The 57,671-nt window shown below is 70.8% G+C and carries 43 protein-coding genes, 1 tRNA gene and 4 pseudogenes; 21 read left to right on the forward strand and 27 right to left on the reverse strand.

What is annotated here, in order from left to right; translation table 11 throughout:
* Positions 1-35: 35 nt before the first annotated feature.
* On the reverse strand, positions 36-1,517 hold the full coding sequence (locus ACFU5K_RS09940) for a S28 family serine protease (protein ID WP_384058708.1): 1,482 nt from the start codon (positions 1,515-1,517) through the stop codon (positions 36-38).
* Positions 1,518-1,783: 266 nt separating this feature from the next.
* Positions 1,784-5,518, reverse strand: a complete 3,735-nt coding sequence (locus ACFU5K_RS09945) for an ABC transporter ATP-binding protein (RefSeq protein WP_384058711.1) — start codon at positions 5,516-5,518, stop codon at positions 1,784-1,786.
* Positions 5,519-5,703: 185 nt separating this feature from the next.
* On the opposite strand from ACFU5K_RS09945, the gene ACFU5K_RS09950 reads away from it, so the two are divergent.
* Complete coding sequence (locus ACFU5K_RS09950; protein ID WP_384058712.1) at positions 5,704-6,060, forward strand: hypothetical protein; 357 nt, start codon at positions 5,704-5,706, stop codon at positions 6,058-6,060.
* A gap of 54 nt (positions 6,061-6,114) precedes the next feature.
* On the opposite strand, the gene ACFU5K_RS09955 is transcribed toward ACFU5K_RS09950, so the two are convergent.
* The 4 genes from ACFU5K_RS09955 to ACFU5K_RS09970 all read right to left on the reverse strand — a co-directional run bounded on the left by ACFU5K_RS09955 (position 6,115) and on the right by ACFU5K_RS09970 (position 10,167).
* Positions 6,115-7,797, reverse strand: a complete 1,683-nt coding sequence (locus tag ACFU5K_RS09955; protein ID WP_384058714.1) for a thiamine pyrophosphate-binding protein — start codon at positions 7,795-7,797, stop codon at positions 6,115-6,117.
* Positions 7,794-8,762: an agmatinase gene (speB, locus tag ACFU5K_RS09960; protein WP_327118414.1), complete on the reverse strand. Its 969-nt coding sequence runs from the start codon at positions 8,760-8,762 to the stop codon at positions 7,794-7,796. Before speB ends, ACFU5K_RS09955 begins: the two co-directional genes overlap by 4 nt.
* A gap of 214 nt (positions 8,763-8,976) precedes the next feature.
* Positions 8,977-9,870: a phytoene/squalene synthase family protein gene (locus tag ACFU5K_RS09965; protein ID WP_384058716.1), complete on the reverse strand. Its 894-nt coding sequence runs from the start codon at positions 9,868-9,870 to the stop codon at positions 8,977-8,979.
* An 87-nt stretch (positions 9,871-9,957) separates the two neighbouring features.
* The gene (locus ACFU5K_RS09970; RefSeq protein WP_384058718.1) at positions 9,958-10,167 is read right to left on the reverse strand and encodes a hypothetical protein; all 210 of its coding nucleotides are present in this window, start codon (positions 10,165-10,167) and stop codon (positions 9,958-9,960) included.
* Positions 10,168-10,173: 6 nt separating this feature from the next.
* Here ACFU5K_RS09970 and ACFU5K_RS09975 point away from each other — a divergent pair, with 6 nt between their 5' ends.
* Positions 10,174-12,345, forward strand: a complete 2,172-nt coding sequence (locus ACFU5K_RS09975) for a TerD family protein (RefSeq protein WP_384058720.1) — start codon at positions 10,174-10,176, stop codon at positions 12,343-12,345.
* A gap of 326 nt (positions 12,346-12,671) precedes the next feature.
* Here the strand turns inward: ACFU5K_RS09975 and ACFU5K_RS09980 are convergent, their stop codons facing one another.
* The 3 genes from ACFU5K_RS09980 to ACFU5K_RS09990 all read right to left on the reverse strand — a co-directional run bounded on the left by ACFU5K_RS09980 (position 12,672) and on the right by ACFU5K_RS09990 (position 16,033).
* Entirely contained in the window at positions 12,672-13,637 is a 966-nt protein-coding gene (locus ACFU5K_RS09980) for an alpha/beta hydrolase (protein WP_384058826.1), read from the reverse strand.
* Positions 13,638-13,773: 136 nt separating this feature from the next.
* Positions 13,774-14,991, reverse strand: coding sequence for a cytochrome P450 (locus ACFU5K_RS09985; RefSeq protein WP_384058722.1), 1,218 nt, complete (start codon positions 14,989-14,991; stop codon positions 13,774-13,776).
* 604 nt (positions 14,992-15,595) lie between these two features.
* Entirely contained in the window at positions 15,596-16,033 is a 438-nt protein-coding gene (locus tag ACFU5K_RS09990; protein ID WP_384058724.1) for an Asp23/Gls24 family envelope stress response protein, read from the reverse strand.
* A 511-nt stretch (positions 16,034-16,544) separates the two neighbouring features.
* Between ACFU5K_RS09990 and ACFU5K_RS09995 the strand changes: the two genes are divergently transcribed.
* Positions 16,545-17,702, forward strand: coding sequence for an acyl-CoA dehydrogenase family protein (locus tag ACFU5K_RS09995; protein ID WP_384058726.1), 1,158 nt, complete (start codon positions 16,545-16,547; stop codon positions 17,700-17,702).
* Positions 17,703-17,722: 20 nt separating this feature from the next.
* Entirely contained in the window at positions 17,723-18,598 is an 876-nt protein-coding gene (locus ACFU5K_RS10000) for an acyl-CoA thioesterase (RefSeq protein ID WP_384058728.1), read from the forward strand.
* Positions 18,599-18,650: 52 nt separating this feature from the next.
* Here the strand turns inward: ACFU5K_RS10000 and ACFU5K_RS10005 are convergent, their stop codons facing one another.
* Positions 18,651-19,799, reverse strand: coding sequence for an epoxide hydrolase family protein (locus ACFU5K_RS10005; RefSeq protein ID WP_384058730.1), 1,149 nt, complete (start codon positions 19,797-19,799; stop codon positions 18,651-18,653).
* A 64-nt stretch (positions 19,800-19,863) separates the two neighbouring features.
* On the opposite strand from ACFU5K_RS10005, the gene ACFU5K_RS10010 reads away from it, so the two are divergent.
* A complete protein-coding gene (locus ACFU5K_RS10010) occupies positions 19,864-20,826 on the forward strand; it encodes a helix-turn-helix transcriptional regulator (RefSeq protein WP_384058732.1) in 963 nt (320 codons plus the stop codon).
* 28 nt (positions 20,827-20,854) lie between these two features.
* Here ACFU5K_RS10010 and ACFU5K_RS10015 read toward each other — a convergent pair whose 3' ends face one another.
* Together ACFU5K_RS10015 and ACFU5K_RS10020 are read right to left on the reverse strand one after the other, a co-directional pair.
* The gene (locus ACFU5K_RS10015) at positions 20,855-21,646 is read right to left on the reverse strand and encodes a phosphatase (protein WP_384058734.1); all 792 of its coding nucleotides are present in this window, start codon (positions 21,644-21,646) and stop codon (positions 20,855-20,857) included.
* 144 nt (positions 21,647-21,790) lie between these two features.
* On the reverse strand, positions 21,791-22,411 hold the full coding sequence (locus tag ACFU5K_RS10020; protein WP_384058736.1) for a TetR/AcrR family transcriptional regulator: 621 nt from the start codon (positions 22,409-22,411) through the stop codon (positions 21,791-21,793).
* 110 nt (positions 22,412-22,521) lie between these two features.
* On the opposite strand from ACFU5K_RS10020, the gene ACFU5K_RS10025 reads away from it, so the two are divergent.
* The 11 genes and pseudogenes from ACFU5K_RS10025 (at position 22,522) to glmS (ending at position 37,156) form a co-directional block, all read left to right on the forward strand.
* A complete protein-coding gene (locus ACFU5K_RS10025) occupies positions 22,522-24,138 on the forward strand; it encodes a carboxyl transferase domain-containing protein (protein ID WP_384058737.1) in 1,617 nt (538 codons plus the stop codon).
* A 13-nt stretch (positions 24,139-24,151) separates the two neighbouring features.
* Positions 24,152-26,200, forward strand: a complete 2,049-nt coding sequence (locus tag ACFU5K_RS10030; RefSeq protein ID WP_384058739.1) for an acetyl-CoA carboxylase biotin carboxylase subunit — start codon at positions 24,152-24,154, stop codon at positions 26,198-26,200.
* Between the two features lie 17 nt (positions 26,201-26,217).
* The gene (locus ACFU5K_RS10035; protein ID WP_384058827.1) at positions 26,218-27,135 is read left to right on the forward strand and encodes a hydroxymethylglutaryl-CoA lyase; all 918 of its coding nucleotides are present in this window, start codon (positions 26,218-26,220) and stop codon (positions 27,133-27,135) included.
* 8 nt (positions 27,136-27,143) lie between these two features.
* A complete protein-coding gene (locus ACFU5K_RS10040; RefSeq protein WP_384058740.1) occupies positions 27,144-28,310 on the forward strand; it encodes an acyl-CoA dehydrogenase family protein in 1,167 nt (388 codons plus the stop codon).
* Positions 28,311-28,471: 161 nt separating this feature from the next.
* Positions 28,472-29,500, forward strand: a complete 1,029-nt coding sequence (locus tag ACFU5K_RS10045) for an ABC transporter substrate-binding protein (RefSeq protein ID WP_384058742.1) — start codon at positions 28,472-28,474, stop codon at positions 29,498-29,500.
* A 270-nt stretch (positions 29,501-29,770) separates the two neighbouring features.
* Positions 29,771-31,218: pseudogene (locus ACFU5K_RS10050) on the forward strand (pyridoxal phosphate-dependent decarboxylase family protein).
* A pseudogene (locus tag ACFU5K_RS10055) lies at positions 31,202-32,487 on the forward strand (lysine N(6)-hydroxylase/L-ornithine N(5)-oxygenase family protein). The pseudogenes ACFU5K_RS10050 and ACFU5K_RS10055 overlap by 17 nt, the downstream one beginning before the upstream one ends.
* Entirely contained in the window at positions 32,484-33,059 is a 576-nt protein-coding gene (locus ACFU5K_RS10060) for a GNAT family N-acetyltransferase (RefSeq protein WP_384058744.1), read from the forward strand. The pseudogene ACFU5K_RS10055 and the gene ACFU5K_RS10060 overlap by 4 nt, the downstream one beginning before the upstream one ends.
* A complete protein-coding gene (locus ACFU5K_RS10065; protein ID WP_384058746.1) occupies positions 33,056-34,837 on the forward strand; it encodes an IucA/IucC family protein in 1,782 nt (593 codons plus the stop codon). Before ACFU5K_RS10060 ends, ACFU5K_RS10065 begins: the two co-directional genes overlap by 4 nt.
* A gap of 158 nt (positions 34,838-34,995) precedes the next feature.
* Entirely contained in the window at positions 34,996-35,271 is a 276-nt protein-coding gene (locus tag ACFU5K_RS10070; protein WP_384058748.1) for a hypothetical protein, read from the forward strand.
* A 55-nt stretch (positions 35,272-35,326) separates the two neighbouring features.
* Positions 35,327-37,156 (forward strand): glutamine--fructose-6-phosphate transaminase (isomerizing), encoded by a 1,830-nt coding sequence (gene glmS / locus ACFU5K_RS10075; protein WP_384058750.1) that lies wholly within the window; start codon positions 35,327-35,329, stop codon positions 37,154-37,156.
* Positions 37,157-37,228: 72 nt separating this feature from the next.
* Here the strand turns inward: glmS and ACFU5K_RS10080 are convergent, their stop codons facing one another.
* A complete protein-coding gene (locus tag ACFU5K_RS10080; protein WP_384058751.1) occupies positions 37,229-37,750 on the reverse strand; it encodes a universal stress protein in 522 nt (173 codons plus the stop codon).
* An 823-nt stretch (positions 37,751-38,573) separates the two neighbouring features.
* Between ACFU5K_RS10080 and ACFU5K_RS10085 the strand changes: the two genes are divergently transcribed.
* The 3 genes from ACFU5K_RS10085 to ACFU5K_RS10095 all read left to right on the forward strand — a co-directional run bounded on the left by ACFU5K_RS10085 (position 38,574) and on the right by ACFU5K_RS10095 (position 40,620).
* Complete coding sequence (locus tag ACFU5K_RS10085; protein WP_384058753.1) at positions 38,574-39,806, forward strand: helix-turn-helix domain-containing protein; 1,233 nt, start codon at positions 38,574-38,576, stop codon at positions 39,804-39,806.
* A gap of 9 nt (positions 39,807-39,815) precedes the next feature.
* A complete protein-coding gene (gene orn, locus ACFU5K_RS10090; protein WP_384058754.1) occupies positions 39,816-40,424 on the forward strand; it encodes an oligoribonuclease in 609 nt (202 codons plus the stop codon).
* 123 nt (positions 40,425-40,547) lie between these two features.
* Positions 40,548-40,620: transfer RNA gene (locus ACFU5K_RS10095), tRNA-His, on the forward strand.
* Between the two features lie 408 nt (positions 40,621-41,028).
* Here ACFU5K_RS10095 and ACFU5K_RS10100 read toward each other — a convergent pair.
* The 11 genes and pseudogenes from ACFU5K_RS10100 to ACFU5K_RS10150 all read right to left on the reverse strand — a co-directional run bounded on the left by ACFU5K_RS10100 (position 41,029) and on the right by ACFU5K_RS10150 (position 53,562).
* Positions 41,029-41,187, reverse strand: coding sequence for a hypothetical protein (locus ACFU5K_RS10100; RefSeq protein WP_384058755.1), 159 nt, complete (start codon positions 41,185-41,187; stop codon positions 41,029-41,031).
* Positions 41,188-41,245: 58 nt separating this feature from the next.
* On the reverse strand, positions 41,246-42,337 hold the full coding sequence (locus ACFU5K_RS10105; RefSeq protein ID WP_384058757.1) for a hypothetical protein: 1,092 nt from the start codon (positions 42,335-42,337) through the stop codon (positions 41,246-41,248).
* Positions 42,338-42,716: 379 nt separating this feature from the next.
* Positions 42,717-43,025 (reverse strand): annotated as a pseudogene (locus tag ACFU5K_RS10110) (YciI family protein); the annotation flags it as partial.
* A gap of 241 nt (positions 43,026-43,266) precedes the next feature.
* Positions 43,267-45,303, reverse strand: a complete 2,037-nt coding sequence (locus ACFU5K_RS10115; RefSeq protein WP_384058759.1) for a TerD family protein — start codon at positions 45,301-45,303, stop codon at positions 43,267-43,269.
* Between the two features lie 179 nt (positions 45,304-45,482).
* Positions 45,483-46,529, reverse strand: a complete 1,047-nt coding sequence (locus ACFU5K_RS10120; RefSeq protein WP_384058761.1) for a LacI family DNA-binding transcriptional regulator — start codon at positions 46,527-46,529, stop codon at positions 45,483-45,485.
* Positions 46,530-46,754: 225 nt separating this feature from the next.
* Positions 46,755-48,215: a GH1 family beta-glucosidase gene (locus ACFU5K_RS10125; RefSeq protein ID WP_384058762.1), complete on the reverse strand. Its 1,461-nt coding sequence runs from the start codon at positions 48,213-48,215 to the stop codon at positions 46,755-46,757.
* A gap of 182 nt (positions 48,216-48,397) precedes the next feature.
* A complete protein-coding gene (locus ACFU5K_RS10130) occupies positions 48,398-49,324 on the reverse strand; it encodes a carbohydrate ABC transporter permease (protein ID WP_384058764.1) in 927 nt (308 codons plus the stop codon).
* Between the two features lie 15 nt (positions 49,325-49,339).
* Positions 49,340-50,338 (reverse strand): carbohydrate ABC transporter permease, encoded by a 999-nt coding sequence (locus ACFU5K_RS10135; RefSeq protein WP_384058765.1) that lies wholly within the window; start codon positions 50,336-50,338, stop codon positions 49,340-49,342.
* A gap of 170 nt (positions 50,339-50,508) precedes the next feature.
* Positions 50,509-51,831: an ABC transporter substrate-binding protein gene (locus tag ACFU5K_RS10140; protein WP_384058767.1), complete on the reverse strand. Its 1,323-nt coding sequence runs from the start codon at positions 51,829-51,831 to the stop codon at positions 50,509-50,511.
* Between the two features lie 612 nt (positions 51,832-52,443).
* Positions 52,444-52,861 (reverse strand): annotated as a pseudogene (locus tag ACFU5K_RS10145) (two-component sensor histidine kinase); the annotation flags it as partial.
* On the reverse strand, positions 52,858-53,562 hold the full coding sequence (locus ACFU5K_RS10150; RefSeq protein WP_384058769.1) for a response regulator transcription factor: 705 nt from the start codon (positions 53,560-53,562) through the stop codon (positions 52,858-52,860). The gene ACFU5K_RS10150 and the pseudogene ACFU5K_RS10145, both read right to left, overlap by 4 nt.
* 135 nt (positions 53,563-53,697) lie before the next feature.
* Between ACFU5K_RS10150 and ACFU5K_RS10155 the strand changes: the two genes are divergently transcribed.
* Complete coding sequence (locus ACFU5K_RS10155) at positions 53,698-53,850, forward strand: hypothetical protein (RefSeq protein WP_384058771.1); 153 nt, start codon at positions 53,698-53,700, stop codon at positions 53,848-53,850.
* Positions 53,851-53,856: 6 nt separating this feature from the next.
* Here the strand turns inward: ACFU5K_RS10155 and ACFU5K_RS10160 are convergent, their stop codons facing one another.
* Positions 53,857-54,744: a spermidine synthase gene (locus ACFU5K_RS10160; protein WP_384058772.1), complete on the reverse strand. Its 888-nt coding sequence runs from the start codon at positions 54,742-54,744 to the stop codon at positions 53,857-53,859.
* An 89-nt stretch (positions 54,745-54,833) separates the two neighbouring features.
* Positions 54,834-55,205 carry a hypothetical protein gene (locus ACFU5K_RS10165; protein WP_384058774.1) on the reverse strand — a complete coding sequence of 124 codons (372 nt, stop codon included), beginning with the start codon at positions 55,203-55,205 and terminating at the stop codon, positions 54,834-54,836.
* Positions 55,206-55,447: 242 nt separating this feature from the next.
* On the opposite strand from ACFU5K_RS10165, the gene ACFU5K_RS10170 reads away from it, so the two are divergent.
* Positions 55,448-56,803: a tetratricopeptide repeat protein gene (locus ACFU5K_RS10170; protein WP_384058775.1), complete on the forward strand. Its 1,356-nt coding sequence runs from the start codon at positions 55,448-55,450 to the stop codon at positions 56,801-56,803.
* A gap of 90 nt (positions 56,804-56,893) precedes the next feature.
* On the opposite strand, the gene ACFU5K_RS10175 is transcribed toward ACFU5K_RS10170, so the two are convergent.
* The gene (locus ACFU5K_RS10175; protein ID WP_384058777.1) at positions 56,894-57,490 is read right to left on the reverse strand and encodes a histidine phosphatase family protein; all 597 of its coding nucleotides are present in this window, start codon (positions 57,488-57,490) and stop codon (positions 56,894-56,896) included.
* Positions 57,491-57,671 lie beyond the last annotated feature (181 nt).

Consider the following 57,671-nt stretch of genomic DNA (forward strand, 5'->3'; position numbering starts at 1 on the left):
GGTACGAACCGCACCCGGCGGGCCCCCTTCGTGCGTTACGGGCGCAGCGTGCCCTGGTCGCGCTGGAGTTCGGCGTCCCGCTTGTCCAGCCGGGAGTCGAACTTCGCGAGCGGCTTCGCCTTCGCCGGGTCGGCCTGGACGGCCGCCGACGCGACCCCCGCCCAGCGCAGGACGGCGGCGGTGGCCTTCGCCTTCTCGTCGGCGACGAGACCGGCGACCTTCGAGCCGTGGTTGCCGCCGGGCACCGTGTAGACGTAGCTGTCACGGGCGCCCCGGCCGAGCCGGAAGGGTTCTGCGCCCCACGGGTCGTTCTCGCCGTAGACGTAGAGCATGTGCCGGGCGTTGTTCCTGACCCAGCTGTCCACGTCCCGCATGGCGGCGGGCTTGAACTTCATGGGGATGGACCGCGGCACGAAGGAACGCGGCGGCTGGTAGCCGTAGCGGCTCAGGTTGCCGAGCCAGGGCTGCTCGATGTCAGGCGAGCCGAGCTGGGTGCCTGCCTGGTAGTAGTACGGCGTGTAGGTCTCCAGGCCCTGGTCGGCGTATGCGGCGAAGCCCGAGATGCCGTCGACGGAGTCCCAGATCTCCTGGTCGGTGGCGTTCTTCGCGTCGGCCGGGACGGTCTCGCAGTCGGCAAGCAGGCTGTACTGCCAGAACGCCCAGACGTAGTCCATGACGACGGCTTCGTACGCCTTGTCGAGCGTGCCGACAGTGTTGAATGTGAAGCCGCTGTCGGCTGCGTAGGCCGCGTACTTCTTCTCCAGCGGCTCACGCCGGACGAGGGCCTCGCGCTGGACACCGGCCAGCCGGTCGCGGCACTCCTTGGTCCCGACGCGGGCGAAGAACCGGTCGTACGCCGAGTCCTCGTCGTTGACCGCGTCGTTGGGGGCGACGTAGGCGACGACGCCGTCCATGTCCTTCGGGTAGAAGCGCTCGAAGTAGGTGGCGGTCATTCCGCCCTTGGAGCCGCCCGTGGTCAGCCAGTTCTTCGAGTAGATCTTCTTCAGCGCGCTGAAGACCCGGTGCTGGTCGCTGGCGGCCTGCCAGATGTCCAGCTTCGACCAGTCGGCGGGTGCCGGGCGGGACGGGGTGAAGAACCGGTACTCCAGGGACACCTGGTTGCCGTCGACGATCTGGGTCGGCTCGCTGCGGCTCGGGTTGGTCGAGACGTTGTAGCCGCTGGTGAAGAAGACCGTCGGCCGGTTCGTGTCCTTGTGCAGCAGGGTGATGCGCTGCTGGAAGGTGCCCTTGGACGGGTGCTTGTGGTCGACCGGCTGGGTGTAGTTCAGAACGAAGAAGCGGTATCCGGGATAGGGCTTCTCCTCGATCAGGCTCATCCCCGGGATGGCCAGGATGCGGTCCTTGATGTCCTCGTTGCTGCTCTCGCTGCTGGTAGAGCCGCTGCTCTGCTTCGCGGCCGGTTCCGCGGCGGTGGCCGCACCGGCCGAGGCACCGGTCGCACTCACTGTGCCTATGAGCACCGCGAGCGACAGAATGCCTCTGAGCGCCTTGCGCATGCACCCTCCCCTTGATTCACGACAGACGCCGTGAACCTAGCGGGGGAACACCGCTCACGCCAGCCCCGGTTGGCCGTCAGCAGAGGATCCACCAGGTTGAGCCGGAGGAGCCGGCGACGGAACCGGAGGCCCTGACGCAGCGGTTCAGCGCGTGCACCGTGACCGGGCCCGCCATCGTGGTGAACCGGCCGCTGTCGACTACGGCCCGGTGTACGACGCGCGGAGGGGGTCATCGGGTTCCGGACCTGCGGGGCGGGCCGGGGACCTCACACACCGGCCGGGGCGTCCTCCCCTATGCCCTCCCCTATGAAGGTGCGCCACAGCCGGGCGTACGTGCCGTCCATGGCCAGCAGTTCGTCGTGGGTGCCGTCCTCGGCGACCCGGCCCCGGTCCATCACCACGACCCGGTCCGCACGGGCGGCCGTGGTCAGCCGGTGGGCGACCACCAGCGTGGTGCGGCGGCCGGCCAGCCGGTCGGTGGCCAGGTTCACCTGGGCCTCACTGGCGAGGTCGAGGGAGGCGGTCGCCTCGTCGAGCAGCAGGATGTCGGGGTCCACCAGCTCGGCCCTGGCCAGCGCGATGAGCTGCCGCTGGCCCGCCGAGAGATTGCGACCACGCTCGGCGACCTCGTGCAGGTAGCCACCGTCCAGGGTGGCGATCATGTCGTGCGCGCCCACCGCCCTGGCCGCCGCCTCGACCCGCGCGTCGGTCGCCTCCGGGAGTCCGTAGGCGATGGCGTCACGCACCGTCCCCTCGAAGAGGTAGGCCTCCTGGGGCACCACCCCGAGCCGGTGCCGGTACGCCGTGCGGTCGAGCCGCCGCAGGTCCGTGCCGTCCGCCGTGACCCGCCCGCTGGTGGGGTCGTAGAACCGGGCGACGAGCTTGACCAGCGTGGACTTGCCGGCACCCGTCTCACCGACGAACGCGACCGTCTGGCCGGCCGGGATCCGCAGTGCGACACCGGTGAGGGCCTCCTCGTCTCCGGCGTAGGCGAACGACACGTCCTCGAACGCGATCTCGCCGCGCAGCGACGTCACGTCCAGGGCCTCCTCGTGGTCGGCCGTGGACGTCGGCTCCCGCAGGAGCTCCTGGATCCGGCCGAGGGAGACACTGGCCTGCTGGTAGCCGTCGAAGACCTGGGACAGCTGCTGCACGGGGGCGAAGAACAGGTCGATGTAGAGGAGGTAGGCGACCAGCGCACCGGCGGTCAGCGTGCCGTTGTCGACACGGTGCGCGCCGACCATCAGTACGGCGGCCGCCGCGACCGAGGCCAGCAGCTGCACGAACGGGAAGTAGACGGAGATCAGCCACTGCCCGCGCACTCGGGCCTCGCGGTAGTGCTCGCTGCGCCGCGCGAACCGCTCGGCGCCGTCGGCCTCGCGCCGGAAGGCCTGCACGATCCGCAGCCCGGCAACGGACTCCTGGAGATCGGCGTTGACGGTACTGATGCGCTCACGGGCGAGCTCGTAGGCCTTGACGCTCTTGCGGCGGAAGAAGAACGTGGCGACGATCAGCACCGGCAGCGTCGCGAAGACGACCAGCGCGAGCTGCACGTCCAGGACGAGCAGCACGACCGTGATGCCGAAGAAAGTGACGAGCGAGACGAAGGCGGTGACCAGGCCGGTCTGCAGGAACGTGGACAGGGCGTCCACGTCCGTCGTCATCCTGGTCATGATCCGGCCGGTCAGCTCGCGCTCGTAGTAGTCGAGGCCGAGCCGCTGGAGCTGCGCGAAGATCTTCAGGCGCAGGGAGTACAGCACGCGCTCGCCGGTCCGGCCCGTCATCCGGGTCTCACCGATCTGGGCCGCCCACTGCACGGTCACGGCGAGCAGGCCGAGCGCCGCAGCCGCCCAGACCGCGCCGAGCGCCATCTTCGTCACGCCGTCGTCGATGCCGTGCCGGATCAGCACCGGCAGGAGCAGACCCATGCCCGCGTCGACGGCGACCAGTCCCAGGCTCACGAGCAGCGGTAGCCCGAAGCCGTCCAGCAGCCTGCGCAGACCGTACGACTTCTCCGGGCGCACCGCGCTCGCCTCGTCGATGCCGGGGACGTCGGTGGCCGGTGGCAGTGCTTCGACCTGGGCGAGGAGCTCGGGCGAGGCGGGCATGCCCGCAGCGGCGGCCGCCGTCTCGCGCTGCTCCTCCTGCCGGATCCACAGGGCGGGGGTGATGCCCTGGTCGACGTCGAATTCGCTGTCGAACTCCGCCTGCAGGGCGCGGTCGTCCTCGGCCGGCGCGGCCACGGTGGGCCGGTGTCCCGGGGAGGTGCCGCCCAGCTCGTCCGGGTCGGTGAGCAGGCGCCGGTAGAGCGCGGAGCGGCGCTCCAGCTCCGCGTGCGTGCCGATGTCGGCGAGCCGCCCCCGGTCGAGCACGGCGATGCGGTCGGCGAGGCCGAGGGTGGAACGCCGGTGGGCTATCAGCAGGGTGGTACGGCCCCGCATGACCTCCGCCAGGGCCTCGTGGATCTCGTGCTCGACGCGGGCGTCGACCGCGGAGGTGGCGTCGTCCAGGAGCAGCAGGCGGGGGTCGGTGAGGATGGCACGGGCGAGCGCGACACGCTGGCGCTGGCCGCCCGACAGGGTGAGCCCGTGCTCGCCGACCTTGGTGTCGTAGCCCTGGGGCAGTTCGGTGATGAAGTCGTGTGCCTGCGCGGCACGCGCGGCCCGCTCGATCTCCTTCTGGGTGGCCTCCGGGCGCCCGAAAGCGATGTTGGCGCCGACCGAGTCCGAGAAGAGGAGGCTTTCCTCGGGGACGAGCCCGATGGCGGCGCGCAGTGACGTCTGGGTCAGCTCGCGGACGTCATGGCCGCCGACCAGGACGGCTCCGTGCGACACGTCGTAGAAGCGCGGCAGCAGGAGCGAGAGGGTGGACTTGCCGCTGCCGGACGCACCGACGACGGCGACGGTCTCACCGGGCTCGATCGTGAGCGAGAAGCCGTCGAGCACCGGACGGTCGTCCTGGTAGCCGAAGCGGACGTCGTCGAACTCGACGCCTGCGGGGGCGTCCGCCGGGAGTTCCTTGCTGCCGTCCCGCATGGAGGGTTCGGTGTCGATCAGTTCCAGGACGCGCTCCGCGCCGGCCCGGGCCTGCTGACCGACGGTGAGGACCACGGCGAGCAGCCGGACCGGGCCGACGAGCTGCGCGAGGTAGGTGGAGAAGGCGACGAACGTGCCCAGGGTGATCTCACCCCTGGTGGCCAGCCAGCCGCCGAGCGCCAGCATCGCGACCTGGCCGAGGGCGGGGACGGCCTGGAGCGCGGGGGTGTAGCGGGAGTTCAGCCGGATGGTGCGCAGACGGCCCGCGAAGAGCCTGCGGCTCACCTCGCGGAGCTTGCCGGTCTCCTGCTCCTCCTGGCCGAATCCCTTGACGACCCGGACCCCGGTGACGGCCCCGTCGACCACGCCCGCGACGGCGGCGGCCTGACTCTGCGCGTACCAGGTGGCGGGGAAGAGGCGGGCCTTGGAGCGACGGGCGATGAACCACAGGGCGGGGGCCACCGCGAGGGCGATGAGGGTCAGGGGAAGCGAGAGCCACGCCATGATCGCGAGGGAGAGGAGGAAGAGCAGGACGTTCCCGATGGTCATCGGGAGCATGAAGAGGAGGCCCTGGATCAGCTGCAGGTCACTGGTGGCACGCCCCACGATCTGCCCGGTGGAGATCTCGTCCTGCCGCTTCCCGTCGAGACGGGTGAGGGTCTCGTACATCTCGGTCCGCAGGTCGTGCTGGACGTCCAGGGCGAGCCGGCCGCCGTAGTACCGGCGGACGAAGGTGGTGATGTAGACGAGGACGGCCGCGCCGATGAGCAGGCCCGTCCAGACGCCGATCGAGCGCGTGCTGCCGGCGACCACGTCGTCGATGATCACCTTGGTGACCAGGGGGACGAGGGCGAGCACGCCCATGCCGGCGAGGGAGGAGCCGAGAGAGAGCACCACGTTGCGCCGGTAGCGCCAGGCGTACCCGGTCAGCCTCCGGCCCCACCCCTGTTCCTCCGCGCCTGCCACCCGTACCTCCTGTGTCGCCCCGCTGCCCTGCCTGATCTACCGAAACTCCCCAACGCCGCCGACCCCGGATTTCATCCTTCCGCAACAATTCCCGGCACTTGGCCGGAGATACGGCCCGGGTGGTCCTGGGACGACCGGGGTATGGATGGGTGGGCGGACGACGCGATCACGGAACGGGGAAGACGATGGCGAACGACCACAGGACCGATGCCTACCTCTGCGGCCGGCTTTACGCGGCACTGGCGGAGCTGGGGCGGCTCGCCGAGGGTGACAACCACTCGCTCAGCAGGTCCGAGGTCCAGCGGAAGCTGATCCTGGAGCCGTCGAAGCATCTGACCGTGCACCTTCATCTGGCCGGGAAGTACCTGCTGGCGGCCAGGAACCGGGGGAAGTCGGGCCCCGCGGCCGTCGTGTTCAGGTCCATCCCGGATCTGCTGCCTTCGGGGCGGGATCTGCCCGGCTCCCTGCGCGACGGCGCGCTCCAGGAGCGCTTCCACGAGGGCGTCGCCGTCCAGAAGGCGGAGATCGCCAAGGCCCTGTGAACAGGTGTGCGGCCGGGCGCGGTCTTCCGCCCGGACCCGGCCGCACGGGTTCAGCTACAGGTGCGTCGGCTCGAACATCCTCAGCAGGGCCGGGAGGACGACCACGGACGGGCCGGGGGCCGCGAAGGCCTTGCCGAGGTCGGCGGCCAGGGATTCCGGGGTCGTACGGACGGCGGGGACCCCGAAGGACTCGGCGAGGGCGACGAAGTCCGGGCGGGAGAGCTCGGTCGCCGTGGTCTCGCCGAAGGCGCCCGTCATGTACTCGCGCAGGATGCCGTAGCCCCCGTCGTCGACGATCAGCCAGGTGACGGGCAGGTCGTACTGCCGGGCGGTGGCGAGCTCGGCGATCGAGTACATCGCTCCGCCGTCGCCGGAGACCGCGAGCACCGGCCTGGTCCGGTCGGCAGCGGCTGCGCCGATCGCGGCCGGGAAGGCGTAGCCGAGGCCGCCCGCGCCCTGTGCCGAGTGCATGGTGTTCGGATGGCGGGCGTCAAAGGCGGACCAGGCCCAGTAGGCCAGGATCGTCATGTCCCAGAAGCTGGGCGAGGTGTCGGGCAGCGCCTCGCGCACGGAGTCGAGCACCTGCTGTTCCAGGGTGAGGTGCTGCGCCGCGATGCGGTCGTGGACCTTGCCGAGCAGCGTACGGACGCGCTCGGCCGCGCTCTCGTCCCGGCGGGGCTCCACCGTGTCCAGGAGATCGGCGAGTGCCTCCCGGGCGTCGGAGTGGATGCCGAGGGCGGGGTAGTTGGACTCCAGCTTCCCGGCGTCGGCCTCGATCTGGATCACCCGGCCCCGCGGGGCGAACGTGTGGTAGTTCGAGGAGAGCTCCCCGAGTCCGGAACCGACGACCAGCAGGACGTCCGCGGACTCCAGGAAGTCCGTGGTGTACCGGTCCTCGAGCCAGGACTGGAGCGAGAGCGGGTGCTTCCAGGGGAAGGCGCCCTTGCCGCCGTAGGTCGTGACGACGGGGGCGTCGATCTTCTCCGCGAGCGCGAGCAGCTTGCCCGCGGCGTCCGAGCGGACGACCCCGCCGCCGGCGATGATCGCCGGACGTTCGGCGTTCGACAGGAGGTGGGCGGCCGCCAGGGTCAGCTCGGGGCGCGGGTAGAGCTCGCGCGGGGTGGCGTCGATCGCGCTGACGACGGGCAGGACCGTCCCGGCGATCAGCACGTCCTGCGGGATCTCGACCCAGACCGGCCCGTGCGGGGCGGTCAGGGCGGACTCCCAGGCGGCTGCGATCGCGGAGGGGATCTGCGACGCCGTGCGCACGGTGTGCACGGACTTCACGACGCCGCGGAAGGACGCCTGCTGGTCGCGGAGTTCGTGCAGGTAGCCGTGGCGTCCGCCGCCGAGCCCGGCGGTCGGGATCTGGCTGGAGATCGCCAGCACGGGGGCCGAGGCCGCGGCGGCCTCCTGGAGCGCGGCCAGCGAGGTCAGCGCGCCGGGGCCGGTGGAGAGGAGCAGCGGGGCCACCTCACCGGTGATGCGGCCGTAGGCGTCGGCGGCGAAGCCGGCGTTGTTCTCCACCCGCAGCCCGACGTACGAGAGCGAGGAGCGGCGCAGCGCGTCGAACATGCCGAGCGCGTGCTGGCCGGGCAGCCCGAAGACGGTGGTGGCGCCGAGGCCCTGGAGGGTCTCGACGACGAGGTCACCGCCGTTGCGGCCGGCCGGGGGCCGCAGGGCCGCCTCCGCCTGCGCGGCGGTGAGCTGCGGCCGGTCGTCGTGGTCGTGGCTCACTTGGTCCGGCCTTCCGCGATCTGCCGGGCCATGATCGTCGTCAGCTCGTACGCGGTGTGGGAGGCGGCGACGGACGTGATCTCCGCGTGGTCGTACGCCGGGGCGACCTCGACCAGGTCGGCCGAGACGAGGTGGCAGGAGGACAGCCCGCGCAGGATCTCCAGCAGCTCGCGCGAGGTGAGGCCGCCCGCCTCGGGGGTGCCGGTGCCGGGGGCGTGCGCCGGGTCGAGCACGTCGATGTCGATGGAGATGTAGAGCGGCCGGTCGCCGATGCGCTGCCGAAGCTGGTCGGCGATCTCGTCGACCCCGCGCCGCATGACGTCGGCGGAGGTCACGATGCCGAAGCCCATCTTGGCGTCGTCGGTGAGGTCCTGCTTGCCGTACAGCGGGCCGCGTGTGCCGACGTGGGACAGCGCCTCCGTGTCGAGGATGCCCTCCTCGACGGCCCGGCGGAACGGGGTGCCGTGGGTGTACTCCGCGCCGAAGTAGGTGTCCCAGGTGTCCAGGTGCGCGTCGAAGTGGAGCAGGGCGACGGGCCCGTGCTTCTTGGCGACGGAGCGCAGCAAGGGCAGCGCGATGGTGTGGTCGCCGCCGAGCGTCATCAGCCGGGCGCCGGTGGAGAGCAGGTCGTCGGCCGCAGCCTCGACGGTCTCGACCGCCTCGTTGATGTTGAAGGGGTTCGCCGCGATGTCGCCCGCGTCGGCGACCTGCGCGAGGGCGAAGGGGGAGGCGTCCTGCGCGGGGTTGTAGGGGCGCAGGAGGCGCGAGGCCTCGCGGATGGCGTTGCCGCCGAAGCGGGCGCCGGGCCGGTAGGAGACGCCACTGTCGAAAGGCACGCCGACGACGGCGACATCGGCGGTGCCGACCTCGTCGAGCCGCGGCAGCCGGGCGAACGTCGCGGGTCCGGCGTACCGCGGTACGCGGGAGGAGTCGACGGGGCCGCGCGGCGCTTCGTTGCTGCTCATGGGTGCGGGTGCCTTTCGTTGAACCGTGCACGCCTTGTGGGCGTTCATACGGTAATCAGTGTGTCCACCCCCATGATGAGGATGAACGCCCGGTTGCCCTTCACCTCGTCCCGCCCGGGCCGCCTGGCACGCGGCCGGACAGTCCCCACAACGAGAAGCTTCAGCGGTCTTCCAGGCGGCGGCCCAGCGGGTGCACCGGCCCCCTCCGCACCCCTCATGCACCGCCCCGCAGCAGGACGCGTGCCGCCCCCGCTTTCGGCGGGCCGACCGCCGCGCGCAGCAGCCCCGGCCCACGCTCGCGCGCCGCGTCCGCCGTGAGCAGCTCGATCTCGATGAGGGTGCGCACCAGTCGCCGGCTGCCGACCGGGACGAGCCCCGTCAGCCGGCGGCTCTCCATGAGAGCGGCACGGGCCAGGCCGATCTGCTCGTCCAGCAGCTCCCGCAGGCCGGCAGAGGCAAACCCCGCGACCAGATCGGCCACCGTGACGGAGAACTTCTCCAGTGTGCTCACCGGGATCCCCACACGCCCCTCCCGCAGGTCTTCGGCGAGGTCGTTGACGAAGTCGAGCCGCTGACTGCCGTCGATGAACGTCCGGCACGCCGCCCGGTACCGCCCGCCGGCGTCACCGTCCGGCCCTAGCAGCTCGGCCACCAGCATGAAGGCGGGCAGGGAGTATGCGTCCACGTAGGACTGGTAGTCGTCCTCGGTCTCGAAACCGGCGAACTCCAGCTCGGCGGTGGCGGTGGACAGGTACTCCTCCACCCTCCGGCCGAGCCGGGGGCGAGCGGCGACGGTGCGCACCAGCGCGCGGATCAGCGGATCGTCACTCGTGCCGGTCGCCAGCCCGTCGCGCACCCGCCGTTCCCAGTCCGCCCAGGCCGCCTCCCGCCGCGGCCGCGGGCCGCTGTCCAGGAGGTTGTCGCCGTGGTGCATCACGGCCGTCATCGCGACGACGTGCGGCAGCACCGGCGGCGGCAGCAGCAGGCGGACGGCCAGGTAGGAGGTCCGGCGGAACCGCGCCACCAGCCGCCGCTGCGCGTCGTAGTCCCGGCGCGCCCCGGGATCCGTGACCCCGGCCGCGGTAAGGCCTCTGCTCCACTTGCTCACGATCCGATCGTAGGCGTGCGCCGACCGGGCGCGGATCAGGGGGCTGTGGCTCCGACCACCGCGGCCCCGGCCGTCGGGTCTGAGGGGCTACGGGGTGGTGAAGCAGACGCGTTCGATCCTCTGGACCAGCGTGCCGCCCCGGGCGTCGGTCGGTTGGCCCGCAAGGAGACCGGCCCTCATGGCCGGGTGCCGCGGGACCAGGCGCGTCCCGTCGACGGCCAGGGCGGCCTGCCAGGTGTTCCCTCGTCGTACGAGACGGCGAAGACTGTACGGCGCTTCGTACAGGTCTGCGATCATCCTCGAATGACGTACGGTCTCGAAGCAATGGTCATCCGGCACACCTACCGCGTTCCCTGCCCGAAGGGCTCCGTGGGGGAAGGCGGCGTCGTCGCGCGACAGTTCGACGCGGCGCTGACTTCCGTCGGTTTCAAGCTCTCGGCACAACTGCTGGCGCAATTGTCCGGGCTGTCCGAGGCCGCCGTCGTGCACACCGCCGAGCGGACGCTGCGGGCCGTGCGCGAGATGGTGGGTGACCACGTCCGGCACAACGCGTACTTCATCGACTTCCCGGCGAACGTACCGGACACCGAGGAGTTCTGGACGCGGTGTGTGGTGGAGGCGCTCGGGGACGAGACGTCGCTCGAGACGGTGCGGTCGCAGATGGCGAGCGGGGTGCTGAACCTGCTCAGTCTTCCCGCCTACGGCCGCTACCAGCACACCTACGAGGAGCTGCTCGCGGCGCAGGACGAGCTCATCGCCTCGGCGGGCGACCGGGTGACCGTCCTGCACCTGGGGCGTGACCTGGACGACGAACTGACGGACCTGTACCTGGCCCTGGCGGGCAGTGCGACGCCGCTGGGCGACGAGCACCTGGGCGATCTCGAGGTCCTCGCCGGGCGGTGCGCGCTCGGCCCCCAGCCGAAGTCGATCCCGGTCAGGGAGAACCGGGCGGTCGTCAACGCCGCCCGTCTCACCGCCGGCGCGGACCTCCTGCTGGACAGCGTCGTCGACGCGCTGCGGCTGGCCTGCGCGCTCGCCGGCGGCGACGTGACGCTGCGGGAGCCGACCCGGTTCGGAGCACTGCCTCGGCCGGTCCGCCGTGCGCTGCTGTCGGGCCTCGACGCCGTGGTCGCCGCGAACCCCGCCAAACTGGCCGACGTATCCGCCCACCGTGAGCCCTTCAAGCGGCTCGGGGAGCGTCTCCACCCGCACGAGTACCCGCGCTGGCCGCACGCGGCCGACGTGTTCGCCGTCGCACGGGGTGAGAAGCGAGCACGGTCCTACGACAGCCGCGTCGCGGACCTGCTCGACGCGTCCGATGTCCCCGGTGCCGTACGACTGCTGGCGTCCGCGCCCGGCAGGCTGCTGCGGTCACTGGACCACCTGCTGCGCACCGCCGCCGGACAGGAGGAGCGGGACGCGGTACTGGACGCCGCGGCGCGGGCCGCTCCCGAGGTCTCCGGCCGGGTCGTGCTCTCGGTCCGCGAGCACCTGCACAACCGGGAGCGGGAGAGCGGCAGGCCCAGGGTCTTCGTCAACCGCAAGGGCAGCGGCTGGGTCGCCCCAGACGTCCGGCCCCCGGTTCCCGCGGCCGACCTCGACCGCCTGGCCGCCGTCCTCGACACCGAGATGCGTCGCAGGCTGCCGGCGCCGGGCCGGCTGCTGCTCGACCCGGACGTCCTGGACGTGGCGCTTCCGCTCAGCGGCAGGGCCGCCACGGCCGGACTCGGCGTGCTGCCGCGCGGCTCGGTCTCCGAGGTCGACGGCGGACGGCTGCGCTTCTTCGTGTACTGGAAGGAGGCCGAGGAGCAGACCGACTACGACCTCTCGGCGCTGCTCCTCGGCGCCGACTACGCCACTGACTCCGCGCTCTCCTACACCTCGCTCACCGCAGTCGGTGGCCAACACTCGGGCGATGTCACCGAAGCACCCGACGGGGCCTCGGAGTTCATCGAACTGACCCTGGACCGGATACGCGCCACCTTCATCGTTCCGCAGGTCAACATCTATGCGGGCGAGGGTTTCGAGGAGACCGAGGAGTCGTTCTTCGGATTCATGTTGCGTGACGGTGAGCAGAAGGGCCGTCCGTTCGAGCCGCGCACGGTTCGGATGCGATCGGAGCTGCGCGGGGCGGGCCGGGTGGCGCTGCCGCTGGTGTTCCGGCGCGGGAGCGGCGGCCGGTGGCAGGCGAAGTGGCTGCACCTGTATCTGCGGGGCATCTCGTCGGGCAACCGTGTCGAGGAGAACCAGATGTCGGTGTCCAAGGTGGTGCGCGCCGTGGTGGAGCGCGAATACCTGACGGTCGGGTACCTGGTCAGCCTGATGTCCGACCGTGCGACGGCCGTGGACCTGTGGGACGGGGCAGCTGTCCCCGACGAGCCCGTGACGTACATCGGCCTGGAACGTCCCGAGGGCCTTCACCCCCACTCCCGCGTGCTCACCCTCGCGAATCTGCGCGACCTGATCCCGGCCTAAGCTCAGCCAAGTGCTAGCGTTGCCCGTGGCGAGGCCATGAAGGGGCTTCCTTCTCAACTCATCGGTGAACAGTCCTTTCGCTTTCCTCGCCTTCACGTCGCTCCGGGTGACGTCCGAGCCTTCGCACGGGCGCCACCCGGACCGTGGTCCCGGGCCTGGAGCGACCGCGGGGATGCGCTGCCCGACCGTAAACAGCCGAATGATCGGGCTGCTCACGGCTGTGATCGATGCCACCGGTCAGCATGCCAATGCGACTCGTCCAGTGGAGTGACCAGCCCGGTGCGGGTCACATGATGGGCGCGCGGGCGCGTTGAGATGTCGCGCCGCTACAGGTCCAGAACGCGGCGGAGCCAGCGGACGCGGGCCTCGCGGGCGTCGCGGGCCACGGCGGTGTCGGGGGCGATCTGGTCGAATCCATGGAATCCGCCCGACCAGACGTGGAGTTCGGCGCTGCCCCCGGCCTGCCAGATGCGGGTGGCGTAGGCGATGTCCTCGTCGCGGTACGTCTCCGCGGCGCCGGCGTCGATGTAGGCCGGCGGCAGGCCGGACAGGTCGGTGGCCCGGGCGGGTGCGGCGTACGGCGGGACCTGGTCGGTGCCGCGGGCCTCGCCGAGCAGTGAGGCCCAGCCGGCCTCGTTGGCGCGCCGGTCCCACACGCCGTGGCCGGTCATCTGCCGTGCCGAGGGGGTGTCGTTGCGGTCGTCGAGCATGGGGCATATGGCCAGTTGGCCGGCCAGGCGTGGTCCGCCCCGGTCTCGCGCCATGAGCGCGACGGCCGCGGTCAGCCCGCCGCCCGCGCTGCCGCCCGCGACCACGATCCGCTCCGGATCGCCGCCGGTCCGGGCGGCGTGCCGTGCCACCCACACCAGGCCCGCGTAGCAGTCCTCGACGCCTGCCGGGTAGGGGTGCTCGGGAGCCAGCCGGTAGTCGGCGGAGACCACCACAAGGCCGAGGGGTGCGGCCCACTCGCGCAGAATGCCGGGCACCCCGGTGCGGCAGGTGCCGCCGATCATGCCGCCGCCGTGCAGGTGGTAGATGACGGGGGCGCCCTCGGGCAGTCCCGCCGGGCGGGCGATCAACAGCGGGACGTCCGGCCCTCCGGCGGATCCCGGCACCGCGCGTTCCACCACCTCGAAGCGGCCGCCTTCGCACAGTTCCTCCAGCGTGGGATCGGGAGCGACGCATGCGAGGTGCGCGCGCCACCGCGGCACGTCAGTGGGCGAGGCCGGCTCGGCGCCGCGCAGATCGCCCAACCCCTCCAGGACCATCGCTGCTTGTGGGTCGAACGGCACGGGAGCGGGTCGGGCCTGCTGATCCGCGTGCGGTGGGCGGACGCCCGTCGAGCGCTGTGTGCACATGGTTCTCTTCACGAATGGGTGTGAGCCGGGACTCGGCAGGTGGGAGACATGGGAGGGGTGACGGGACGGGTCACCAGGTGACGGGCAGTTCGTGCACTCCGTAGGCGATCATGTCGTGTTTGAAGGCGATGTCCTCGTCCGGGACGGTGGTACGCAGTCCGGGGAAGCGGCGCAGCAGGGCCGGGTGGGCGAGTTGCAGTTCCAGGCGGGCCAGGGCCTGGCCCAGGCACTGGTGGGGTCCGTGACCGAACGCGAGGTGTCCGCGTACGTCCGGCCTGGCGATGTCGAACCGATCGGGGTCGTCGAAGACGGCCTGGTCGCGATTGCCCGAAGCGTTCGGCACGATGACGCCCTCGCCCGCGCGGATGAGCCGGCCCCCGATCTTGACGTCCTCCGTGGCGACCCGGGCGAGTCCGGTCTGCGTGATGGACAGGTAGCGCAGCAGTTCCTCCACGGCCGACGCCACCCGGGCGGGGTCGTCGCTGTCCCGGACGACGGCCAGTTGTTCGGGGTTGCGCAGCAGCACCAGGGTGCCGAGGGCGAGCTGGTTGGTGGTGGTCTCGTGCCCCGCGACCAGCAGGGTGATCGCGGTCTCGACGAGCAGCTCGGGTGTGAGCTGACCCGTGCGCATACGTGCGACGACCAGGGAGCTGAGCAGGTCGTCGCCGGGATCGTCGTCCTTGCGCCGGATCAGTTCGTCGAGGTATTCGCCGAGTTCGGCGGCGGCGTCGGTGAAGTCCCGCGCGGAGCTGTTCCGGGAGATCATGGTGCCGGACACACGCTGGAAGAGGGCCTGGTCCTGCTCGGGGACGCCTAACAGTTCGCCGATGACCATGGAGGGCAGGGGCAGCGCGAAGGCCTCCACCAAGTCGGCCGGCGGCCCGGCGGACTCCATCCGGTCCAGCAGGCCGTCGATGATCCGTACCAGCCGCGGAGTCATCGCGGTGGCCTTCCTGACCGTGAAGTGGCCGATGAGCATGCGGCGCTGACGCGCGTGCTCGGGACCGTCCTGCATGCTCAGGGCCCGCACCTCCTGGCGGCCCTGAGCCGCGAACCCCTCGGTCGGTGCGGGCAGGCCGGACCTGCTCGAATCGGCGCTGAACCGGGGGTCGGACAGCACGGCGCGCTGGTCCTCGTATCGGGTGACCAGCCAGGGCGTCCCGCCGTCCCAGATCCGTGCCCGCACCAGCGGGGCCTGGGCGCGCAGGGAGGCGAGCCGCGGTGCTGGGTCGAACGGGCAGCCGGGGGCTCGTTCGAAGGGGAAGTCGTCAATCGTGTTCTGCGGCACCGGTGTCTCCTCGTGAGCACGACGAAGGCGATCGTTGTCGAAGGCGGGGGCGATGCCTCACGGTGCGACGGCCCGATCACCCTCCCCGTCCGGACCGGCACGGTCCAGGGCGCACCCGGTCACCCGCACGAGCGGGGAAGAGGTTGCGCACGGCCGGGTGCGGACGGAAGGGCCGAGTACTCCGGCGAGGGGAGAGAACAGGTGATCACGCCGTCGGCTCGGAAGAGCGTGGCAGCAACGCACGAGACCGGGGCCGCGTCAGGTACACGGAGGGCTGGTGCGCATGTGCCCGCGGGGACGCCGCCGTTGAGACGGCTACGGTCTGTCAACTTCGATGATCACACGGCAACAATAGCACTGACCCCACGGCCGCTCCCTGGATTTGCCACAGATCCGGGGAGCGCTCCGGTCGAGGGCTTCTCGGCAGCGGATGGTCCGGATACGCAGGGGTCCAAGGTCAAGGGGAAGCTTCAGCGGCCACATACCCGTGAGCAGCTCCTTCAGCAGCCACCGGACGGGGCCGCCTGCCCGGCCACCCCGTTCCCGGATCTCCCCGGGAGGGGGCATCGGCCGGGCCGCGGCCGGCTGTGCGGGGTGCCTGGGCTCACTGCACGCGCGAGGACTGACCGCGCGAGCTCCTGCCCTCCCCGTCGTCCTCGTCGTCGTCATCGCCCGGGACGTGGACGTCGAAGGCGTTGATGTTGATCTCCACGACTTCGAGCCCCGTCATCGTCTCGACGGCGTCCGTCACACGGGTCCTGATCCGGTCGGCGAGCTCGTGGATCGGGATGCCGTACTCCACCTCGATGTCGACATCGATCGCGGTCTGCTTCTCGCCCACCTCCACCTTGACGGATCGTCCCGCCCCGCTGGATCCGGAGACCCGGTCCGTGACGGCGCCCAGGGCCTTCGAGGCCCCCTTGCCCACCGAGTGCACGCCGTCCGTCTCGCGGATGGCGATCCCGGCGATGGTGGACACCACGTTGTCGGAGATGGTGGTCGTGCCGCGTCCGGTCCGTTCCGTCCCGTCCACATCAGCCATAACTGCCTCACAGGTATCGGTACGACGGGCCGGCCCGTTCTCACCGGCCCCTGTTTTCACTGTGCGCCCGCCCGCCCCCTACCGCCATCGGGGCTACACAGCGATGCGCGCCGGCACTCTCCGCGACCTGGATTCCGGGACCAATCCGGGGGCGCTCCGGCGCCGAATCACCGTTGAGGGTCCGGAACCAGCCCTCACCTCCACTGTCCGGGGGCGTGGTCCGCCCTCGCCCCCGGACAGCACCCCGGCGGGGCCGTGCGGTCACCGGCTTCCGTCGCGACCGCTGTCAGCGCGGACAGAGCGGCCGGACCCGCGTTGCCGCTCCGCCTCGATCCACTCGTGATTCCGGCCGATACCCGCACGCCACTGGCAGCCCTTGCGGTGACAGGGCGGCGGCGTGCTCAGCATCACCCTGGACAGTCGCAGTGACCGCCGGGTAACTTTTTCCCTGGGTCTGAGCAAGCGCTTAGCCACTGCGACCGAAGCCGAAGCTGACACCAGGAGGCACCCCGTGCGCCGTACGGTTTACAACGAGGACCACGAGGCGTTCCGGAAGACCATCCGCGCCTTCATCGAGGCCGAGGTCGTTCCCGTCTACGACGAGTGGTTCGCGGCGGGCCAGGCGCCCCGCGACTTCTACTACAAGCTCGCCGAGCTGGGCATCTTCGGTATCGAGGTGCCCGAGGAGTACGGCGGCGCGGGCGAGGAGTCCTTCAAGTTCGAAGCGGTGCTCTACGAGGAGACCGCGCGCGCGGGCGTCTCCTTCGGCGGCTCCGGCGTCCACGTCCTGCTCTGCCTGCCGTACCTCAAGGCGTACGCCACCGAGGAGCAGAAGAAGCGCTGGCTGCCCGACTTCGTCTCCGGCAAGTCGATGTACGCGATAGCCATGACCGAGCCGGGCACCGGTTCGGACCTGGCCGGCATGAAGACGACCGCCAAGCTCTCCGACGACGGCACGCACTACGTCCTCAACGGCGCCAAGACCTTCATCACCGGCGGCGTCCACGCCGACAAGGTCATCGTCTGCGCCCGCACGGACGCCCCCAGGGCCGACGACCGCCGCCACGGCATCTCGCTCCTGGTGGTCGACACCAAGTCCGAGGGTTACTCGGTCGGCCGGAAGCTCGACAAGCTGGGCCTGAAGGTCTCCGACACCGCCGAACTGGCCTTCGTCGACGTCAAGGTGCCCGTCGAGGACCTTCTCGGCGAGGAGAACAAGGGCTTCTCCTACCTCGGCCAGAACCTCCCGCAGGAGCGCCTCGGCATCGCCGTCGGCGCCTACGCGCAGGCCGCGGCCGCCGTGCGGTTCGCCCAGCAGTACACGCAGGACCGCACCGTCTTCGGCAAGACCGTCGCGTCGTTCCAGAACACGAAGTTCGAGCTGGCCGCCTGCAAGGCCGAGGTCGACGCGGCGGAGGCCGTCTGCGACCGGGCCATCGAGGCCCTGGACGCCGGCGAGCTCACGCCCGCCGAGGCCGCATCGGCGAAGCTGTTCTGCACCGAGGTCGCGCACCGCGTGATCGACCGCTGCCTCCAGCTGCACGGCGGCTACGGCTTCATGAACGAGTACCCGATCGCCCGCCTCTACACGGACAACCGGGTCAACCGCATCTACGGCGGCACCAGCGAGGTCATGAAGTCGATCATCGCCAAGTCCATGGGTCTCTGAGAGCGGCTACGTTCCCCTCCATGAGCGCGGCACTCGACTCCCTGCTCGATCTGCTCGACCTGGAGCGGATCGAGCAGGACATCTTCCGGGGCACGAGCCGTTCTGCGGTCGTACCCCGTGTCTTCGGCGGCCAGGTCGCGGCCCAGGCCCTGGTCGCCGCCGGGCGCACGGTGCCCGACGACCGGGGCGCCCACTCCCTCCACGCGTACTTCCTGCGTCCTGGGGACCCGGGCGCGCCGATCGTCTACACCGTGGACCGCATCCGCGACGGCCGGTCGTTCACCACGCGCCGGGTCGTCGCGGTCCAGCACGGCAAGCCGGTCTTCCACCTCTCGGCGTCCTTCCAGGTGCACGAGGAGGGCATGGACCACCAGGCGGGGATGCCTGCCGCCCCGGATCCCGAGACGCTGCCGACGGCCGCCGAGATGCTGCCCCGGTACGCGGACCGCTTCAGCGATCCGCGCATGGTGGACCGCCTGCTGGAGGCCCGGGCCGCGGTCGACCTGAGATATGTGGACGCGCCGCCGTTCGCCACGGCCGGTGAGCCGCGCGAGCCGCGTTCGCAGGTCTGGTTCCGCACGCACGGCAAGCTGGCCGACGACCCGCTGCTGCACGTCTGCCTGGCGACGTACGTCTCCGACATGACCCTGCTCGACTCGGTCCTCCTCGCCCACGGGCGCGGCGGCTGGGCGACCGGGGACGTGGTGGGGGCCAGCCTGGACCACGCGATGTGGTTCCACCGCCCGTTCCGCGCGGACGAGTGGCTGCTCTACGACCAGCAGTCGCCTTCGGCGTCCGGCGGTCGCGGTCTCGGCCAGGCGAGGATCTACACCGCCGACGGGAAGCTGGCCGTCACGGTCATCCAGGAGGGCCTGGTCCGCGTCCCGAGGGACTGAGGCAACGCCTTCGAACGCGGCGGGTCCACCTTCACCGTCGTCGCGGCGGCGCTCAGCCGAGGTCCGCGAAGAACTCCCTTACGTCCTCGGTCAGAAGCTCGGGTTGCTCCAGGGAGAGGAAGTTGCCGCCCCGGTCGAATTCGGTCCAGCGGACCACGTTGTGGTCGCGCTCGGCGAAGCGGCGGACGGCGACGTCGGAGGAGAGGGCGACGGCGACGGCGGTGGGGACGGTGCCGCGCTCCTTGGGCGCCCAGGCGGCCGGGTCGTGGGCCACCTCGTAGTAGAGGTGGGCCGACGACCCCGCGGTGCCGGTGAACCAGTACACGCTGACGTTGGTGAGCAGGGTGTCGCGGTCCACCGCGTCCTCGGGCAGTTCCTTGGCGGTGTCCGTCCATTCCTTGAACTTCTCGACAATCCAGGCGAGCTGGCCGGCCGGCGAGTCGTTCAGGCCGTAGGCGACCGTGTCCGGCCGGGTCGACTGGATGACGTTGAAGCCCATCTTGTCGTCGCGGAAGTGCTGGAGCCGCTCCAGCCGGGCCTGCTCGGACTCCGTCAGTCCGGCGAAGTCCGCGGGATCCTCCGAGGGGAAGGTGACCAGGCCGTTCACGTGGATGCCGATGACGCGGTCGGGCGCGATCCGGCCCATCTCGCCCGCGGTCCAGGCACCGCCGCCGTTGCCCTGGACGCCGTAGCGGTCGTAGCCGAGACGCTCCATCAGTTCGGTGAACGCCCGCGCGATCCTGCCGGTGTTCCAGCCGGGCGAGGTGAGGGGACCGGAGAATCCCACGCCGGGGGTGGAGGTGACCACGACGTGGAAGTCGCGCGAGAGCGGTTCGATGACGTCGACGAACTGGACGAACGATCCGGGCCAGTCGTGGATCAGGAGCAGCGGGGTGGCGTCGGGACGGTCCGAGCGGACGTGCGCGAAGTGGATGTCCTGGCCGTCGATCTCGGTGACGTACTGGGGGAAGTCGTTCAGCCGTGCCTCCGCCTTGCGCCAGTCGAAGCCGTCCGCCCAGTACGTGGCGAGCTCCTTCAGGTAGTCGGCGGGCACCCCTCGCGACCAGTCCCCGACCCCCTGCACACCGGTGTTCCAGCGGGTGCGGGCAAGACGGTCGCGCAGGTCTTCGACGTCCGCCTGCGGGATGTCCACGCGGAAGGAACGGACAGGCTGAGCTGCGATGTTGCTGCTGTTCTCCATGAGTGGAATTCTAAGATCCATATAGGCACGGTTCATTCCTAAAGAGACAGGCGGCCGCATCCCGATGCTCGAAACCTCCGCGCGCCTCCTGCGGCTGCTCTCGCTGCTCCAGACCCCCCGCGAATGGCCCGGCACGGAACTCGCCGAGCGCCTCGGGGTGAGCGGCCGGACCGTGCGCAACGACATCGAGCGGCTCCGCACCCTCGGCTACCCGGTGGACGCCTCGCGCGGAGCGACGGGCGGCTACCGGCTCGCGGCGGGCAGCGCGATGCCTCCGCTCCTCCTGGAGGACGACGAGGCGGTCGCGGTCGCGGTGGCCCTGCGCAACGTCTCCGGGAGCGCCCTGGCCGGTACGGAGGAGACGGCGGGCAGGGCCCTGGCCAAACTGGAGCAGGTCCTGCCCTCACGGCTGCGCCGCCGGGTCCGCGCCCTCCAGCAGTACGCCGTCCCGGTCCCGGCGGACCGGCCCGCTCCGCACACCGACACGGAGCTGCTGATGACACTGACGGCCGCCTGCCGTGACCACGAGCGCCTGCGCATGGAGTACCGGGACCACGCGGGCGCGACGGCGCGCCGCCTGGTGGAGCCCCAGCGCGTCGTGAACTGGGGCCGCCGGTGGTACCTGGTCGCGTGGGACGTGGACCGCGAGGACTGGCGCACCTTCCGCGTGGACCGGCTCACACCCCTGCTGCCGGCCGGTCCGCGCTTCGCGCCCCGCCTGGACCCGGAGGGCGACGCTGCGGCGTACGTCGCGGGCAAGGCGTCTGCGGCGGCATGGCGCCACCGCGCCCGGGTGACGGTCCACGCCCCGGCCCAGGCGGTGCTGGAGCGGATCAACCCGGCGGTGGGAACGGTCGAGCCCGTCGACGCGGACACCTGCGTCCTGGACACCGGCGCCGACTCCCTGGACTCGCTCGGCGTCCACCTGGGCATGCTGGGCTTCGACTTCACCGTGACCGGGCCGCCCGAGCTGGTCCACCACCTGGAGGAGCTGGCGGGGCGCTACGCCCGGTCGACGAGGGCCTGAGCCCCAGCGCACCGGGGCTCACGGCTCGTCACGCGTCGGCGGGGAGCAGTCCGGCGGCGTCCAGGAGGTAGTCGGTCATCGGGTCGTAGAACCGCGGGTCGGCGACGTGGTCGTCGAGCGGGACGGTGACCTGGAGGGTGCCCTCCGCCTCCCCCAGGAAGAGCGCGGGGTCGTTGCAGTCCGCGTAGCCGATCGAGTCGATCCCGCGCTGTCCCGCGCACCCGGCCCAGCCGTGGTCGGCCACGACCAGGTCGGGCATGGGCCGGCCCTCCCGTTCCAGGGCGTCCAGGATCGTGGCCATGGGGACCGGGGAGTGCGTGTGCCAGAGGGTGGCCCCGCGCTCCAGCACGGCGACGTCGGCGAACTGGAAGACCATGCCCTCGTCGGCCATCAGGCCTCCGGGAATCCTGACGATCTCGCATCCGGCGGCCCGCAGCGCGTTCGCGGTCTGACGGTGGACGTCGAGCAGCCCGCCGGGGTGGCCGGTCGCGAACAGGACCCGCTCCCCGTCGGCCGCGGCCTTCCGCAGCCGGGCCGCCATCCGGTCCAGGGCGTCGACCGTCAGTTCCGGGTCGATGGTGTCCTGCCCCTGCCGGTGCTCCGGGTCGTCGACGACACCGCACCGCTCGGCCATCACGGCCAGCACGTCCTGCTCGTCGGTCCACCGGTCGCCGAGCTCGAGCCCCAGCCAGAAATGGCGGTTGCCGTTGGCGAGCTGGCGGTAGTGGGAGAGGTTGTTGTCCCGGGGGGTGGCGACATCGCCCGCGATACGCGTGCGGACGAGGTGCTCGACGAGGGCGGCGCGGCTGGGTATCGGCATGCACCCATTGTGCCGTCAGGGGCGTACCGCGTGCCGGGCGTCCCGCACCGCGGGATCCGACGGGCCCCTAGGTCGCGCCGGGGCCGGACCGGTCCTCACGCCGCCGCGGGCCGGGAGGCCGGCGCCGGCCCGGGCAGACGGGCCTCAGCCCGATACGGCAGCCGCCGCGAACGCGCCGCGCGCGAGCCGGTGCAGGAGCGCGGCCGTCGCCTCACGGTCCGGAAGGGCCTCGGGCCGGGTGAGGTGGGGCGTGGAGTTCAGCAGGCCGAACACGGCGTGGACGGTGACCCGGGCCTCCCCCTCCGGGAGCCCGGGATAGAGGGCGCGTACGACCTCGACCCAGACCTCGACGTACTGCCGCTGGAGCTGGCGCACGCGCTTGCGGTCGGTGTCACGCAGCCTGTCCAGCTCGCGGTCGTGGAGCGTGATCAGGGGACGGTCGTCCAGCGCGAAGTCGATGTGGCCCTCGATGAGGGCGTCCAGCAGCGCCTCGGGCGAACCGCCCCGGGAGGCGCCGTCCTCGGTGACGCGCAGCCTGCCGCCCGCCAGCAGGCGCTCGCTGATCCCGACGAGCAGCTCGGCGAGCATGGCGTCCTTGCCCGGGAAGTGCCGGTAGAGGCCGGGCCCGCTGATGCCGACGGCCGCCCCTATCTCGTCGACTCCGACACCGTGGAAACCGCGCTCCGCGAAGAGGCGGGCGGCCTCCCGGAGGATCTGCTCGCGGCGGGTGGGAGCCGCGACTCGGGCGGCGGCATGGGTGCTCATGAGAATTCATTCTAGACAGGCGGGTTAGCGCTCGTTAACCTGAGCGCAATGCGTTAACGCTCATTAACTCTCATCCGACTACTGCGGTACGGGCAAGGGGGCTCGACAGGATGCAGCAGGCACCGGTCCTGGTGAGTGCGGCCGATCCCGCCTCGGAGGCCTGGCAGGCCAACGAGGCGGCGCATCACGCACTCGCCGAGGAGCTGCGCACGCGGCTCGCCACGGCACGGCTCGGCGGGGGTGAGAAGGCACGCGCGCGGCATGTGGCGCGCGGCAAGCTGCTCCCCCGGGAGCGCGTGGACGCGCTGCTCGACCCGGGCTCGCCCTTCCTGGAGCTGGCCCCGCTGGCGGCCGAGGGGCTCTACGGAGGCGCCGCGCCGGCGGCCGGTGTGATCGCCGGAATCGGACGGGTCAGCGGCCGCGAGTGCGTGATCGTCGCCAACGACGCGACCGTCAAGGGCGGCACGTACTACCCGATGACGGTGAAGAAGCACCTCCGCGCGCAGGAGGTGGCCCTCGACAACCGGCTGCCGTGCCTGTACCTCGTGGACTCCGGCGGGGCGTTCCTGCCGATGCAGGACGAGGTGTTCCCCGACCGGGACCACTTCGGGCGCATCTTCTACAACCAGGCGCGGATGTCGGGCGCCGGCATCCCCCAGATCGCGGCGGTCCTCGGTTCCTGCACGGCGGGCGGCGCCTATGTGCCCGCCATGAGCGACGAGGCCGTCATCGTCCGGAACCAGGGCACGATCTTCCTGGGCGGCCCGCCGCTCGTGAAGGCCGCCACCGGCGAGGTCGTGACGGCGGAGGAGCTGGGCGGCGGCGAGGTGCACTCCCGCACGTCCGGGGTCACCGACCACCTCGCCGAGGACGACGCGCACGCGCTGCGCATCGTGCGGAACATCGTCGCGACACTCCCGGACCGCGGGCCGCTCCCCTGGTCCGTGGAGCCCGCCGAGGAGCCCAAGGCCGATCCGGCCGGGCTGTACGGCGCGGTGCCGGTCGACTCACGTACGCCCTACGACGTCCGCGAGGTGATCGCCCGGGTCGTGGACGGTTCGCGCTTCGCCGAGTTCAAGGCGGAGTACGGCCAGACGCTGATCACCGGTTTCGCCAGGATCCACGGCCACCCCGTCGGCATCGTCGCGAACAACGGCATCCTGTTCGCGGAGTCCGCCCAGAAGGGCGCCCACTTCATCGAGCTGTGCGACCAGCGCGGCATCCCGCTGGTGTTCCTGCAGAACATCTCCGGCTTCATGGTCGGCAAGGACTACGAGGCCGGCGGCATCGCCAAGCACGGCGCCAAGATGGTCACGGCCGTGGCGTGCACCCGGGTCCCGAAGCTGACCGTCGTCGTCGGCGGGTCCTACGGCGCCGGCAACTACTCCATGTGCGGCCGGGCCTATTCGCCGCGCTTCCTGTGGATGTGGCCCAACGCCAAGATCTCGGTGATGGGCGGCGAGCAGGCCGCCTCCGTGCTGGCCACCGTCAAGCGGGACCAGATCGAGGGGCGCGGCGAGGAGTGGGCCGCCGAGGACGAGGAGGCCTTCAAGGATCCGGTCCGCGCGCAGTACGAGCAGCAGGGCAATGCCTACTACGCCACGGCCCGCCTCTGGGACGACGGTGTCATCGACCCGACGGAGACGCGGCAGGTGCTGGGTCTCGCCCTGACCGCGTGTGCCAACGCCCCGCTGGGCGAGCCCAGTTTCGGCGTCTTCCGGATGTGATGTGAGGACTTCCATGTTCAGCACTGTTCTGGTCGCCAACCGTGGCGAGATCGCGGTCCGGGTCATCCGGACCCTGCGCGACCTCGGCGTACGGTCGGTCGCCGTCTTCAGCGACGCCGATGCGGACGCCCGTCATGTACGGGAGGCCGACACGGCGGTGCGGATCGGCCCCGCACCCGCGGCCGAGAGCTATCTGTCGGTGGAGCGGCTGCTGGACGCCGCCCGCCGCACGGGCGCCGAGGCCGTCCATCCGGGTTACGGCTTCCTCGCCGAGAACGCCGCCTTCGCCCGCGCGTGCGCGGAGGCCGGGCTCGTCTTCATCGGCCCGCCCGCCTCGGCGATCTCGCTGATGGGCGACAAGATCCGCGCCAAGGAGACGGTCGCGGCGGCAGGCGTTCCGGTGGTCCCCGGGTCGTCCGGGAGCGGACTCACCGACGGGCAACTGGCGCAGGCCGCACGGGAGATCGGCATGCCCGTCCTGCTGAAGCCGTCCGCGGGCGGCGGCGGCAAGGGCATGCGGCTGGTGCGCGAGGAGCCGCTGCTGGCGGACGAGATCGCGGCCGCCCGGCGCGAGGCGCGGGCCTCGTTCGGTGACGACACGCTGCTGGTGGAACGGTGGATCGACCGGCCGCGCCACATCGAGATCCAGGTCCTGGCCGACGGCCACGGCAACGTGGTCCACCTCGGCGAGCGCGAGTGCTCGCTCCAGCGGCGTCACCAGAAGATCATCGAGGAGGCCCCCTCCGTCCTGCTGGACGAGAAGACCCGGGCGGCGATGGGCGAGGCGGCCGTGCAGGCGGCCCGTTCCTGCGGGTACGTCGGCGCGGGCACGGTGGAGTTCATCGTCCCGGGCAACGACCCGGCCTCGTACTACTTCATGGAGATGAACACCCGTCTCCAGGTCGAGCACCCGGTCACCGAGCTGATCACCGGCCTCGACCTGGTGGAGTGGCAGCTGCGGGTGGCCGCGGGCCAGCCCCTTCCATACGCCCAGGACGACATCACCCTCACCGGGCACGCCGTCGAGGCCCGGGTCTGCGCGGAGGACCCGGCGCGCGGCTTCCTGCCGTCCGGCGGCACCGTGCTGGCGCTGCACGAGCCGCAGGGCGACGGGACGCGCACCGACTCGGGACTCAGCGAGGGCGTCCCGGTCGGCAGTACCTACGACCCGATGCTCTCCAAGGTCATCGCGTACGGCCCCGACCGGGCCACCGCCCTGCGCAGGCTGCGCGCCGCACTGGCGGACACCGTGGTGCTCGGCGTCCCGACGAACGCCGGCTTCCTGCGAAGGCTCCTTGCCCACCCTGCGGTCGTCGCGGGAGAGCTGGACACGGGGCTCGTGGAGCGTGAGGCGGACGGCCTCGTGCCGGACGGCGTGCCGGAGGAGGTGTACGCGGCGGCGGCCCTGCTGCGGCAGGCTCCGGCGCCTTCGGCCGCCGGCTGGGTGGACCCCTTCTCGGTGCCGAGCGGCTGGCGGCTGGGCGGCACCCCCGCCGAAACCTTCCACCACTTCCGGGTCCCGGGCCACGAGCCGGTACGGGTGGGCCTGCGTAGGGGGGTGGGAGGCACCGCCGGCCTCACGTTCGGCCACACGGGTGACCGCGAGGGCAGGGTGGACACGTGCGGCCCGGTCCCCCCGCCGGTCCCCTCGGCGCGGGCCCGGCTCGTCGAGCGGTCCGGCCATCGCGCCGTCGTCGAGGTCGACGGGCTGACGCACGTGTTCAGCCGGGCCTCGTCACCCGACGGGATCTGGCTCGGCCGGGACGGGGACACCTGGCACGTCCAGGACCACGACCCGGTCGAGGCATCCCTGAGCGGCGCCGCCCGCTCCGGCGCGGACACGCTGGCCGCGCCCATGCCCGGGACGGTCACGGTGGTGAAGGTGTCCGTCGGCGACGAGGTCGCCGCCGGACAGAGCCTGCTGGTCGTGGAGGCGATGAAGATGGAACACGTCATCTCCGCGCCGCACGCCGGGACCGTCACCGAGCTGGACGTCGTCGCGGGAGCGACCGTCGCCATGGACCAGATCCTGGCCGTGGTGGCCCCGAAGGAGGAGTCGTGACCGGCATCGGACTTCCCATGACGGTGCCGGCCCCCGGGCTGCCGGCCCGGGTCCGCATCCACGAGGTGGGCGCGCGGGACGGCCTGCAGAACGAGAAGTCCGTCGTACCGACCGAGGTGAAGGCGGAGTTCGTCCACAGGCTCGCGGCGGCCGGGCTGTCCACGATCGAGGCCACCAGCTTCGTCCACCCGAAGTGGGTCCCCCAGCTCGCCGACGCGGAGCAGCTGTTCCCGCTGCTCGGCGATGTCGGCGCGGCGCTGCCCGTCCTCGTCCCGAACGAGCGTGGTCTGGACCGTGCGCTCGCTCTCGGCGCCCGCCGGGTCGCCGTGTTCGGTTCGGCGACGGAGACGTTCGCCGCACGCAACCTGAACCGCACGGTGGACGAGTCGCTCGCCATGTTCGCGCCCGTCGTCGCCCGGGCGCGGGAGGCGGGCGGGCATGTGCGCGGCTACCTGTCGATGTGCTTCGGCGACCCGTGGGAGGGCGCCGTACCCGTCGGACAGGTCGTCCGGGTCGCGAAGGCCCTCATGGACCTCGGCTGCGACGAGCTCTCCCTCGGCGACACGATCGGCGTCGCCACCCCGGGTCATGTGGTGGCCCTGCTCTCGGCGTTGAACGAGGCGGGGGTTCCGACCGCCACCATCGGGGTGCACTTCCACGACACCTACGGCCAGGCCCTGTCCAACACCCTGGCCGCGCTCCAGCACGGGGTGACCACCGTCGACGCTTCGGCGGGCGGCCTGGGCGGCTGCCCCTACGCGAAGAGCGCGACCGGAAACCTCGCCACCGAGGACCTCGTGTGGATGCTCGACGGCCTCGGTGTGGACACCGGAGTCGATCTCGGCGCACTCACCGCCACAAGCGTGTGGATGGCCGAACAACTGGGCCGCCCGAGCCCGTCCCGTACTGTCCGCGCGCTGTCCCACAAGGAGTGAAGCACCCCATGTCCCTTGACCACCGGCTGACCGCCGAGCACGAGGAACTCCGCCGTACCGTCGAGGAGTTCGCACACGATGTGATCGCCCCGAAGATCGGCGACTTCTACGAGCGCCACGAGTTCCCTTACGAGATCGTGCGCGAGATGGGCCGCATGGGCCTCTTCGGCCTGCCGTTCCCCGAGGAGTACGGCGGCATGGGCGGCGACTACCTCGCCCTCGGGATCGCCCTGGAGGAGCTGGCCCGCGTCGACTCCTCCGTGGCCATCACGCTGGAAGCGGGGGTGTCGCTGGGCGCCATGCCCGTCTACCGCTTCGGCACCGAGGAGCAGAAGCAGCGGTGGCTGCCGAGGCTCTGCTCGGGCGAGGCGCTCGGCGCGTTCGGGCTGACGGAGCCGGACTGCGGTTCGGACGCGGGCGGCACGCGCACGACCGCCGTGCTGGACGAGGCCGCCGGCGAATGGGTCATCAACGGTTCCAAGTGCTTCATCACCAACTCCGGTACGGACATCACCGAACTGGTGACGGTGACGGCGGTCACCGGCCGCAAGGAGAACGGCGCCCCGCTCATCTCCTCGATCATCGTGCCGTCCGGCACCCCCGGTTTCACGGTCGCCGCCCCGTACTCCAAGGTCGGGTGGAACGCCTCGGACACGCGTGAACTGTCGTTCTCCGACGTGCGCGTGCCGTCGGCGAACCTGCTGGGCGAGGAGGGCCGCGGGTACGCCCAGTTCCTGCGGATCCTGGACGAGGGCCGTATCGCCATCTCGGCGCTGTCGACGGGCCTCGCCCAGGGCTGTGTGGACGAGTCGGTGAAGTACGCGAAGGAGCGGCACGCCTTCGGGAAGCCGATCGGCGCCAATCAGGCCATCCAGTTCAAGATCGCCGACATGGAGATGCGGGCGCACATGGCCCGGATCGGCTGGCGGGACGCGGCCTCGCGGCTGCTGGCGGGCGAGCCGTTCAAGAAGGAGGCGGCGATCGCGAAGCTGTACTCCTCGACCGTCGCGGTGGACAACGCCCGCGAGGCGACGCAGATCCACGGCGGCTACGGCTTCATGAACGAGTACCCGGTGGCCCGGATGTGGCGCGACTCCAAGATCCTGGAGATCGGGGAGGGCACGAGCGAGGTCCAGCGGATGCTGATCGCCCGGGAGTTGGGCATGGGCGCCTGACCGACGGGCCTCACGGGCACACCGGCGACTGCGAGCCGCCCTTCCGCACGACGGGAGGGCGGCTTCCGCGTGCCCCGGCCACGTCCGGCGTGTGAGGTTAGGCTAACCTTCCTTTTAATCGTCAGCGGGCGCCCTCGGCGCGTACGAAAGCGGACCCACTCATGCCCAACCTCCGGACCAGTCCACTCTCCCGCCGCGGCCTGCTGGCCGCCGGTGGTGCCGTAGGCCTCGGCGTCGCCCTCACCGCCTGCGGGGACAGTGACACGAAGGGCTCCGGCCCGGGTCCCGGCGCGGAGAAATCCGGCCCCTGGTCCTTCAAGGACGACCGCGGCCGGAGCGCCGAGGCGAAGTCGACGCCGAAGAACATAGTCGCGTTCGTCGGAGTCGCCGCCGCGCTCCACGACTACGGCATCGAGGTGAAGGGCGTCTTCGGCCCGACGAAGACCTCAGACGGCAAGGCCGACGTGCAGGCGGGCGACCTCGACATCAGCAAGGTCGAGGTGCTGGGCAACGTCTGGGGCGAGTTCAACGTCGAGAAGTACGCGGGCCTCGCGCCCGAGCTCCTCGTCACCGCCATGTGGGAGAAGGACGCCCTCTGGTACGTGCCGGACGAGTCCAAGGACAAGATCCTCGAGCTGGCCCCCAGCGTCGCACTGTGGGCCGCGCAGACGACGGTCCCCAAGGCGATCCAGCGCCACGAGGACCTCGCGGCGTCCCTCGGCGCGGACGTGAAGGCCAAGAAGGTCACCGACGCCAAGGCGGCCTTCGAGAAGGCGGCCGCCCGGCTGCGCGCCGCCGCAAAGTCCCGGCCGAACATCAAGGTGCTGGTCGGCTCGGCCGGCCAGGACCTGTTCTACGTCTCGCTCGCCAAGACGTCCGCCGACACCCTGTACTTCCAGGAGCTCGGCGTGAAGTTCGTCGAGCCGAAGGTCAACAAGGCCGGCTTCTTCGAGGAGCTCAGCTGGGAGAACGTCGACAAGTACGACGCGGACATCATCATGATGGACAACCGCTCCTCGGCCCTCCAGCCCGACGCGCTGACCTCCAAGCCGACCTGGGCCCGGCTCCCCGCCGTGAAGGCAGGGCAGGTCGTCCCCCGTACGACGGAGCCCATCTACTCGTACGACAAGTGCACCCCGATCCTCGACGTCCTCGCCGAGGCGATCGAGAAGGCCAAGAAGGTCGCCTGACACCCCCGGTACCGACACGACGGCCCGGCCCGGATCCACTTCGGGCCGGGCCGTCGCGCTTCCAGGCCCCCCGCCTCACACGGGAGAAGCGGCGCGGGTCTCCAAGTGACGCCCCCACGCGCCTCAAGAGGTCCTTGTGACGGTTCCCCAGGAGGGCGACGGCGCGGCACTTATTAGGTTAGGCTTACCTAATTAATTTGTCGCGCCCGCGCCCTCGCCCTCTTCTCCGCCCGGCGGGCCGCTGCGACGCCCAAACCGGGAGGCCCCACCATGCGTTCCCACCTGCTCAACCACACGACCGCGGAGGACTACCGTCGCTCCGTCACGGCGGGGGTGGACCGGGTCGCAGCCGAACTCGCCTCCGTCCGGAGGCCCTTCACCGGAGTGAGCGTCGACGCGCTCACGCCCACCGTCGAGGCCGTCGACCTCGACCGGCCGCTCGGTGACACGGCAGCGGCCCTGGAGGAGCTCGGCGAGGTCTACCTCCGCGACGCCGTCTGGTTCCACCACCCCCGCTACCTCGCCCACCTCAACTGCCCCGTGGTCATACCCGCGGTCGTCGGCGAGGCCGTCCTCTCCGCCGTCAACTCCTCGCTGGACACCTGGGACCAGAGCGCGGGCGGCACGCTGATCGAGCGTCGGCTGGTCGACTGGACGGCCGGCCGTATCGGCCTCGGTCCGGCGGCGGACGGCGTCTTCACCAGCGGCGGCACACAGTCCAACCTGCAGGCGCTCCTGCTGGCCAGGGAAGAGGCCAAGGTCCGCCCGGGACGGTTCGCCCGGCCACGGATCCTCACCTCCGAGTGCAGCCACTTCAGCATCCAGAAGTCGGCCGCGCTCCTCGGCCTGGGACCGGACTCCGTGGTGTCCGTTCCCGTCGACGCGGGCAGCGCATGCGGACCGACGCCCTGGAGGCGGCCCTCGAACGGTGTGTGGCGGACGGCGCCGTACCGATGGCGGTCGTCGCCACGGCGGGCACCACCGACTTCGGCTCCATCGATCCGATGCCCCGGATCGCCGCACTCTGCGAGCGGTACTCCGCCTGGATGCACGTCGACGCCGCCTACGGCTGCGGGCTGCTCGCCTCGCGAACCCGGCGCGCACTGCTCGACGGCATCGAGCGCGCCGACTCGGTCACCGTCGACTACCACAAGTCCTTCTTCCAGCCCGTGAGTTCCTCGGCCGTGCTGGTCAGGGACGGAGCGACCCTGCGTCACGTGACCTATCACGCGGAGTACCTCAACCCGGAACGGACCGTCGAGGAGCGCATCCCCAACCAGGTGGACAAGTCGCTGCAGACCACGCGCAGGTTCGACGCGCTCAAGCTGTGGATGACGCTGCGCACCATGGGGGCGGACGGTGTCGGGGAACTCTTCGACGAGGTCTGCGAACTCGCCGGGGAGGGCTGGCGCCTGCTGGCCGCCGACCCGCGCTACGACGTCGTGGTGGAGCCGCAGCTGTCCACCCTGGTGTTCCGCTACGTCCCCGCGCACGTCACGGCTGCCGCCGACGTCGACCGGGCCAACCTCCACGCCCGCAAGGCGCTCTTCGCCTCGGGCGAGGCCGTGGTCGCCGGGACGAAGGTCGGCGACCGCCAGTACCTGAAGTTCACCCTGCTCAACCCGGGGACCACCGCGGCCGACATCACCGCCGTCCTCGATCTGATCGCCGGCCACGCCGAGGAGTACCTGGGAGGGTCCCTTGACCGCGCTGCCTGACCTCTCCGCCGCTCCGTACGACTTCGTCGGGATCGGGCTCGGTCCCTTCAACCTCGGACTCGCCTGCCTCACCGAGCCGGTCGGTGAACTGAACGGGGTGTTCCTGGAGTCCAAGCCGGACTTCGAGTGGCACTCGGGGATGTTCCTCGAAGGCGCCCACCTCCAGACGCCGTTCATGTCGGACCTGGTGACGATGGCCGACCCGACGTCTCCGTACTCCTTCCTGCAGTACCTGAAGGAGCGCGGCAGGCTCTACTCGTTCTACATCCGGGAGAACTTCTACCCGCTGCGCACCGAGTACGACGACTACTGCCGGTGGGCCGCCGCCCGGCTGAGCAGTATCAGGTTCAACCAAACCGTTCAGTCGGTTACCCATGACGAGGGCGACGGCCTCTACACCGTCCGCACGGCGGACAGCGCCTTCCGCACCCGTCACCTCGTCCTGGGCACCGGTACTCCGCCGCACATCCCGGCGGCGTGCGAGGGCCTGGGCGGGGACTTCCTGCACAACTCCCGCTACCTGCACGAGAAGGCCGCCCTCCAGGCCAAGAAGTCCATCACCCTGGTGGGCAGCGGGCAGAGCGCGGCGGAGATCTACTACGACCTGCTCTCCGAGATCGACGTGCACGGCTACCGGCTGAACTGGGTGACGCGCTCCCCGCGGTTCTTCCCGCTGGAGTACACCAAACTCACGCTCGAAATGACCTCGCCCGACTACGTCGACTACTTCCACGCCCTGCCCGAGGACACCCGCTACCGCCTGGAGTCCGGCCAGAAGGGTCTCTTCAAGGGAATCGACGGCGAGCTGATCGACGCGATCTTCGACCTCCTCTACCAGAAGAGCCTGCCGGGCCCCGCGCCCACCCGGCTGCTCACCAACTCCGCACTGGAGAGGGCGTCCTACGAGGAGTCCACGGGGACGTACACGCTCGGCCTGCGCCAGGAGGAGCGGGGCGCGGACTACGAGCTCGCCACCGAGGGCCTGATCCTCGCCACCGGCTACCGGTACGCCGTGCCGGCCTTCCTGGATCCCGTCGCCGACCGCATCCGCTACGACGGCCGCGGCCGGTTCGACGTGGCCCGCAACTACAGCATCGACACCACCGGCCGCGGGATCTTCCTGCAGAACGCCGGCGTGCACACCCACTCGGTCACCTCGCCGGACCTGGGCATGGGCGCCTACCCAACGCGTACATCATCGGCGAGCTGCTCGGCCGCGAGTACTACCCGGTCGAGAAGTCCGTCGCCTTCCAGGAGTTCACCGTATGACCACCACGAAGCAGCCCGGGACGTTCACCGTCCGCCCGATGAACATCTCCCCCGGCGGCCCCGGCCACCGCTCGGACGCCGAGGTGGTGCACGGCTGGGTGACGCATCCCCGGTCGGCGTTCTGGATGATGGGCGACGCGCGGCTGGAGGACGTCGAGCGGGAGTACGCGGCGATAGCCGCCCACCCGCACCACGACGCGTTCATCGGGCTGCACGACGGGGAGCCGGCCTTCCTCATGGAGCGCTACGACCCCACCGAGGTCGAACTCGCCGGGCTGTACGAGGCGGAGCCCGGCGATGTCGGGATGCACTTCCTGGTGGCTCCGCCCGAGACCCCGGTGCACGGCTACACCCTCGCCGTGATCAGCACCGTCATGGAGACGCTCTTCGCCGACCCCGGCGTGCGCAGGGTGGTCGTCGAACCGGACGTCACCAACACCGCCGTACACGCGCTGAACAAGGCCGTCGGCTTCGAGGTGATCCGCGAGATCGCCAAGCCGGAGAAGGACGCGCTGCTCAGCGCCTGCACCCGTGAACAGTTCGAGGCCGCGACCACCGGAGCCCGCCGATGAACCAGCACCCCGCCCCCGACAGCGTCGCCCATCTCACCCCGGAGCACTGGGCCGTCGCCTGTCGGCTGCTGATCCGCAAGGCCCTGGCCGAGTTCTCCCACGAGCGGCTGCTGACGCCCGAGCCGCTGGGCGGCGACCGCTACCTGGTGCGGAGCGACGACGGGGCGGTCGAGTACCGCTTCTCCGCCCGGCGCTTCGCACTGGACCACTGGCAGGTCGACGGCGCGTCGGTCACCCGGCGGCGGCACGGCACGGACCTGCCCCTGGACGCACTGGAGTTCTTCGTCGAGCTGCGGTCCACGCTGGGCCTGTCGGCGGAGATCCTGCCGGTGTACGTGGAGGAGATCTCCTCCACGCTGGCCGGAACCGCGTACAAGCTGACCAAGGAACCGACCGCGTCGGCACAGCTCGCCGTGGCCGGTTTCCAGGACATCGAGACGGGCATGACCGAAGGGCACCCCTGTTTTGTCGCCAACAACGGGCGGCTCGGTTTCGGGGTGGACGAATATCGTGCGTATGCCCCGGAGGCCGCGGCCGGAATCACCCTGGTCTGGCTGGCCGCCCGACGTGATCACGCCACGTTCACCGCGGGCTCAGGGCTCGACTACTCCGGTCTGATCGCGGACGAACTGGGCGAGGAGGTCCTCGCCGGGTTCGCGGCGCGGATGAAGGGGCTCGGCCTCGACCTCGACGACTACCTGCTGATCCCGGTCCACCCGTGGCAGTGGTGGAACAAGCTGTCCGTCACCTTCGCCGGCGAGGTCGCGCAGCAGCGCCTGGTCTGCCTGGGCGAGGGCGGGGACTCCTACCTCGCCCAGCAGTCGATCCGGACCTTCTTCAACGCCGGCCACCCGTCCAAGCACTACGTCAAAACGGCGCTTTCGGTGCTGAACATGGGCTTCATGCGGGGGCTGTCGGCCGCTTACATGGAGGCCACGCCCGCGATCAACGACTGGCTGGCCGGGCTGATCGAGCGGGACGGGCTGCTGCGCGGAGCCGGGTTCTCGATCATCCGCGAGCGGGCCGCCGTCGGCTACCGGCACCGGACCTACGAAGCGGCCACCGCCAAGGGGTCCCCGTACCTCAAGATGCTGGCCGCGCTCTGGCGGGAGAGCCCCGTCCCCTCCCTGACCGGGGGTGAGCGGCTCGCGACGATGGCTTCGCTGCTGCACAAGGACGGTGCGGGCCGCTCGGTGGCGGCCGCGCTGATCGCGGGGTCGGGGCTGGACCCCGCCGACTGGCTGCGGCGCTACCTGGACGCCTACCTGGTGCCGGTGCTGCACAGCTTCTACGCCTACGACCTGGTGTTCATGCCGCACGGCGAGAACGTGATCCTGGTCGTCGAGGACGGGGTCGTACGGCGCACGGTGTTCAAGGACATCGCCGAGGAGATCGCGGTCATGGACCCGGACGCGGTGCTGCCGCCCCAGGTCGAGCGGATACGCGCCGAGGTCCCCGAGGACATGAAGCTGCTCTCGGTGCTCACCGACGTCTTCGACTGCTTCCTGCGCTTCCTGGGCGCCGATCTTGCCACCGAGGGGGTCCTGGAGGAGGAGACCTTCTGGCGGACGGTCGCGGCGTGTGTACGGGGCTACCAGGAGTCGGTGCCGCGGCTCTCGGACAAGTTCGAGCGGTACGACATGTTCACTGAGGAGTTCGCGCTGTCCTGTCTGAACCGGCTCCAGCTGCGGAACAACCGGCAGATGGTGGACCTCGCGGACCCCGCCGGCGCCCTGCAGCTGAACGGCACCCTGCGGAACCCGATCGCGGGGTACTGAACCGTCCCCGGGTCCCGCCCTTCACGGAGGGTGGGATCCGGGCCTTCCGATGAGTACGTAAAAGACATTTCTGCCAAATTAACCACGCTCGATGAGATTCCTGCCCGATATCGGGCAGATTTCTTGCGTAGCGAGCCCGATCCACGCACTATCGACGGGTGCTCGAACGCCGCCCCACGCATGACGACCTCGTCGACCACCTCGTACGCTCCACCGCGCTCCAGCGTGGCGAGGCGTCCAGGGTGATCCTCGACGTGCTGGCGTACTTCGACGAGACGGCCGAGGCCTTCGTCCGGCGCCGCCACCGCGAACTGCAGTCGGGCGGCCTGGTCAACACGGAGATCTTCGAGCGGATCGCGGCCGAGCTGCCGCACCGCGCGGTGGCACCGCAGGAGCTCTCGCTCCGGCAGCTGCGCCGCATCGTCTACGGCTGAACGGGACGCGCGTTCGGGCACGGAACTCTGTACGTCGAAGAGGGGCAGGAAGTCCATGTGCGGGATCGTCGGATACATCGGGAAGCGTGACGTGGCTCCGCTGCTGCTGGAAGGCCTGCAGCGGCTGGAGTACCGGGGCTACGACTCCGCGGGCATCGTCATCACGGGCAAGGCCGCGGCGGGCAAGGCCGGCACCCTGAAGACGGTCAAGGCCAAGGGCCGGGTCCGCGAGCTGGAGTCCCGCGTCCCCAAGCGGTTCGCCGGCACCACCGGCATCGCCCACACCCGCTGGGCCACCCACGGCGCCCCGAGCGACGAGAACGCGCACCCGCACCTGGACGCGGAGAACAAGGTCGCCGTCGTCCACAACGGCATCATCGACAACGCCTCCGAGCTCCGTGCGAAGCTCGTCGCCGACGGGATCGTCTTCCTCTCCGAGACCGACACCGAGGTGCTGGTCCACCTGATCTCCCGCTCGCAGGCGCTCACGCTGGAGGAGAAGGTCCGCGAGGCGCTGAAGTCCGTCGAGGGCACGTACGGCATCGCCGTCCTGCACGCCGACTTCAACGACCGCATCGTCGTGGCCCGCAACGGCTCCCCGGTCGTGCTCGGCATCGGCGAGAAGGAGATGTTCGTCGCCTCCGACGTCGCGGCCCTGGTCGCCCACACCCGCCAGATCGTCACCCTGGACGACGGCGAGATGGCCACCCTCAAGGCCGACGACTTCCGTACGTACACCACCGAGGGCTCGACCACGACGGCCACGCCCACCACGGTGGAGTGGGAGGCCGAGTCGTACGACATGGGCGGCCACGACACGTACATGCACAAGGAGATCTCCGAGCAGGCCGACGCCGTGGACCGCGTGCTGCGCGGCCGCATCGACGACCGCTTCTCCACCGTGCACCTGGGCGGGCTGAACCTGGACGCCCGCGAGGCCCGCGGCGTCCGACGGATCAAGATCCTGGGCTGCGGCACCTCGTACCACGCGGGCCTGATCGGCGCCGGCCTCATCGAGGAGCTGGCCCGCATCCCCGCCGACGCCGAGCCCGCGTCGGAGTTCCGCTACCGCAACCCCGTGGTGGACCCCGACACCCTGTACGTCGCGGTCTCCCAGTCCGGTGAGACCTACGACGTACTGGCGGCCGTGCAGGAGCTCAAGCGCAAGGGCGCCCGCGTCCTGGGCGTCGTGAACGTCGTCGGCTCGGCGATCGCCCGGGAGGCGGACGGCGGCATGTACGTCCACGCCGGCCCCGAGGTCTGCGTCGTCTCCACCAAGTGCTTCACCAACACCGTCGTCGCCTTCGCCCTCCTCGCGCTGCACCTGGGCCGCATCCGCGACCTGTCGGTGTCCGACGGCAAGCGGATCATCGAGGGCCTGCGCAAGCTGCCGGAGCAGATCGGCCAGATCCTCGAGTCCGAGGACGAGATCAAGAAGCTGGCCGAGGAGTACGCGGGCGCGCAGTCGATGATGTTCATCGGCCGTGTCCGGGGCTACCCCGTCGCGCTGGAGGCCTCCCTGAAGCTCAAGGAGATCTCCTACATCCACGCCGAGGCCTACCCGGCCTCGGAGCTGAAGCACGGCCCGCTCGCACTCATCGAGCCGGCGCTCCCCACCGTGGCCATCGTCCCGGACGACGACCTGCTGGAGAAGAACCGCGCCGCGCTGGAGGAGATCAAGGCCCGCAGCGGGCGCATCCTCGCCGTCGCCCACCGCGAGCAGGAGAAGGCCGACCACACCATCGTCGTCCCGAAGAACGAGAACGAGCTGGACCCGATCCTGATGGGCATCCCGCTGCAGCTCCTCGCCTACCACACGGCCCTTGCCATGGGCCGTGACATCGACAAGCCGCGCAACCTGGCGAAGTCGGTCACCGTCGAGTAGCGGACGCCGCCCGCCCGTACCGGGAAGGCGTCGCGAAAGGCTCCTGACGCCACGTCAGGGGCCTTTCGGTACTCAGGGGATGACGATGACCGGGCGCTGCGCCCGACGCGCGAGACGGCCCGCCACGGACCCGAAGATGCGGCCCACGATCCCGTGGGTCGAACCGACGACGATCGCGTCGGCCGAATACTCCCGGCCGACCTCCTCGAGCTCGTGGCAGATGTCTCCGCCACGCTCTACGAGGACCCAGGGCACCTCGGCGAGGTAGTCGGCGCAGGCCAGTTCCAGGCCGAGAACCTCCGTGCGGTGGTCGGGCACGTCGACGAACACGGGCGGCTCGCAGCCGGCCCAGACCGTGGTGGGGAGCCGGTTCGCCACGTGGACGATGATCAGCCCCGAGCTGTGCCGGTGGGCCATGCCGATGGCGTAGGCGAGGGCGCGCTCGCTGGACATGGAGCCGTCGAAACCGACCACGACACCATGCCGGAAGGCGGGATCGCAGGAAGGGCGCGACTCTGCGACCGTCTGAGGCTCCGACCCCGGGTCGGTTACCTGCTTGCGGTCTGCGGGTTCAGGGATTTCGTGACCGGCCATCGGTGTCTCGGCGAAGAGAGTCCTCGTGAGGAGGGAGCGGTTCGGAGGTGGGTCTGCGAGCGTCGAAGCTGTGTCCGGGAAACATCTTCCCAAGCCCCTACCCCCAAGGGTACGGCGCCACTCCTCCACTGCCCAGTCCTCGCGAGGCCCGCGTGCGGCAATGGGGGGAGCATGCCGGACACGGCCTCGTATGGCAATGCCGGTTGTGTTCTACATGCAGCTCGCGGCAGCGGCTGACACCTTTCGGCCGGTCCGCCCGCCGGCTTTCGCGGGGAACCGTGCAAGGCGGCCGAATGCGCCACCCGGCCCCGCCGCACGGGCCGTCACACCCAGCCATCGCGTAACTCCGCATCGTTCACACCTGCGCCTGGATGGCCCGCAGGGGCTCCTGAGGCGCGCGGAGGCTCTCGGGAACGAGGGGCGTGCGCCGGTCGCATGACTGGATTACGCGCACGCGACCGTCGGTTTTCAGCCAACTTCACCTGAACCCAATTTTCTTGGTGTCATTGCTGCCCAACCCACGTGCCAGCAGGCAGGAATAGACCGCGCGGTACGCTTTGACCCTATGGGGACGGGCCATGATCGCGAGGCGCACTTCCCAGCGGGCTCCGCGGGTGAAACGCTTCGTGATCGAACGCTTCGCGCCAAGTTGCCTTGTCGACATAGTGCCGGTGGGGGAACGTGTCACGGCGGCACCACGGGACGCAGTAGATTCGATCTTGAGTCGAAGGCTGGGGACGCGTGCAAGACCGAGGGGAAACGTGCAGGAGCGACAGGCCCGTAGGGACCAGGAAGACGCGAACACCGAGGGGGGCTTAGCGTCATGAGCCAGGACTCCGCCTCCGCGACGGAGGCGGCACGGAAGCTTTCCGGGCGGCGACGCCGGGAAGTCGTAGCCGTACTGCTGTTCAGCGGCGGCCCTATCTTCGAGAGCTCCATTCCGCTCTCAGTCTTCGGGATCGACCGGCAGGACGCGGGCGTTCCGCGCTACCGCCTGCTGGTCTGCGGGGGCGAGGAAGGGCCGCTGCGCACCACCGGCGGGCTCGAGCTCAGCGCCCCGTACGGCCTGGAGGCGATCAGCAGGGCCGGCACCGTCGTGGTGCCCGCCTGGCGGTCCATCACCTCCCCGCCGCCCGCCGAGGCTCTGGACGCGCTGCGCCGCGCCCATGAAGAGGGAGCCCGCATCGTCGGACTGTGCACGGGGGCCTTCGTCCTCGCCGCGGCCGGCCTGCTGGACGGCCGACCGGCCACCACACACTGGATGTACGCACCGACGCTGGCCAAGCGCTACCCGTCGGTGCACGTCGATCCGCGTGAACTGTTCGTCGACGACGGCGACGTGCTCACCTCGGCCGGGACCGCGGCCGGTATCGATCTGTGCCTCCACATAGTCCGTACCGACCACGGCACCGAGGCCGCCGGAGCGCTCGCGCGCCGGCTCGTCGTACCGCCGCGGCGCAGTGGCGGCCAGGAGCGCTACCTGGACAGGTCTTTACCCGAAGAGATCGGCTCCGACCCGCTCGCCGAGGTCGTGGCCTGGGCGCTGGAGCACCTCCACGAGCAGTTCGACGTGGAGACGCTGGCCGCGCGTGCCTACATGAGCCGCCGGACCTTCGACCGCAGGTTCCGTTCGCTCACGGGCAGCGCACCGCTCCAGTGGCTCATCACCCAGCGCGTGCTGCAGGCGCAGCGGCTCCTGGAGACCTCCGACTACTCGGTCGACGAGGTCGCCGGACGCTGCGGCTTCCGCTCGCCGGTCGCGCTGCGCGGGCACTTCCGCCGCCAGCTGGGCTCCTCCCCCGCCGCGTACCGGGCCGCCTACCGGGCCCGCCGTCCGCAGGGCGGGGTGCTGGAGAGCGTCACCACGGCGATCGAGACGTCCGTGCCCGCCCAGGGCACGGCATCGAGCCGGCGAGCCGCTGCCGCGGCTTCCCCCGGCCCGTCCCCGGTCACCGCCTCGACGGGTCCCGGGGGCGGCGTGGAGCGCTTCGGACCGGGCCCCGAGGCGTACGTTCCCGACCGCCCGGCCCTGCCGGGGCAGCGCAGCGCCCCGTAGGGTGGGCTCATGAACGATCGCATGGTGTGGATCGACTGCGAGATGACCGGGCTCTCGCTGACGGACGACGCACTCATCGAGGTGGCCGCACTGGTCACCGACTCGGAACTGAACGTGCTCGGCGACGGGGTGGACATCGTGATCCGCCCGCCGGACGCGGCCCTGGAGACCATGCCCGAGGTGGTGCGGCAGATGCACACCGCCTCGGGCCTCCTCGAGGAGCTGGCCGGGGGCACGACCCTGGCCGACGCCGAGGAGCGGGTGCTGGCGTACATCAGCGAGCACGTGAAGGAGCCCGGCAAGGCCCCGCTGTGCGGGAACTCGGTCGGCACCGACCGCGGTTTCCTCGCGCGGGACATGCCGTCACTGGAGGGCTACCTCCACTACCGGATCGTCGATGTGTCCTCGGTCAAGGAGCTGGCGCGCCGCTGGTACCCGAGGGCGTATTTCAACAGTCCGGACAAGAACGGGAACCACCGGGCGCTGGCGGACATCCGGGACTCGATCACGGAGCTGCGCTACTACCGGGACGCGGTGTTCGTCCCGCAGCCCGGCCCTGACTCGGCCCGTGCCAAGGAGCTCGCGGCACGCCACACCCCGCCCGCCGGACAGCAGTAGGAGACCCGCTGGTCACGGGCGCTCGGGGGCCCGTGCACCACGCCCGTGGAGCTCGGGCGCGAGCACCCTCCCGGACCCTGTACACTTTTTCTCGGCCGGTCAGGAAGTGGACCGGGCGACATGGTGGGTATAGCTCAGCTGGCAGAGCACCTGGTTGTGGTCCAGGATGTCGCGGGTTCAAGTCCCGTTACTCACCCTTGAAGGGGAAGCCCCTGATCTGCGGAAACGCAGGTCAGGGGCTTCTTCGTTCTCTGGGCCGGCCAAATCACGGCCAGACGCGGCCGGATTTTCGACCTAGTGCCGCGACCGGCAATGTTTGCCCGGTAGGGGCACTAGCGTGCGCCCCATGGCAACGATCAGGGAGCGAGTCCGCAAGGACCGGACGGAGAGTTTCCAGGTCCGCTGGCTCCAGAAAGGGCGTGGCGGTACCTGGGAAGCCGAAAGGTTCGAGGACGTGGAGCAGGCCGACGCGTTCAAGCTCGTTCGACGCCCAGCAGCGGACCGGACCCGGCCACCGGCTCCTCGACGTCGACCGTCTCGACGGCCGGCGCCTGCTCAAGTACGACGTGGGAGCTGGGATCGTGCACGTGGAGTGTCCGGGGCACTACGCCGTTCCGTCCTCGGCCAGTCCGCCCTGACGGCTGAACTCCACGAAGACACCGTGGCTGGACGTGACGGTGACCGCTCCGTTCTCCTTCTCATGATCAGCGGTGAACTGGACGCGCGGGCTCGCGGTGAACAGGAGCACCTGGATCGCCGCCACCTCAAGGAACATCGCGGCTGCGGCCAGGAATACAGGAGTCCGGGACCGTCACAGCGGCCTATTCCCCGCGTATGTGCCACCTACTGGCCCCGGTATGCCACACAAGGCGTACCCGGCCCTGATCGGGTCTGCGGGTGGTCAGCTCGCTCATGTCGAGGGACGACAGGGCCCGCAGTGCCTCGTCCGACGCGTTCGACCACAGAAAGAGGGTTATCCCTGCCTCCGGGTCGTCGGCGATGAGGAGGCCGGGTTCCTCCTCACCGGCGCGCTCCTCGACGGGCTCGCTCGCCGGCGCCGGCTCCCCACGCCGGCGCAACATCTGGCGGACAAGGCCCCTGGCGTGCCCGTATGCATCCTCGGCAGCCGTGGAGACGAGTGCCTGGATGAAGGGCACCACCGCGGTGGTGACCAGCGCGGTGACGGCGACCGTGGCGAGCTCCGGTGCGGCACCATGCAACTGGCGGCTGCTCTCCTCAAATTCCCGGGCGCGCCGAACCTCGTACCTTTCCCGCCAGGCTGCAGCTTCCTGCGTCCGGCCGAGCTCCCGCAGTACGTCGGCCAGTTGCCCGGCGCCTGCCACGGAGCCCGCCTCGGCCTGTGGCCTCACGCACTGCTCCGCCTCACCCAACCGCCCCTGCCTCATCAGCAGGCGGGACAACTGGGTACGCACGTGGGACATGCCGTGGTCGATGGCGACCCGGTACCAGTGCTCAGCGTGGTCGGGCCGCTCCTGCCTTTCGGCCAGCTCTGCCAGGGAGGTCATCGCCCACAGGTCTCCGCCCTCCGCCGTGCGCCGAAGCCAATACTCTCGCTCCTCGGCGCTGATACCACTCATCGTGCCCATCGCACTCGCCGCGGCGGGCCAGCCCGCCTGCGCGGCGCGTCTGCACCAGTCTGCCGACCTGGCCTTATCGGCCTCACCGTTCGGGTGCCTGTTGACGGCTTGGTTCCAGTAGATCCTGCTGAGGAGGTACATCGCCTCGGGATCCCCGGCTTCAGAAGCACCGAGCAGCCACCGCTCGGCGTCCCGGGGGCTACGGGACTCGTAAAGGTGTTTGCCGACGGCCTTCATCGCCCCGACATCACCGGCCTCCGCAGCCAACACAAGGTTCCCGTCCGGCTCCTCCCACAGCAGCTTAGGTATGGCCATCGGTCCCCTTCTTTCCGGCCGTCTGCCGTACGTCTCCGCGGGCTGGCCTTCCCTGTCTGGGACCACGCCCCATCACTCCATGTCTCCATGCCTACAGGCGACTTGTCCTGAGAAGCCGTATCCAACCGCTCACGGAACGTGCGGTTCGAACACTACTCCTCCCACCATGCACACCACCGCAGGGACGAAGTGGCCGTCTCGATCACCACGTCACCGCGGCGCAACCAGTGACACTTCCCGTGGCAGGACGACTGACGTCGTCGAGGCAGGACTCAAGAAGTGCACCCACCGATCTCACTCCACGGATACGCGGAGGCCGCCGCCATCCACAAAGTTGATGAGTCGTGGTTGCGCCGCCACATCAAGAAGATGCCGCACAGGCCAGCTCGACGGCGCGGTCGTAGCCGTCGACGTCGATCACCATCCAGCCCGCGATGAGGTCCTTGGTCTCGGCGAACGGGCCGTCGGTGACCGGCGGGCGTCCTTCACCGTCGTAGCGGACCCAAGCCCCTTCGGGGGCGAGCGCCTGACCGTCGACGAACTCGCCGGTCTTCTCGAGCCGGGCTGCGAAGTCGTTCATGTACTGCATGTGCGCCGAGATCTCCTCCGGCGTCCACCGGTCCATCGGTACGTCGTTGGCCGGAGCCGGGGCGCCACGGTAGTGCTTCAGCAGCAGGTACTTGGCCATCGTGTCTCTCCTCGCTGGTGCGACCTCTTGTGGTCGCTCTCACCACGGGGACGGAGCCGGTCGCAGGTTCTCGACATCGCGGTCCGATTCTCCCCCGGACGCCGCGTGAGCCGCAGCACGGACAGCCTCGTGGCGCTGGGGGGCGCCCTGCCGGGCATCCGACGTGACGGCCCCGCCGCGCACCCCCCGACGAGGCAGGGCCACCCTCGCCCGGACACCCCCGGTGACGACGGTCAGACGCTCACCGCTCACCGCCGCCGGTGCGACGCGCGGGTCCGCGGGCTTCCAGCGGCGCGACCACGCCGGCGTGGAACCGGTCCACGGCGTCGTCGACACTGCGGATGAACCCCGTTTCCGCACTGCCGCGGCCGTTGCCCATACCCCTGAACAGGGAGAGGCGGAACCCCACCATCTCGGCTCCGTCCCTGGGGAGAAGATCACCGGGTTCGGGACGCAGCCGTTCCAGCGTCCCCCGGGGTCCCACGCCGTCCCCCTCGACCAGCGTCTCGATGTGCAGGTCCGCCGGGGCCGCGTCGAGCTGGCGGATTAGCCGCTTCACCCTGCTGAGCGGGTAACCCTGCTCGATTGCGGGGACGTCGATCGAGGTACGGAGCTTGCCGGTGCGAAGGTCCGCCGCCATCGCGAGGATCCCGGGGGACCCTTCGATACGAAGCTCGGCGTGCAGCCTTCCGTGGGCGCAGAGCTGATCGGCCAGATCGGCCCGGCGTGCCCGGGGGTCGGATCCCCGCTTGGCGCGCTGGACGGGAAGCACCTTCTGGCCCAGCTCACCGCCGAGCCGCAGGCAGACCTGCCGGACCAGCCTCTCCCAGTTCTCGATGACCTCCGTGGCGCGGGGATCGCCCTGGCACAGGGTCTCGTCGTCGATCCCTTTGCGGACGGGCACCCACGACGACCCCATGTTCTGGAATCCGTGACAGCCCGAGTGCTCGTGCTGGAGGTAGTGGAGCAGTTCCTGCAGCAGCCACGCGTGGGCGGCCGTGCCCACGCCCTCGTGGCGGATCAGCATCTGGGCCTGGTGCGCCACTTCGGCCCAGGACAGGTGCCAGAGTGCGACCTTGTGCTTGCGGCGGCCGTCGATCCTGACCTCGACGAGCGGGCTGCCTTCGAGGGCGACGTCGTTGGACAGGGTGATGACGGCCTCGTAGCCGCGCCGGGCGGCGATGTCCATGTAGGCCTGCACCTGGTCCGGCTTGAGCGCGTTGCCGTTCGTCTTCGTCTCGACAAGGGCGGTCCACAGCTTGCCCGCGCGCTCGACGCGGATGACTCCGTCCGGGCGGCGGGGTGAGTCCCCGTGCGGCAGGGACACTTCGGTGAACGTCTCCATGCGTCCGGCGGGCGCGCCGAAGCCGGCGGTAAGACGCCGGCCGAACTCCGGTACCTGGGCCATGACGGACAGGAGGACCGAGGTGGCTCGCGTCTCGCGCTCACGGTCGTTCTTGAGCGCGGAGAGCGGAAACAGCCGGGCGGTCCGCCAGGACTCGTTCTCGGCAAGGGACTTCTTCGCACTCCGGGGAAGCGTGACCTTCTTCCTGGCCGTGCGGGGCCGGGTGCGGGGCTTCACCGCCGCGGGTTCCTCCACGACTGCTTCGGCGGCCGGCGCGAGGGCGGGCGCCGCCGATCTCTGCGCCGGAATGCCCTCGGACTCGGTCCCTCGGTCCGCTTCTGCTTCGGTACCGGTCCCGGTGGCCTCCGCCTGTTCCTCGCCCCCGGCATCGTCGTCGATATCCACACCGAAGTCCGTCGCCAGGCCGGCCAGGCCGGATTCGTACCCCTGACCGACGGCCCGGAACTTCCATTCACCACCGCGCCGGTAGAGCTCGCCGAAGATGAAGGCGCTCACCGCTCCGGCATCCTCGACGGAGAACTGGACCAGGCTGTCGCCGGAACTGTCGGCGAGCGTCAGGTGGAGATCGTTCAGGTCCCCGAACCGGGCCCCTCCGTAGCGGCTCGCCGCCACGACGATCTGTTCGACCCCGGCCGGCACCGCGTCCAGATCGAAGCTGATGCGGTCCTCGTTGCCGTCTGCGGTCGGGGTCTTCCCGAGCAGCTGCACACTGCCGTTGCCCGCGACCGGGTTGTTGTAGAAACAGAAGTCGGTGTCGCTGCCGACCTTGCCGTTCTCGTCGAGCAGGAGCACCGAGACGTCGGCGTCACCCTCCCCGGTCGGGCTGCTCCAGCCCAGGCTCATAACCACTGAGCTGACACTCTCGCTGAGCGCGGCCAGCCCGACGTTCGCACCCTTGGTCATCTTCTGCATGCGGCCCCCCATGAAAAAACGCCGCCGGGCCGCCCCACGGCCCCGGCAGCTCATCGCGTGACGCACGAGGCGCACGCCAAACACGCTTCGTACTCGGGGAACTCTAGCGGTCACTTACTCCACTTATGGAGGAGTTGTGAAAGTTTTTGCTCGGTGCAGCATCTGCCGCCCGCCACCCCTCAGGACGACTCCCGCACCACCAGCTCCGTGGGGAGCACGATCCGCGGGCGCTCGCGGGTGTCGTCGCCCCCCGTGCGGTTGGCGATCTCCTGGAGCAGGACGCGAGTCATCGTGCGGCCCATCTCCTCGATCGGCTGGCGGACGCTCGTCAGCGGGGGGTCCATGTGGCGGGCCACAGCCGAGTCGTCGAAGCCGATCAGCGCCACGTCGTCCGGGATGCGGCGGCCGGACTCGCGCAGGACCTGGCGGGCGCCTGCCGCCATCACGTCGGAGGCGGCGAAGACCGCGTCGACGTCCGGGCGGCGTTCGAGCAGCTCGCGCATGGCGCGGGCGCCGCCCTCCTCGCTGAAGTCTGCGGGGGCGATCAGCCGCTCGTCGGGGTCGAGGCCCGCCGCGGCGACGGCCTTGCGGTAGCCGTCGAGGCGGCGCTGGGCGCCGTACACGTCGAGCCGTCCGGTGATCGTGCCGATGGAGCGGCGGCCCCGCGAGATGAAGTGGTCGACGGCGGCGCGGGCGCCCTCGAAGTTGTCGGAGTCCACCGAGGGCAGCGTCTCCGCGGCGTGCCTGCGGCCACTGATCACCGAGGGCATGCCAAGCTGTTCCAGCAGGTCGGGCAGCGGGTCGTCGGCGTGTACGGAGACCAGGAGCACACCGTCGACGCGGTGCGCGGTGAGGTACTGCGCCAGCCTGCGGCGCTCGCGGTCGTTGCCCGCGAGGGTCAGCAGCAGCTGCATCTCCGTGTGGGCGAGGGCGGCACCGACGCCCCGCACGATGTCGGAGAAGTACGGCTCGGCGAAGAACCGGGTCTCGGACTCGGGCACCACGAGGGCAATGGCGTCCGTCCGGTTGCCCGCCAGCGCACGGGCCGCGCGGTTGGGCACGTATCCCAGCTCGGCGACGGCGGCCTCGACTGCCCCCCTGGTCTGCGCGCTGACCCGCGGCGAACCGTTGATGACGCGGGAGGCCGTGCCCCGCCCCACGCCGGCCCGGGCCGCCACCTCTTCGAGCGTGGGCCGCCCGCCACTCCGTACTCGCGCTGCCGCCATGGCTGCCTCCCGTTCGCGGTCAATTTCTCACAGCGCGTTGGCCAATCCAAGTCCCGCTGTCCGATCCCTTGACACTCGTCCGGACCGAGCGGTCCCTCCGGGGCGTCACAACTCTTGGGAGCGCTCCCAAGCGTACGGGGCCGGTGCGTTCGGCGCGTAGGACGGAGCACGGGAAAGCGGGACCCGGCGCCGTGCCGGGTCCCGCTTCAGGTGCTGGCCGAAGGGTCAGACCGTGCCGCCGTCGTCCGGCAGTCCGTGACGGCGGATCACATCGGAGTACCAGTGGGCACTGGCCTTGGGAATGCGCCGCTGGGACGCGTAGTCCACGTAGACGGCCCCGAAGCGCTTCGAATAGCCGTACGCCCACTCGAAGTTGTCCATGAGGGACCACAGGAAGTAGCCGCGGACGTCCGCTCCGTCGGCGATCGCGCGCCGCACGGCGTCGAGGTGGCCGTGCAGGTAGGCGACGCGCTCCGGGTCCTCGACCTTGCCCTCGGGCGAGACGTAGTCGTCGAAGGCGGCGCCGTTCTCGGTGACCATAAGGGGCAGCCCGGGGTGCTCCCGGTGGGTGTCCATCAGGAGGTTGTAGAGCCCGTCGGGGTCGATCGACCAGTCCATCGCGGTGCGCTCCTTCCCCTCGGCGAGGTGGAAGGCGATGCGCTCGGAACCGGGCCACGGGGAGTGGGCGCTGGCGCCGTGCGCGTCGCTGCGCGCATAGCTGGCCCCCTCCACCGGGTCCGAGACCAGCGTCGGCGTGTAGTAGTTGATACCGAGGGCGTCGACCGGACGGGAGATGGTGGCGAGGTCGCCGTCCTTGACCAGCTTCGACCAGTCCACCAGGTGCGAGGTGTCCGCGATCAGGTCCTCGGGGTAGGCCCCGTGCAGCATCGGGCCCGTGAACACGCGGTTGCCGACGGCGTCGATGCGGCGGGCCGCGTCCACGTCGGCCGGGCTGTCGGTGAGCGGGCGGACCTGGTGGAGGTTGAGGGTGACCGAGGTCTGCGCGGCGGCGGGGAGTCGGTCGCGCAGGACCTCGATCGCCCGGCCATGGGCGAGGTTGAGGTGATGGGCCGCCTGCAGCGCCGCCGCGGGCTCGGTGCGGCCCGGAGCGTGCACCCCGGAGCCGTAGCCGAGATAGGCCGAGCACCACGGCTCGTTGAGGGTGGTCCACATGCCGACACGGTCACCGAGGGCGCCGGACACGATGGCGGCGTAGTCGGCGAACCGGTCGGCGGTCACGCGCTCGGGCCAGCCGCCCGCGTCCTCGAGCTCCTGGGGCAGGTCCCAGTGGTAGAGCGTGGCGACGGGCATGATGCCGGCGTCGAGCAGCTCGTCGACGAGCTTGCGGTAGAAGTCCAGGCCGCGCTCCACGGCCGGGCCGCGGCCGGTGGGCTGGACCCGGGACCACGAGACGGAGAAGCGGTATGCCTTGAGCCCCAGCTGCTTCATGAGCGCGACGTCGTCGCGGTAGCGGTGGTAGTGGTCTGCGGCGATGTCACCGGTGTCGCCGTTGCGGACCTTGCCGGGGGTGCGGCTGAAGGTGTCCCAGATGGACGGCGTGCGGCCGTCCTCGGCGGCAGCACCCTCGACCTGGTAGGACGCGGTCGCCGCACCCCAGATGAAACCCGTGGGGAACTGCGTGTCGGGAGCCTGCTTGGGGGTGGTGTCGGGTCGTACGGCAGTCATGCGGGAGCGCTCCCATGGGTGGAGGGACTGGGCGGTAGGTGCACGGGCCCCGGCCCCGTACGGCCCGTGGTCAGGTACGGGCCGTACGGGACGGACTGGGGCCGGACCGGGGACAGCCGGACCGGGTCGGGCCGGGGCGGAGCGGGTGCCGGGGTCGGACCGGGAGGATTCGGTGGGCGGGGTCAGCCCTTGACTGCGCCGGACATGATTCCCCCGACGATCTGCTTGCCGAAGATCACGAAGACGACGAGCAGCGGCAGGGTGCTGATCAGCGCGCCCGCCATGACGATGCTCTGGTCCGGCACGTAGGACGCGCTCAGCTGACCGAGGGCCACCTGGAGCGTCGGGTTCTGCTGGTTCAGTGCGAGGTAAGGCCAGAAGAAGTCGTTCCAGGACTGGACGAAGGTGAGCATGCCGAGCACCATCATGGCCGGGCGGGCCACCGGGAGCACGATGCTCCACACGATGCGGAGGTTGTTCGCCCCGTCCACCCTGCCCGCCTCGATGAGCTCGTACGGCAGCGCCTCCAGGAGATACTGGCGCATGAAGAACACGCCGAACGCACTCACCAGGGTCGGGAAGATCACCGACTCCAGCTGACCGCCCCAGCCGATGTCGGACATCAGGATGAACAGCGGTACGACGCTGAGCTGCGGGGGGATCGTCAGCGTCGCGATGACCGTCGTCATCAGCGCCCCGCGCCCCTTGAAGCGCATCTTGGCGAAGGCGTAGCCGGCCAGGGTGCAGAAGAACAGCGTCGCCAGGGTGATGCTGCTGGACACGATGACGGTGTTGACGATGGCCTTGCCCAGACTGGCCTGTTCCCAGGCGGCCCGGAGGTTGTTGAAGAGGTTACCGCCGGGCAGGAGCGGCGGTGTGGTGTCCAGCACCTCGTCCTGGGTACGGGACGCGGCGACGAGCGTCCAGTACAGCGGGAACAGCGAACCGAGGCCGACGACGGCGAGGGCGACGTAGGCGAAGGGGCCCGCGTGGTGCTGGCGCCCCGCGCCCTGCTTGAACCGGCTGCGGCGCGGGGACTCGTCGTGGCTGCCGGCTGTCTTGGAGACACGGCGGCGGTCCGGCGCGGTGACGGTGTGTGTGGTGGTCATTCGAATCGCTCCCCGTCAGGCCGCGGTCTTGCGCACGAAGCGCCCGATGAGCCAGTTGATCGCGGCAATGAGCAGCAGCAGGACGAGCATGGCCCAGGCGACCGCGGCGGCCGGACCGAGGTGCCCGAGGTTCCAGCCGTAGTTGTAGAGGTAGATGCTGAGGGTCTCGTACTGGTGCTCGGTGCCGCCCTGAGCTCCGATCTGACCGCCCTCGAGCAGCAGCGGCTCACCGAACAGCTGCATGGACCCGATGGTCGAGATGACGATCGTGAAGAGGATCGTCGGCCGGAGCGAAGGGATCGTCACGTTACGGAACTGCTGCCAGCGCGAGGCCCCGTCGAGCGATGCCGCCTCGTAGAGGTCGGACGGGACCGCCTGCATCGCAGCCAGGTAGATCAGCGTGTTGTAGCCGGTCCAGCGCCAGATGACGATGATGGCGATGGCGATGTTGGACGACCAGTGGCCGTTGGCCCAGTTCGTCTCGCCGGCGCCGAAGAAGCCCAGCACCCAGTTCAGCAGCCCGCCGTCGGCCCGGAACACCAGGGCGAAGACCAGGGCCGCCGACGCGACCGAGGTGGCGTAGGGCGTCAGGATCACGGTGCGCCAGAAGGTGCTGGCCCGCAGTTTGTAGTTCAGCAGATGGGCCAGACCCAGCGCGATCATCAGCTGCGGCACGGTGGATATGACGCCGATGACGAAGGTGTTGGTGACCGCGGTCCAGAACTCCGAGTCCTGGAGGATGTTGGCGAAGTTCTGCCAGCCGACCCATTGGCTCTGGTCGAGGCTGGTCAGCTCCACCCTGTGGAGTGCTATCCAGCCGGTGTAGATGAGGGGGTAGAGCCCGAAGGCTCCGAAGACGAGAAAGAAGGGCGCGATGTACGCGTAAGGCGATGCCTTGTCGTCGAAGCGCCACAGCCGGCTGCGCCACGCCTGACGTGCGGGGGTCATGGGCTTGGGGGCGCGCCGGCCTGGCCGGGAGCCGTGCGCACCCCGGGTGGGGGTTGTGGTTGCCACAGGTGGGAGTCCTTCCCTGAGGTGTGTGCCGACACCACGGGGCAGGGCCGGACCTCTGGTCGGGTTCGGTGGGGTGTCGGAGACGGTGCGCGGTGCCGGTGCGGGAACCGGCACCGGAGCGGGCCGACCGTGACGCCGGTAGGCGTCCCGGAGGCCCGCACCGGCGAAGATCAGCCGATCACCTTGTCGATGGCCTCGGTCGCGGCCTTCCAGGCGTCGTCCGGCTTGGTGCCGCGCTGCTCCATGTTGTTGATCTGGGTGGAGATGGTGTCCTTGATGACGCCGTCCTTCGGGCCGAGCACGGCCGCCGGGATGACCTGGGCCTCGTCGGCGTAGATCTCACCGATGGGGGCGTTGTTGAAGTACTCCAGCTTGGCGCTCTTCACGTCGGGGAGCTCGTAGGCGCCCTTGTTGGACGGGAAGAGACCGGCCGCCTTGAAGACGGCCGCCTGCTGCTCCGGCGCGGTCAGCCACTTGACGAGCTCACCGGCCTCCTTGACGTGCTTGCCCTTCGCGGGCACGGAGAGGAACGAACCACCCCAGTTCGCGGCAGTCTGACCCGGGGTGCGAGCGATGTCCCACTTGCCCTTGAACTCGTCACCAGCGTAGGTGGAGATCTGCGCCGCCATCCATGCGGGGCAGGCCACGGTGGCGATGCTGCCCTTGCGCAGGGCCGCCTGCCACGGCGGGCTGAACTGGGCCAGGCCCTGGGTCAGCTTCTTGTCGACGGCCTCGGTGGCGAGCTTCCAGCCCGCCTTGACGCCGGCGCTGTCCTTGTAGATCGCCTTGCCGTCCTTGGAGTAGTACTGCTCCGAGTCCGAGCTGACCACGCCGTTGTACATGGCGCTGGCGGAGTCCATGAAGAACGTGCCCTTGGGGGCCTTCGCCTTGTACGCCTCACCGAGCGCGAGGTAGTCCTTCCAGCCGCCGGAGAACTTCGCGGCGACCTCGGCGCGGTCGGACGGCAGTCCGGCCTGTTCGAACAGGTCGCGGCGGTAGCAGATCGACATCGGACCGATGTCGGTGCCGGCGCCTATGACCTTGCCCTCGTCGGTGCTCGCCTGCAGCGCCTTCCAGTTGACCCACTGCGCGGGGTCGACGACCTTGGAGAGGTCGGCGAAGGCGTCCGCCTTGGTGTCGACGAGCTCCTTCACCCGGCCGACCTCGATGCCCTGCACGTCGGCCAGCCCGCTGCCCGTGTTGAGCTGCTGGAGGAACTTGGGGTAGTAGACCTTCTCGTCGGCCGTGACGTTTTCCTTGACCGTGATGTTCGGGTGGAGCTCGTGGTACTTCGCGAAGAGCCCCGCCTCCTTGTAGCCGAACTGTCCGAAGTCGGCGACGGTCAGGGTGATGTTCCCGTTCGCGTCGGCCGCGTCCGAATCCGATCCCGAGTCGCTGCAGCCCGTCATCAGCAGGGCGGCGGCCGCGAGGCCCGTGGTGGCCATGACGGCGGTTCTGCGGCTTCGACCTGCGACGGTGCGGGTGATGCGCATTCCACTACTCCTTGTTCCAGGGTGGGACTGGCGTTCGTGCTCGGCATACGCGCTGGTGGTGCGGGTGCCAGTGGTACGGAGAGGACATGGGCGGTGCCGTCCCCGTACGAGCGAAAGACCTCGATCGTTATGGGAGCGCTCCCATGCGCTGATGCCGGAAGATTGCTTCCTTGAAGGGGTGGGTGTCAAGAGTTGAAGACGCTTCCGTTGCCCGAGTGTGTCCTGCACGTCACGCGAACGTGTCCGGCCGAAGACTTGTTTTTTCCCTGCACGCCCTGCATTCCCCGCACGTAGCCATCCCCATCACCGCAGGTCAGGGGGGTTCGAGCGGGAATTCAGCCGTACGGGGCCCGCCCGGGCGGGCCCCCGGTGGCGCGGATCGTGGTGCCGGGGCCCGAAGGGCGCCGCCCGCGCCCGTCATCCGGAGCGGGCCCGCCGGAAGATGAACGGGGCGAGCGCGTTGTCGGCGCGAAGGGCGGCCCGCGGGGGTTTCCGCGTTACTTCCCCGAACTCCACCACGCGCGGCCGGACGGTTCCGCTTGCGCCTGTCGGGGGCCCCGGCCGGTTGTGGAGGTGTAGGCCGGATCGACGGCCACGATGGACAGGTCCATCCTCCCCCAGGTCCTGCGCTGCGCCGGCGAGGCGCTGGGCGGACTCGACCATGCGTACGCCGAGCCGGTCGGCGACGGCCACCGAGCCGACGATCAGCGCGATGCCCACACCGGCGAGCACCAGCCATGCGGTGCCGACCCCGTTGGACACGTCGTCGTCGGCGACGAAGACCTCCACGACGGCGATACCCCCCGAGCCCGGTGCGGTGGGCTGGAGCAGGACGGAGCCGCCGCGCACCTCGGCGATCGACGCGCGGCCCGCCGTGCCCACGGTCCCGACGTCCTCACGGGTGGCCCGGCGGGTGCCGATCTCCAGGCGCGTGCCGCCCGGTTCGGTCGCGGGGACGTGTACGGCGAGCCACGGCGATCACGACCATGGCGGTGACGGCCAGACAGACCTTGACCAGCGCCCATCTCATACGGGCTGTCCCGGCGCCGGCGGTTCGAGTTTGACGCCGACGCCGCGCAGGGTGTGCAGGTAGCGGGGCCGGGCGGCCGTCTCGCCCAGCTTGCGCCGCAGCCAGGACAGGTGGACGTCGATGGTCTGTTCGTCGCCGTACGACTGCTGCCAGACCTCGGCCAGCAGCTCACGGCGCGGCACGACGACGCCGGGGCGCCCCGCGAGGAAGGCCAGCAGGTCGAACTCCCGCCGGGTCAGGTCCAGCGCGGTGCCGTCCAGTTCGGCCTGTCGTCGCAGCGGGTCGATGGAGAGCCCGCCGGCCTGGATGACGCGCGGGGGCGACGCCTGGCCCGCGGGTCCACGGGTGCGTCGCAGCACGGCGGCCATCCGGGCGGAGAGGTGCTCCACCGAGAACGGCTTGGTCAGGTAGTCGTCGGCTCCGTCGTTGAGCAGCCGTACGATCTCGGCCTCGTCGTCCCGTACCGTCGCGATGATCACGGGTACGTCGGTGATGGACCGCAGCATCTTCAGCGCCTCGGCGCCGTCGAGGTCGGGGAGCCCGAGGCCGAGGATGACCACGTCGAAGCGGAAGTGCGCGACCTCACGCAGCGCTTCGAGCGCGGACCCGACGCTGCGCACCGCGTGGGAGGCCTCGGTCAGGTGCCGGATGAGGGCGGAACGTACGAACTGGTCGTCCTCGACCAGAAGCACACTAGGCATGCGCCGCACCGTAACCCATGCGGAGGGACCCGGCCCGTCCGGGACAGCGCCGGGGCGGGTGGTGCAGGATGTGCCCGCTACCCGACGCGCGGCGGACGGGTCGTCCTGGAACTGAAGGACGACCGAGCGACGTTGGTGTCGGCCACACCGGAGCAGAACTGGTCGATGCAGGTGTGGACGAACCCGGAGTGGATCCGGGTGGACTTCAGCGACGGAGCGCGCGCGACGGTCTCCGTGTTCCGCACGTGGAACGGCCACCCGCCGGTCGTGGAGACCGTGGACCGGTGAGCGCGTTCAGGAGAAGGCGCCGGGCGGCGGAGCCGGGGAGGCCTTGGCCTCGGCGTCGGTGACGACGGCGGCGCCGCCGGTGAAGTCGGCGAGCACCCGGCCGTGTTCGACACGGCCGGGATGCGGATCACCGGCGACCCGGCGGGTCAGTTCGGCGACGGCGATCGGCAGGTCGGAGGCGACGAGGACCGCGTTGCCGAATCGGCGGCTGCGCCAGACCGTCGGGTCCGCCGCGAGGGCCAGTTCGGGGAAGAGCGAGGCGGCCGTGGCGATCTGGCCGCGCAGGTGGGCGAGTGGCGGGCCGTCGGCGAGGTTGGCGGCGTACTGGCCGCCGGGCTTCAGCACCCGGCGTACCTCGGCGAGGAACTCGGCGGATGTGAGGTGCGCGGGGGTCCTGGCGCCGCTGAAGACGTCGGCGATCACCAGGTCCGCCCAGCCGTCCTGGATCTTGCCGAGCCCCTCGCGGGCGTCCATGGAGCGGACCCGTATCCGGGCCTGGGGATCGAGGGGCAGTTCGCGGCGGACGAACTGGACGAGGGGCGCGTCCAGTTCGACGATCTGCTGGGTGGAGCGGGGGCGGCTCGCGGCGATGTAGCGGGCGAGGGTGAACGCCCCGCCGCCCAGGTGGACCGCCTGGAGGGGACGTCCGGGGGGCGCGGCGAGGTCGATGACGTGGCCGAGCCGCCGCTGGTACTCGAAGGAGAGGTACGCGGGATCGTCCAGGTCCACATGGGACTGCGGGGCACCGTCCAGGAGCAGCGTCCACGCGCGCGGGCGCTCACGGTCGGGGACGAGTTCGGCGAGGCCGCCGTCCACCGTCTCGGTGACGGGCTCCTGCCCGCGCTCGGACCGCTTGCGGTCGCCCGCACCCCTGGCCACTCCTCGACGTCCCACGCGCGCTCATCCTCGTTCACCGGGTCCGGGCCGGTCACCTGGGATGTCCGGCTACGGGCGGAGGATCCGCCCACCCGTTCATTGTGGCCTCAGCGGCAGTTGTCGGCCGCCTCGATGAGCCGGGCCGCCTGGTCGAGGGCGGCCCGCAGGACCGCGGGGTCGGTGACCGGGGCCTCCGCGGCCGGCGGGAGGAGCCAGCCGCCGCCGGTGACGGGCGGCTCGGCGGGGACGCGCAGCCCGCGGCCGTCCGTCCGCGTACAGGCGCTGCCGGGTACGTCCCACGCCTCGGCGGTTCCCGGCGGCACGATGAAGCCGAGGACGGCACACGCCCCGTCGTGCAGGACGGGGCCGACGGCCTCGTGGTCCGAGCCCCTGCGCAGGATGTCCACGGCTTCCAGCCCCTGACGTGCCGGGACGGTCACCAGGTCGCACGGTGTGGATTCCGAGTCCGTGTGCGGCAAGGGAACCCCTCCTTCTCGTCTCGAGACCGGGCCACGCCCCGTCGCCACATGGACCAACGCGCCGACGGCGTCAAGGGCTACGGCGGCACGCCGCCGCAAAGGGTGGCAGTTCATGGCGGATCACGGGCGAGATGTCCGGTTTATGGGCAAACGCAGCGTGCGGGCTCCGTCACAGCGGGTACGTTCTTGCTCCGCCGGGACACCGGAAGCAGGAGCCCGGCTGCGCAAGAGAGGGCCCCGCCATGGTGTCGACACGGGCAGTTCCCAACCTCGCCTTCCGGAGGCTGCGCGCACAGCGCTCCGCCGGGGAGTTCGCGGCAGCGGTCCGCAGGGCCGCCCGCGAGATCGGTGAACAGGTCGCGTGCGACGCCCGGTACATCGGACGGGTGGAGTCCGGCGAGATCCGCTGCCCCAACTACGCGTACGAACGGGTGTTCCTGCACATGTTCCCCGGGTCGACCCTGGCGGACCTGGGCTTCGCGGACCGCGAGAGCGTGCGCGGCCGGGGGGCCCGCAGGGCGTCCGTACCCCCTCCCACCACACCCCCCACGCTCGACAGTGACATCTACGAGGAGAGCGACGTGCTGCGTCGCGTGTTCATGACCAGCGGTACCGCCACGGTGGCTGCCGCGTCCCTGGGCCTGGGCGGCCGGTCCGCCGCGGCGGGCCCCCTCGGCGCCCCCGCCCAGCGCCGGGTCGGCGAGGCCGAGGTCAGCGCCGTCGAGAAGGCGGTCCGCCAGATCCGCCTGCTGGACGACCGGCACGGCGCGGACGGGCTCTACCGCCGCGCCTCCCAGCCGTTGCGGGCCGCGTACGCACTGCTCGACTCGGGGACGGCGAGCCGCCGCAGCACCGTCGACCGGCTGCACGCCGGCGCCGGTGAGCTGGCGATCTCGGTGGGCTGGCTTGCCCACGACTCGGGGCGCTTCGACGACGCCCGCTCCCATTACGCGGAGGCGCTCGCCACGGCCCGGCTCGCCGGGGACGCGGCGCTGGAGGCGCACGCGTTCTGCAACGCCTCGTTCCTGGCCCGCGACACGGGCCGGGCTCGGGAGGCGGTCCGCGCGGCCGAGGCCGGGCAGCGCGCGGCCGGCCCGCTCGGCTCACCGCGGCTGTCGGCCCTCCTGGCGCTGCGGGAGGCGGGCGCCCGGGCATGGCTCGGGGACCGCACGGGCTGCGAACAGGCGATCGGCCGGGCCCGTACGGCGTTCGAGCGCGGGCCGTGCGACGCGGACCCGGAGTGGATGACCTTCTTCCGCGAGGCCGAGCTCGAACTGCTGGAGGCGCAGTGCTGGTCGGCCCTGGGCGACTGGCCGAGGGCGGCGCGCCACGCCCGGCGGGCCACTCGGCTGCAGGACCCGCACTTCACCCGGAACCTCGCGCTGTACCGGGCCCAGCTGGCCGGTGACCTGGCGCGCGCGGGCACGGCGGACGAGGCGGCGGCCGCGGGACACCAGGTGCTGGATCTGCTCGACCGGGTCCAGTCCTCCCGCATCAGGGGGATGCTGGCGAGCGCCGTACGCGTGCTGAGGCCGCGCGGCGGTCCGGAGGTGACGGCCCTGCTGGCCCGTTACGAGGAGCTGCCGCCCGGCGCCTGAACGCCCCGCCCGCGCGCCGGGACCGGGACCGGGCGCGGGCCGCGCTTCGGCCCGCACCCCGGAGGGCCGCACGTCACAGGCCGGATGCCGCTACCGGTCCAGGTGACCCGTGTCGTTCCAGCGTTCCAGGGCGGGGAGGCCGTACGCCCAGCCGAGCACCGACAGCGAGGTCGGCTCCAGGCGGATCCGCGCGGCGAAGGACACGTCCTCGCCCAGCCAGCGCGCGCCCAGCGCCCGCAGGATGTGCCCGTGGGCGAAGACGAGGACGTCACGTTCGGCGGACCGCGCCCACGCCACGACCTCGTCGGCACGGGCCGTCAGCTCAGCCAGGGTCTCGCCGCCGGGCACCCCGTCGCGCCAGATGAGCCAGTCGGGCCGGTCCGCCTTGATCTGCGCGGGGGTCAGGCCCTCGTAGTCGCCGTAGTCCCACTCCATGAGCGCGTCCCACGGCTCGGCCCGGTCGCCGAAACCCGCGAGTCCGCACGTCTCGGCGGCCCGCACGAGCGGGCTGGTCCGCACCTCCACCCCGGGCAGGCCTCCCCAGGGCTGCCGGTGCAGCCGCTCGCCGAGCAGCTTGGCGCCCTCGCGGCCGGTGTCGAGGAGGGGGATGTCGGTCCTGCCGGTGTGATTGCCCTGCACCGACCACTGTGTCTGGCCGTGCCGGGCGAGCAGGATGCGCGGCGCCATACGGCTCTCCCTGAGAACTTGAGATCCGATGATCCGGGGACCCTGGGATCTGACGGGTCCGGGACAGCGGCGTCCGGGACAGCTTCGCGGCGGCGATCGCGGGCAACCGGTTGGTGACGGATGCGGGCAAGGGCCCCGCTCCATCATCGCTCACATGCTTCACGGGCAACCTGCGGGGCGG

Source organism: Streptomyces sp. NPDC057428 (assembly GCF_042803195.1).
GTDB lineage: Bacteria > Actinomycetota > Actinomycetes > Streptomycetales > Streptomycetaceae > Streptomyces.

Bases quoted from the DNA above. Each gene is read 5' to 3' on its own strand.
- ACFU5K_RS10040 (WP_384058740.1), top strand. From the start codon at position 27,144: ATGTCCCTTGACCACCGGCTGACCGCCGAGCACGAGGAACTCCGCCGT.
- orn (WP_384058754.1), top strand. From the start codon at position 39,816: ATGAACGATCGCATGGTGTGGATCGACTGCGAGATGACCGGGCTCTCG.
- ACFU5K_RS10030 (WP_384058739.1), top strand. From the start codon at position 24,152: ATGTTCAGCACTGTTCTGGTCGCCAACCGTGGCGAGATCGCGGTCCGG.
- glmS (WP_384058750.1), top strand. From the start codon at position 35,327: ATGTGCGGGATCGTCGGATACATCGGGAAGCGTGACGTGGCTCCGCTG.
- ACFU5K_RS09950 (WP_384058712.1), top strand. From the start codon at position 5,704: ATGGCGAACGACCACAGGACCGATGCCTACCTCTGCGGCCGGCTTTAC.
- ACFU5K_RS10005 (WP_384058730.1), bottom strand. From the start codon at position 19,799: ATGGAGAACAGCAGCAACATCGCAGCTCAGCCTGTCCGTTCCTTCCGC.
- ACFU5K_RS10010 (WP_384058732.1), top strand. From the start codon at position 19,864: ATGCTCGAAACCTCCGCGCGCCTCCTGCGGCTGCTCTCGCTGCTCCAG.
- ACFU5K_RS10130 (WP_384058764.1), bottom strand. From the start codon at position 49,324: ATGACCACCACACACACCGTCACCGCGCCGGACCGCCGCCGTGTCTCC.
- ACFU5K_RS09990 (WP_384058724.1), bottom strand. From the start codon at position 16,033: ATGGCTGATGTGGACGGGACGGAACGGACCGGACGCGGCACGACCACC.
- ACFU5K_RS09940 (WP_384058708.1), bottom strand. From the start codon at position 1,517: ATGCGCAAGGCGCTCAGAGGCATTCTGTCGCTCGCGGTGCTCATAGGC.
- ACFU5K_RS10170 (WP_384058775.1), top strand. From the start codon at position 55,448: ATGGTGTCGACACGGGCAGTTCCCAACCTCGCCTTCCGGAGGCTGCGC.
- ACFU5K_RS09975 (WP_384058720.1), top strand. From the start codon at position 10,174: ATGACGTACGGTCTCGAAGCAATGGTCATCCGGCACACCTACCGCGTT.
- ACFU5K_RS10115 (WP_384058759.1), bottom strand. From the start codon at position 45,303: ATGCAGAAGATGACCAAGGGTGCGAACGTCGGGCTGGCCGCGCTCAGC.
- ACFU5K_RS10000 (WP_384058728.1), top strand. From the start codon at position 17,723: ATGAGCGCGGCACTCGACTCCCTGCTCGATCTGCTCGACCTGGAGCGG.
- speB (WP_327118414.1), bottom strand. From the start codon at position 8,762: ATGAGCAGCAACGAAGCGCCGCGCGGCCCCGTCGACTCCTCCCGCGTA.
- ACFU5K_RS10085 (WP_384058753.1), top strand. From the start codon at position 38,574: ATGAGCCAGGACTCCGCCTCCGCGACGGAGGCGGCACGGAAGCTTTCC.
- ACFU5K_RS10120 (WP_384058761.1), bottom strand. From the start codon at position 46,529: ATGGCGGCAGCGCGAGTACGGAGTGGCGGGCGGCCCACGCTCGAAGAG.
- ACFU5K_RS10175 (WP_384058777.1), bottom strand. From the start codon at position 57,490: ATGGCGCCGCGCATCCTGCTCGCCCGGCACGGCCAGACACAGTGGTCG.
- ACFU5K_RS10060 (WP_384058744.1), top strand. From the start codon at position 32,484: ATGACCACCACGAAGCAGCCCGGGACGTTCACCGTCCGCCCGATGAAC.
- ACFU5K_RS09970 (WP_384058718.1), bottom strand. From the start codon at position 10,167: ATGATCGCAGACCTGTACGAAGCGCCGTACAGTCTTCGCCGTCTCGTA.
- ACFU5K_RS10035 (WP_384058827.1), top strand. From the start codon at position 26,218: ATGACGGTGCCGGCCCCCGGGCTGCCGGCCCGGGTCCGCATCCACGAG.
- ACFU5K_RS10150 (WP_384058769.1), bottom strand. From the start codon at position 53,562: ATGCCTAGTGTGCTTCTGGTCGAGGACGACCAGTTCGTACGTTCCGCC.
- ACFU5K_RS10080 (WP_384058751.1), bottom strand. From the start codon at position 37,750: ATGGCCGGTCACGAAATCCCTGAACCCGCAGACCGCAAGCAGGTAACC.
- ACFU5K_RS10025 (WP_384058737.1), top strand. From the start codon at position 22,522: ATGCAGCAGGCACCGGTCCTGGTGAGTGCGGCCGATCCCGCCTCGGAG.
- ACFU5K_RS10020 (WP_384058736.1), bottom strand. From the start codon at position 22,411: ATGAGCACCCATGCCGCCGCCCGAGTCGCGGCTCCCACCCGCCGCGAG.
- ACFU5K_RS10045 (WP_384058742.1), top strand. From the start codon at position 28,472: ATGCCCAACCTCCGGACCAGTCCACTCTCCCGCCGCGGCCTGCTGGCC.
- ACFU5K_RS10125 (WP_384058762.1), bottom strand. From the start codon at position 48,215: ATGACTGCCGTACGACCCGACACCACCCCCAAGCAGGCTCCCGACACG.
- ACFU5K_RS10140 (WP_384058767.1), bottom strand. From the start codon at position 51,831: ATGCGCATCACCCGCACCGTCGCAGGTCGAAGCCGCAGAACCGCCGTC.
- ACFU5K_RS10105 (WP_384058757.1), bottom strand. From the start codon at position 42,337: ATGGCCATACCTAAGCTGCTGTGGGAGGAGCCGGACGGGAACCTTGTG.
- ACFU5K_RS10065 (WP_384058746.1), top strand. From the start codon at position 33,056: ATGAACCAGCACCCCGCCCCCGACAGCGTCGCCCATCTCACCCCGGAG.
- ACFU5K_RS10015 (WP_384058734.1), bottom strand. From the start codon at position 21,646: ATGCCGATACCCAGCCGCGCCGCCCTCGTCGAGCACCTCGTCCGCACG.